The sequence below is a fragment of the Nonomuraea sp. H19 genome (assembly GCF_052068215.1).
Lineage (GTDB): Bacteria > Actinomycetota > Actinomycetes > Streptosporangiales > Streptosporangiaceae > Nonomuraea.
The window spans coordinates 167,739-223,275 of sequence record NZ_JBQHCV010000020.1 but is presented as its reverse complement, the minus strand read 5'-3'; the positions used below and the strand labels follow the sequence as shown (position 1 = coordinate 223,275).

Below are 55,537 nucleotides of genomic sequence, written 5' to 3'. Positions count from 1 at the left end.
GAATGCTTGCCCGTGTCGCCCTTGCGGCGATCATCGCCGCGGCCCCCGTCGCGCACTCCCGCGTCGTGTCGGCCGACCCGATCGACAGCACCCCCCACGTCCTCGACGGCATCGTCAACGCCATCGCCGTCGTCGGCCGTACCGTGGTCGTCGGCGGCGCGTTCACCGAGGTGTCCGACGCCGCCCGCCGCACCGTCCTGCATCGCGACAACCTGTTCGCATTCGACCTGCCGACCGGCCGCATCCTGCCGGACTTCGCGCCGAGCGTGGCCGGTCCCGTCTACGGGCTGGCCGCCGGCGAGCGCGGCACCGTCTACGTCGGCGGCGAATTCCACGGCGTCAACAACCAGCGTTCCAGAGCGCTGGCCAAGGTCAGCCTTTCCGACGGCTCGCTGGTGCCCGGCTTCGCGCCGCGCATCACCGGCGGCGCGGTGACGGCGCTGGCCAGGCAGGGCGGCAAGCTCTACGTCGGCGGCGACTTCATCGGCCCGCGGGAGGCGCTTGCCCGGCTCGACGCGACCACGGGCGCGCCCGACCCGGGCTTCGACATCACGCCTGGAGAGCCGCTGACGTCCAAGGTCAAGATCTACGCGCTCGCCGTCTCGCGTGACCGGCTCGCGGTGGACGGCACGTTCACCACGCTCGGCGGCCACTCCAGGCCGCAGGTCGGGCTGATCGACATCAGCGGGCCGACGGCCAGGGTCGCGCCCTGGCGCACGGAGGCGTACGCGCGCCGCTGCGCCTCGGCGTTCCCCTCGTACGTGCGCGGCCTGGACTTCGCACCCGACGGCAGTTATTTCGCGGTCGTCACCACGGGCGGCGCCAGAGGCGGGATGTGCGACACGGCCGCCAGGTTCGAGACGTACGCGAAAGGCGCCCGCATCAGGCCCACGTGGGTCAACAGCACGGGAGGCGACTCCCTCTACTCGGTCGCGGTGACGGGGGCGGCGGTCTACGTCGGCGGGCATCAGCGCTGGCTGGACAATCCGCAGGGCCGCGACTCGGCCGGGCCGGGGGCGGTCTCACGCCCCGGCATCGGCGCTATTCATCCACGCACCGGAAAAGCCCTCAGTTGGAATCCCACGCGGGAGCGCGGCATCGGCGTGAAGGCGTTTTCGGCACACGCCGGCGGACTACTTGTCGGTAGCGACACAACGAGCCTCGGACGGGAGTACCATGCCCGGATTGGCATGTTCCCTCTGGCCTAGTCGTCGTGTGGCTTCGGCCGGTCGAGCTTGTCGCTGATGCGTGCGCTCATGGCGTCGCGCTGCTTGGACAGCAGGACATAGCTGGCCACTCCGCTGATCACGAAAGACGCCAGGATCAGCACCAGCGGGTTATGCAGGCCGAGCAGGAAGAGCACAAGGAAGGTCACGCCGAACAGGCCGATCCGCGACGCGGTGTAAACGAGAACGGGATGCACAGGTTCGAGGTTACTCGGGCTCGTGCGGCGCTCGCTCTTCGCATCGGACGCGACCGCTGCTACTGTTCACAGTTAGGGAGTTTCGTAAAGAAACACCCACGAGAGCCCCAAAGAGGCTCTATCATATAACAATCGGGCAGTCAGCTGATAACAACCCGTGATCTTTGTCGAAAACCACGGATAAATCAGGCTTCGCTCGACACACTGGTTACCTGTCCGCCCGCTGGCAGGAAGCGGGATGCGAGGGGGAGAGATTGGTGGAGAGTAGCAGCGAGCGTCTGCTGACCCCTGGAGAGGTTGCCGCCCTCTTCCGGGTAGACCCAAAGACGGTTACACGCTGGGCTGCGGCAGGCCGCATCAGCAGTATCCGCACCCCCGGAGGGCACCGGCGCTTCCGCGAGTCGGAAGTGCACGCCCTTCTCCGAGGCGAGGACGTTCTTACGGCCGACAGGCCAGCAGGTGAGTCCCCGCGCGTCTGACGTTCCGCGCAGACGGTGATCCTGCGATCCGGCAGGGTCACCGCTGGCGGAACCCACTGTTCGCGTGCTTCCCGGCCGCAGTTCCGACCGGTAAGCACGGGGCGGCGCCAACCGCCGACCGTGGCTGGCGCCTGTCCACTCGCTCCCATCAGGCGTCTTCCTGCTCCGCCTTGAAGGCCAGGAACTCGCGTTCCAGGTCGTCGTTCTCCTCTTCCCAGCGCTTGCGGCGTAGCGCCGCCTCCTCCTCCGTCACCGACTCCGCCAGCCACTGCTCATAGCCGGAGTCGCCGGGCCGCATCTCCACGTACGCGTTGCCGATCAGACGCCCGTCTTCGCTGGTCAGGCTCTGCGGTACGCGCAACGTCCCGTCCGCGAGCCGGATGACGTACATGGCGGATCACCTAGATTCCGTAGCGCCGGTTGAAGAACAGCATGACGTCGAGCGCCATCCGTGTGTCCCCCCCGAGCATGTCGACGAGCGCTGGGCGCTGGCGGGCGGCGATGGCGGCGAAGGCGTCCGCGAAGAACTCCTTGCGGCCGAGCCCGCCGCCCTGGCGGTGGAAGGCCGAGGCCAGCAGCGGCTTGGCGGCGTCGTAGAGGCGCACGAACTCTGGCGAGTCGGACACCCATTCTCCATATGCCGAGTCGATGTCGTCGATGGCATGGCCGACCTCGTGCATCATCACGTCCGGCGTGGGCGAGGGGCGGTCCCCCACCACGATCTTGCGGTCTCCGTACGCGCCGGCGCAGATGTCCCACGTGGCGCGGCCCGACGGTAAGGGGGCGCCGCGTAAGTAGCCCATGTCGTCGAGGTCGGGGACGCCGCCGGGGCCGACGTAGATGCCTTCGAGGCCGGCCGCGAGCTTCTCCTTGAGCCGGTCGGGGAGCCTGGCGAGGCTCTCGACGGCGCGTACGACGTCGGGCGGCGGCGGGCCCAGCCTGGCGTCCCACTGTCGGTGCAGGATGGACTCCAGCTTCCCGCAGTGGCGCAGGCCGTCGCCCATGGAAGGCACGTCGGGCCGGTTCGGCTGCGCTCTGGGCGGCTGGTCGTCGAGCTCGAAGTCGTACCAGGTGTAGCTGGGGCTCTCCACCACGGCGGCGGGCAGGCGCTCGCGGCGTTCGCGTACCGCGAAACCGTCCCAGCTCTTCTGCGCCGGCTGTTCGGCGCCGGTCCTGGGCAGGTGCTCCGCCCGCTCGTCGCGCTTCCCAGCGCCCGGCCACAGGCGTCGCTCCGCGCCGTTGAGCCCTTTGCCCTTGGCGCGGTCGTTCCGGGCCTCCTGGCGCCTCTCACGGGCGTCGGACCAGAAGGAGCGCTCCGCGCCGCGAGGTGCCTCCGCGTTGCGGGAGAAAAGGTAGGACCCGCGCCGCCACCAGCGACCGCGCCGATGCCGGCCCTTGTCGTGAGAAAAGGCCATCGCACCTCTCAACGCCCGTTGGCGCCCCGGTGGGGCTCCGCCGCATCGGGTTCCACCGTACGACGCCGATCTTCTCCTAGTCACCCGAAAGGGGACATCGGGAAGCACGATCACATGCCGGATGGCTTACAGTTCGGACATGGCAGGTGTTCTGATCGGCCTGGCGCTGCTGGCCTTCTGGCTCTTTTCCCTGTTCGACGTGATCACTACCCCCGAAGACGAGGTTAGGAACGTACCAAAGGCACTATGGGTCCTGATCGTGGTGTTGATCCCCCTGGTGGGCGGCCTGATCTGGATGGTGCGCGGCCGCCCTCGGGCCCCGCGCCAGGCGTGGCCGGTGACCCCCGGCCCGGGCGTGCCGAAGGGCCCCGACGACGACCCCGACTTCCTGCGCGACCTCGAACGTCGCATGCGCGGTGACGACCTGGGCTAGCTCACACGTCGGCGTAGCTGTGCAGGCCGGTGATGAAGATGTTGACGCCGATCAAATTGAACAGCAGGCAGCCGAACGCGACGAGCTGCACGATCGTCGCGGACCTGCCCCGCCATCCGGCCGTCACCCTGGCGTGCAGGTAGGCCGCGTACGCCACCCACGTGATGAACGACCAGACCTCCTTGGGGTCCCAGCCCCAGTAGCGACCCCAGGCGCGGTCCGCCCAGAGCGCGCCCGCGATCACCGCGAACGTCCACAGCGGGAACGCGAACACGATCGCCCGATGGGCCACCCGCTCCAGGTCCTCACGGGCCGGCAGGCGGGAGAGCCCGTCGCCGCGCAGCAGGTAGAGGACGCCGGACACACCCGCCAAGGTCAGCAGGCCGCTGGAGATGATCGCGGCGCTGACGTGGATGGCGATCCAGTAGGAGTCCAGCGCGGGCACGACGGGTCCCGCGGCCGTGTAGAAGACCTTGACGGCGAGGCCGAGCCCGAGCGCGGCCGTCACCATGACGAAGGCGCCGAGGAAACGCACGTTCTGGCGGAGCTGGGTGCCGAGGAACGCCGACACGGCGGCGAAGCAGATCGCCACCACGAACTCGTACATGTTGCCCCACGGCCACCGGTCCACGGCCAGGCCGCGGGTGACAATGGCGGCGAGGTTGGCGGCCCAGCCCAGCCAGGCGAGCCCGAGGGCCACGGTCCCGGCCCTGGCCGCCCCGAGCGGCGGCGCGCCGGCGTCGGGCAGCGGGACCGCGTCGGAGCCGGCGGTGCCGCCGGCCGCTCCGACGGTCACCGGCTGCTTGACGATCGCCTCGGCCTTGCCCGGGCGGAACCGGCCGAAGGCCAGCTCCATCGCGAAGCCGACCATGGCGAAGACATAGAGCAGGACCGCGGCGACGACGAAGAGGTCGCTCAACTCGGCGAGTTGCTCAGCGGACATGCTTCTCTCCTGCCGATAGAACCTTGACGATGTCGGCGAACTCCTCGGCGAAACCCGCCTCCGAGCCCTCTGTACGGGTCAGGCCGCCCACGTCGACCTTGCCCTGATCGATCCGCACGAACACCCTGCGGCGCCGGATCATGAGCGAGAGCGCGATGGCGACGACCGCCGTCGCGGCGGACACCAGGGCGGGCACGCGCCCCGGGTCGTAGGCGATCTGGATCGTCATCCATTCCTTGACCCCGACGAACTCCAGCTTGCCCGCGCCCTGCGGCAGGTCGAACGACTGCCCGGCGGCCAGCGGCTTGGGCGCGGCCTTGCCCATGACCAGGGGCGTGAGCTTCTTCATGACCTCGGGCGGCGCCAGCTCGTAAACCGACTGGGGCCGGCCGGAACGCAGCCCCAGATCGCCGGTGAAGGCGCCGATGAGCTGCACCTCGGGGTTGAGCTCCCCAGGGAACGCCGAGGCGTAGGTGCCATCCGTCAGCGGCACGCTCGTGGGCAGGAACCGCATCAGGAACCCGAGCTGCGACGGCTGCGCGTCCGGCGCCTTGACCACGCAGCCGGACGTCATCGTGCCCTTGTCCTCGATCAGGCACGGCACCGCACCCTCGAAGGCCACCTGCCCCTTGCCGTCGGTGACCTTGAAGACGGGGGCGTAGCCGTTGCCGATCAGGTACGTCTGTGTGCCGTTGATCTCCAGCGGCGTGTTGACCTTGAGCTCGAAGTCACGCGTGGACGCCCCGGGAGAGTCGTTGACCTTCAGGTGGGCCGAGTAGTCGAGCGCCTGCCCGCGCTTGTCCCCCGTGACCTGGTAGGCGACCTTGAAGTCGGTCAGCTGGAAGGAGAACGGCTCCAGCGACTCCGCGGAGACCTGGCTGCCCGGGATGTAGCGGTCGTAGGCGGCCACCGTGTTGGCGAACCCGTCGCCCTCGACGACCAGGACGTTGCCGCGGTAGCCGTAGAGCGAGCCGGCGCCGATCGCGAGCAGGATGCCCAGCAGGGCGATGTGGAAGAACAGGTTGCCGGTCTCGCGCAGGTAGCCCTTCTCGGCCGACACCCAGCCGTCGCCGGTCACAACGCGGAAACGCGCCTTCCGCAGCCGCTGCGCGGCCTGCTGGACCCCCAGGTCCGCCTCGAACGTGGCGAAGTGCGGCAGGCGGGACAGGTGCTTGGGCGCGGCGGGCGGCTTGCGGCGGACCTCGCGCAGGTAGGTCGCGGTGCGCGGGATGATGCAGCCGATCAGCGAGGCGAACAGCAGCAGATAGATCGCCGCGAACCAGGCCGAGGTGAACACCTCGAAGAGCTGGAACCGGTCGTACCACTCGGCCAGCGTCGGGTCCTGCTCGTAGATGCGCGCCACCTTGTCGGGCTCCACGCCTCGCTGCGGCACCAGCGAGCCCGGCACCGAGCCGAGCGCGAGCAGGAACAGCAGGATCAGCGCCGTGCGCATCGAGGTGAGCGTCCGCCACACCCACCGCAGCCAGGCCGTGGCCCCGAACCCGGCCTGCCTGGGCCGCCGCTCCTGCTCCAGCTCTTGAACGCTCATCAGATCACCGGCTCGAAAGCGCCGATCGTCCCCTGCAGGGCCGCGATCATCTGTCCCCAGAGCCCGGTCACCAGCAGCACCCCGACGGCCACCATCATGCCGCCGCCGATCCTGGTGATCAGGCGCGAATGCTTGCGGATGGCCCGGAACGTGCGTAGTGCCCTGCTGTAGGCGAGCGCCGCGCCCATGAACGGGAGCCCGAGGCCGAGCGCGTATGCCATGGCCAGGAGCGCGCCACGGCCCGCACTGCCCTCGTTGAGCCCGAGCGCCAGCACGACGGCCAGCGTGGGCCCGATGCACGGCGTCCACCCCAGCCCGAACACCACCCCGAGCAGCGGCGCCCCCGCCAGCCCCGCGGCCGGCAGTTTGTGGATGCGCACGTCGCGCATCAGCCCGGGCACGACGCCCAGGAACGCGAGCCCGAGCACGATCGTCAGCACCCCGAGCACCCGGGTGATGATGTCGGCGTTGCCCAGCAGCACCGACCCGAGCCCGCCGAACAGCGCGCCGCTGAGCACGAACACCAGCCCGAACCCGGCCACGAACAGCGCCGTCCCGAGGACCAGCCGCCCCCGCCTGGGGTCGGCGCTCATGCCGGTCACGTACGACAGGTAGCCGGGCACCAGCGGCAGCACGCACGGCGACAGGAACGACACGATCCCGGCGAGCACCGCGATCGGCACCGCCAGCAGCAGCGATCCGGAGGCGACGACGTCACTCATCGCGCACCTTGGTCACCGTGTCCATCAGGTCGGTGTATTTCACCGCGCCGAGCGCCCTGGCCGCGACCCTGCCCTGCTTGTCGATGATCAGCGTGGACGGGATGGCCGCGGGCGGCACCGTGCCCTGGAAGGCCAGCGCCACCTTGCCCGGCTGGTCGAAGATGGAGGGATAGCCGGTTTTCTCGGTGCGTTCGAAGGCCAGCGCGTCGGCCTGGCGGTCCTTGAAGTCGACGCCGAGGAACTCCACGCCGCTGCCCTTGGTCTTGGCCGCGACCTCCTTGAGCACCGGCGCCTCGGCCCGGCACGGGCCGCACCACGACGCCCAGAAGTTGAGCACCACGACCTTGCCCTTGTGCGCGGCGAGTGAGGCGCTGCCCCCGTCGAGGGTCGGCCCCTGGATCGGGGGCGCGGCCTTGCGCTCGCCCGCGGCGAACACCTGCATCTTCCCGTCACCCGCGACGAACCGGGTGTCACCGGCCTGCGGCTGACCACTCTGGTTGCCCGCGCAGCCCGCGACCAGCACAGCCAGGAAAAGGAGGGAGATGGACTTGGCGCGCACGGAGGAAGATCTCCTTGTACTACAACCGGTAGAGCTTGCAACTCTACCGTTGGGGCCGCGCGCTCCTCGCACTGGGTCAGGCGCCGGGGATGGAGGGCCCGGTCTCGATCGAGCCGGCCGGCTCGCTGTAGCCGATGCTGATGAGGCGGTCCCCGTCGAACGTGAGCGTGGTGAGGCTGGCCAGCGCGCACTGCCGGCGCCGGGGGTCGTGCCAGAGCCTGCGGCCCTCGGCGGCCATCCTGATCGCCCAGATCGGCAGCTGGTGGCTGACGAGCACCGTCTCGTGCCCGCGGGCCGCGGCCCGGGCCTCGTCGATCATCGACTTCATGCGCTGGACGATGGCCGGGTACGACTCGCCCCAGGACGGGCGCAGCGGGTTCCAGAAGTAGCGGTAGTTACGCCAGTCGCGGAACACCCCCATCCCCTGCCCCACCATGCGGCCCTGGAGGAGGTTTCCGGCCTCGATCAGGCGGACGTCCTGCGCGATCTCCAGGCCGAGCTTGTCGGCGAGCGGGGCCGCGGTCTCCATCGCGCGTTCGAGCGGCGAGCTGTAGACGCGGACGATGTCACGGCCGCCGACCGCCTTGGCGACCGTCTCGGCCATGAGCCGGCCTGTATCCGAGAGGTGATAGCCAGGCAGCCTGCCGTAGAGGATGCCGCCTGGGTTGTGCACCTCACCGTGGCGCAGCAGGTGGACGACGGTGGTTTCAGCCATGGTGTGGCACAGCTTATCCGCTCCCTCGGGTCACGCGGGTGAGGCCGGGCGGGGCGGTCACTTGACCGCCCAGGCGTTCTCCTGTCCGCGGCTGGTCTCGACGAGCGCCTCGACCAGCGCCCTGATCGCGGGCCGGCGGGCTGCGTCCTGCCGCCAGACCGCGTAGATGCGGCGCGACTGGCGCGGCCTGAGGGGCACGATCCGCACACCGTCCGGCACGCAGTCGCGGCCGAGCCGCGGCACGATCGCGCAGCCCAGCCCGGCCGCCACCAGGGCGAGCTGGGTCGGATATTCGTCCGCCATGCACGCGATCACGGGCTCGAGCGAGGCGTTGCGCAGCGTGAACACCAGCCAGTCGTGGCACACGGTGCCGGGCGAGCCGCTGATCCACTGATCACCGTGCAGCGCGGCCAGCTCCACCTCCCTGGCCTCGGCCAGCGGGTGACCGGCCGGCAGCGCCACGTCGGCCACGTCGTCGAGCAGCGTGGCCCTGGACAGCCCGTCGGGCAGCGCCATGGGCCTGCTGAGCCAGTCCTGGATCACGCCCAGGTCCAGCTCGCCCCTGGACACGTCGCGTACCACCCGCTCCGGCTCACGCTCGATCAGCTGGATCCACAGGTCAGGGTGGCGGCGCCGGAGCGAGGCCAGCGCGCCGGGCATGAGGCCGCGGGCGGCAGTGGGGAAGGCGGCGATGTTGAGGCGGCCGACGACCTCACCGCGCAGCGCCTCGAAGTCCGCCTCCGCGGTCTCGACCAGGGCGAGGATGCGCTCGGCGTGCTCGGCGAGCAGGCCGGCGGCGTCCGTCAGCCGCACGCCGCGCCCGTTGCGCTCCATGAGCCTCGCGCCGGTCTCGCGTTCCAGCTTCGCGATCTGCTGGGACACGGCCGACGGGGTGACCATGAGGGCATCCGCGGCGGCTCCGACCGACCCGTAGACGTGCACAGCGTGAAGGGCCTTGAGCCGGTTCAAGTCCAACATGTAAGCCAGCCTAAAGGGTTTAGCGTAGAAAGTCTCGCTTGTCCTCGAATCTGTAGCAGATGAAAATAGATGCATGAGAATCATCAAGTCGAAGAAGCAGCAGCAGTCGAGCTCCCCGTCGTACCTCAAGGCGCTGGCGGAGCAGGCTCGCGAGCAGCGCATCCGTTACCAGAAGCCCGCTCGCTGAGTGCGACCCCGCCACCTCGCGCTCGCCATCGGCCTCGCCGCCGTCTGGGGCGTCAACTTCGTCGTCATGCAAGTGGGGCTGCGGCACTTCCCGCCCCTGCTGTACGCGGGCATCAGGTTCGCCATGGCGGCGTTCCCGGCCCTGTTGCTGGTAGGACGTCCAGGAGTGCCGTGGCGCTGGGTCGCAGGGGTGGCGGCGACCATCGGGGTGGGCCAGTTCGGTCTGCTGCTCGTAGGCATGCGGGCAGGCATGCCGGCCGGGCTCACCTCACTCGTCCTTCAGATACAAGCCTTGTTCACCGTGCTGTTCGCGGTGACGCTGCTCGGAGAGCGGCTCACCGCCCGCCGCGTCCTCGGTCTGGCCGTCGCCTTCGGAGGCCTCGCCCTGGTCGCGCTCGACTTCGGGGTGTCCGGCCCACTCGGGGCCTTCGCACTCTGCGTGGCCGCCGCGGCCGCCTGGGGTCTGGGGAACGTGGTCCAGCGCCGCGCTCCGTTCACGGCCCCACTCCGTGAGGCGGGCTCGGTCGCCCAACGCCGCCTCACTCCCCTGCACATGGCCTCACTCCGTGAGGCGGGCTCGGTCGCCCGACGCCGCCGCCTTCCCCCGCTCTGGTCGCTTCGCTCCCGCCGCTCCTCCAGGCGACGGCACTCCCTCACCCCGCCCGAGTCGCTGCGGTTCATGGTCTGGGTAAGCGCCCTCTCCGCGCCGCCGCTCCTGCTCCTGTCGCTGTGGCTGGAGGGCGTGCCGGTGCTGACCTCGCCTCTGGAGGGCTGGCTGTCCCTCGTGTACGTGGCGTTCGTCTCCACGCTCGGCGGCTTCGGCGTCTGGGGCTGGTTGCTCCGCCGCTACGACGCCTCGGTCGTGGCGCCGTACACGCTGCTCGTGCCGGTGTTCGGCATGTCGTCGGCCGCGCTGCTGACGGGCGAGCCGCTCACCTGGCTCAAGCTGGCGGCGGCGGCCCTCATCGTCGCCGGCGTGCTCTACGCCGGCACTACAGCACGGCGGCGGCCGCCTTCGCCGCGGCCGGAAGCGCTTCAGCGACACGGTTGAGCGCCTCGTCGTCGTGCGCGGCCGACAGGAACCACGCCTCGTACGCCGACGGCGGCAGGTAGACGCCCTGATCCAGCATCGCGTGGAAGAACGCGGTGAACGCCGCGGTGTTCTGCGTCTTGGCCTCGGTGAAGTTCGTCACCTCAGCGTCCGTGAAGAAGATCGAGAACAGGCTGCCCGCCCGCTGCAGCCGGTGCGGCACTCCGGCCGCGCCCAGCGCCTCGGAGGCCGCCTTCCCGACGGCGAGGGCGGCGGCGTCCACGTGCTCGTACGCGGCCGCGTCCAGGGCCCGCAGCGTGGCCAGCCCGGCCGCGCACGCGAGCGGATTGCCCGACAGCGTCCCCGCCTGGTAGACGGGACCTTCGGGAGCGAGATTGGCCATGACGTCCGCCCGCCCCCCGAAAGCGGCCGCCGGCAGCCCGCCACCCATGACCTTCCCGAACGTCATCAGGTCCGCCTCAACGGGGTCCAGGCCGTACCAGCCGGAGGCCGAGACGCGGAAGCCCGTCAGCACCTCGTCGACGATGAGCAGCGCCCCGTTGGCCGTGCACAGCTCGCGCAGCCGCGCGTTGAAGCCGTCGCGCGGCGGGACGACGCCCATGTTCGCGGGGCACGCCTCGGTGATCACGCACGCGACGTCCGCCGCGGCGAATGCCTCCTCGACGGCCTCGATGGAGTTGTACGGCAGCACGATCGTGTCCGCCGCCGACGCCCCGGTCACGCCCGGCGTGTCGGGCAGCCCGAACGTCGCCACCCCGGACCCGGCCGCGGCCAGCAGCGCGTCGACATGCCCGTGATAGCACCCGGCGAACTTGATCACCTTGGACCGCCCGGTGAAGCCGCGGGCCAGCCGCACCGCGCTCATCGTCGCCTCGGTGCCCGAGCTGACCAGCCGCACCTTCTCGACCGGCGCCACCCTGGCCACGATCTCCTCGGCCAGCTCGACCTCGCCCTGAGTGGCGGTGCCGTAGGAGAACCCATGGGCCACCGCCCCGGACACGGCGTCGACGACCGCGGGATGCCGATGGCCGAGGATCATCGGCCCCCAGGAGCACACCAGGTCCACGTAGCGGTTGCCGTCCACGTCGGTGATGTAGGGGCCCTGGCCCGCGGCCATGAAACGTGGCGTGCCGCCTACCGCGCCGAAGGCGCGCACCGGGGAGTTGACGCCTCCCGGCACGATCTGGCGGGCGCGGGCGAACAGGTCCTCGGAGTTCTGTGTACGGCTCACCCGACCCAGGTTAGTCCCGCCCTCGCCCGCCCCCTCGGGCGGCGTCCCACGCGCCTGAGGGGACCGGCGGTCAGTCGGCGAGCCACTCCAGAACGCGCAACGGATCAGGCAGCGGCCGCCCGTCCGGAGCCCGCAACCACGAGACGGGCTGACCGCTGGGAAGAGCAGAGGGCGGCGCGAGGACGTAGCTGTCGCGGCAGTGCCACCGCAATCCGGGCGTGTCCTCGATGGTGGCCGGGTCGCAGTCCAGCTGGCACGACCACCACTCGTCCTCGTCCTCGGGATTGCCGCGCGTGGCCACATAAAACAAAACCCGGTCGCCTTTGGAGGCGACCGGGCCGGGATGCCCTCCGGCGGCGTCGATCCGGGTGAGGGCCGACAGGCCGGTGGCGAGCGGTACGTCGAAGACGTCGAACACGCGTCCGGTGGGCAGGATCACGTTGGCCTCGGGCTCGGCCTGCCACCAGCGCGTGAGCAGCGCGGGGTCCGTCGTGGCCTGCATGTGCCATGCGGGGGACAGCGGATGGGCACCGGGATCGGGACAGCCGAGACGGTCACAGGAGCAGGCACGAGGCCCATTCCGCAGCGGATGGGCCCCCGGCACGACGGGCCAGCCCATCGCGGCGTATTCCAGCACTGCGCTGATGCGTGTCGGCCGCGACCGTTTTTTGGTACGCCGAGCCAGTGGTACCCCCACCATTGGTGTCTCCCGTCGAGTCCCGTCCCTGAGGAGGTCCCGGCTCGGGGCGGGCGATCGCACACGCGGGACACACCAGCACTTGTTATCGCACTCTAACGCACACGCCCCACGAGTTGACGGGAAACCCCTTGGTTAGAGCCGTCGTGCCACCTCGGCAGCCCAGTACGTCAGGATCAGGTCGGCACCCGCGCGCTTGATCGCGACCAGCGATTCCATGATCATCCGCTCGCGGTCCACCCAGCCGTTGGCCGCGGCCGCCTCGATCATGGCGTACTCGCCGCTCACCTGGTAGGCCGCCACCGGCACGTCCACCTCGTCGCGGAAGCGGGAGATGATGTCGAGGTAGGCCATGGCGGGCTTGACCATGACGGCGTCGGCGCCCTCGGCGAGGTCGAGCCGGACCTCGCGCAGAGCCTCCCCCAGCGGCCCGGCCGGATCCTGCTGGTGGGTGCTGCGGTCACCGAACTGCGGCGCGCACTCGGCGGCGTCGCGGAACGGCCCGAAGAAGGCGGAGGCGTATTTGGCGGTATAGGCCAAGATCGGGATATTTTCGAAACCGGCCCCGTCGAGCGCCGAACGAATCGCCCCGACCTGGCCGTCCATCATCCCGCTCGGCGCCACCATCTGCGACCCGGCCGCCGCCTGGGCCACCGCGATCGCGGCGTACCGCTCCAGCGTGGCGTCGTTGTCCACGTCGCCCGACGGGGTGAGGATGCCGCAGTGCCCGTTGTCGGTGAACTCGTCGAGGCAGGTGTCGGCCATCACCACGAGGGCATCGCCGACCTCGGCGGTCAAGTCACGCAACGCCACCTGCAGGATGCCGTCCGGGTCGTCGGCGGCCGAGCCGCGGGCGTCCTTCACCGCGGGGATGCCGAACAGTATCAGCCCGCCCACGCCGGCCTCCGCCGCCTCGTGCGCGGCCTTGCGCAGCGAGTCGCGGGTGTGCTGCACCACGCCCGGCATCGAGGCCACCGGCTGCGGCTCGGAGATCCCCTCCTTGACGAACGCGGGCAGGATCAGGTCGGCCGCGTGCAGCCGGGTGCCCGCCACCATCCTGCGCAGGGCGGGGGTGCGGCGCAGCCGCCGCGGACGGGCGACCGGGTATCGCGCGCTCATCTGACTCTCCTTCTGGCGCCCCGGCGGTTCTGCGATGGCCTGCGCGGGGTGTCACCCGCGGCCACGGCCGCCTGGCGCTGCTTGGCCCCGTATTCGGCCAGCGCGGCGGCCAAGGCGGAGGCGGATGGTTTGTCGGCCATGACGTCGACCCGGAGCCCGAACTCCTCGGCGGTCTTGGCCGTCTGCGGCCCGATGACCGCGATCACGGTGACGTTGTGCGGCTTGCCCGCGATGCCCACCAGGTTGCGCACGGTGGAGGAGGAGGTGAAGAGCACGGCGTCGAAGCCGCCGCCCTTGATCGCCTCGCGGATGGGCGCGGGCGGCGGCGCGGCCCGCACGGTGCGGTACGCGGTGACGTCGTCGCACTCCCAGCCCAGCTCGGTGAGCCCGGCCACCAGCGTGTCGGTGGAGATGTCGGCCCGCGGCAGCAGCACCCGGTTGATCGGGTCGAGCATCGAGTCGTACGGCGGCCACTCGGCCACCAGCCCCTCGGACGACTGCTCGCCCGACGGCAGCAGGTCCGGCTTGACCCCGAACTCGACCAGGGCCCGCGCGGTCGCGTCGCCCACGGCGGCGACCTTGAGCCCGGCGAAGGCACGGGCGTCGAGACCGTATTCCTCGAACTTCTCGCGCACTGCCTTGACCGCGTTGGCGCTGGTGAAGGCCACCCACTCGTAGCGGCCCGTGACGAGACCCTTGATCGCCCGGTCCATCTGCTGCGGCGTGCGAGGCGGCTCGACCGAGATGGTCGGCACCTCCTCGGGCACCGCGCCGTAGGCGATGAGCTGCTCGGACAGGCTGCGCGACTGCTCTTTGGTGCGGGGCACCAGCACCCGCCACCCGAACAGCGGCTTGGTCTCGAACCACGACAGTTTGTCGCGCATCCCCACGGCCTCGCCGACCACGATCAGCGCGGGCTCGGTGAACCCGGCGTGCTTGAGGTCGGGCTGGAGCCGGCCGAGCGAGGACACGACGGTGAACTGCTCGGTGGTGGTGCCTCCGCTGCTGACCGCGACAGGGGTGGTGTCGGGCTTGCCGCCGGCGATGAGGGCCTTGCCGATGGCCACGGCGTCGCCGATGCCGTTGTAGATCACCAGCGTGCCGCGGCAGGCGGCGTGGGTGGCCCAGTCCTGCTCCTGCGCGGCGTCGACGATCCTGAACTCGGGGACGGCCGTCGCCGCCGGGATGCCCGCGTAGGTGAGCACGGCGGTCGCGGGCGGCACGCCGGGCACGATCTCGAAGTCCACCTCCGCCGCGGCGCAGGCCGCGACCTCCTCGGTGATGGAGGAGAACAGCATGGGGTCGCCTGCGCACAGGCGTATCACGGCCTGCCCGCCCTTGGCGCGCTTGACGATGTCGCCCTCGACGACCTGCACGCCTTCGCGGCAGTGGCGCAGCAGGGTGCGGTGGGCTTCCTCGCCGAGCACCACCGCGTCGGCCTTGGCGAGCAGTTCGGCGGCGCGGATCGTGAGGAGGTTGGGATCGCCTGGGCCCGCGCCAACGAACGCGACGAAACCGGAGGTCGGACTATCGGAGCTCAATGGGAATGCTCCCCCATCAATCTGTCGGCCCCTTCGGCGATCATCTCGGCCGCTAGGAGGCGGCCCAGGTTTGCAGCCTCCGAAGGAGAACCGGCGGCGGACTTGCGGACCGACTCGCGGCCGTCAATGGCGACGACCACGGCGGTCAAGTTCAGAGTGTGCCCGTCATCGACCGCGAAAGCACCCACGGGAGCTGCGCAGCCGGCCTCGAGAGCGGACAGCACGGCGCGTTCGGCGGTCACCGCGGAACGGGTGCGCGGGTCGTCGAGCACCCCGAGGAGCTCGATCAGGTCGGCGCGGTCGGCGCGGCACTCGACGGCCAGCGCACCCTGGCCGGGCGCGGGCAGCAGCTCCTCGACCTCGAAGATCTGCGCGATGTCGGCACTGCGGCCGATCCTGGTCAGGCCGGCCGAGGCGAGCACGACCGCGTCCAGCTCCCCAGAGGCGACCTTGCCGATGCGGGTGTCGGCGTTGCCGCGGATCGGGACGTACTCCAGGTCCGGGCGCAGCGCGCTCAGCATGGCGACGCGCCGCGGCGAGCCGGTGCCGACCCTGGCCCCCGGCGCCAGGTCGGCGAACTTGTGCGGGCCCACCAGCGCGTCGCGGTGATCGTGCCGGGCGGGGATGGCGGCCAGCGTGAAGCGCGGGTCCTGCTTGGTCGGCAGGTCCTTCAGCGAGTGGACGGCGAAGTCGATCTCGTCCTCGATCAGCTTGTCGCGCAGCGCGCTGACGAACACGCCCGTGCCGCCGAGCTGCGCCAGGTGGGCCTTGGTGACGTCGCCGAACGTGGTGACGCCGACGAGCTCCACCGCGCGCCCGGTGCGCTCGATGTAGGCGTCGGCCACCATCTGGGACTGCGTGGTCGCCATCAGGCTGCGCCGGGTCCCCAGCCTCAGCGTCTCCGACGTCACAGGTCCACCTCCGTCACGGCCTCGGGCATCTTCGGATCCAAATTGAACAACTCACGCAGCGCCTGCGCATAATGATCGCCACCTGGGCAGGCGGCGAGCTGCTTGACACGCACGGTCGGCTCGTGGAGCAGCTTGTCCACGACCCGCTGCACGGTCATGGCGACCTCGTCGCGCGCCCGCTCGTCGAGGTCGGGCACCCGCATCAGGAGCCGGCCGAGCTCGGACTCGACCACTCCCGCCGCCTTGCTGCGCAGCGCCACCACGGTCGGCGTGACCGTGGCCGCCCGAGCCGCGTCGAAATACGCCCGCAGCTCCTCGGCGACGAGAGCGCGTACGGCCTGGACCGCGTCGCCCTCCCGTGAGCCGATGCCGGACTCCCTGATCGTCTCCAGGTCGACCAGCGTGACGCCCGGCACCGAGCGTACCTCGGGGTCGACGTCGTGCGGCAATGCCAGGTCCAGCAGGAACGCCGGCCCGCTCAGCATGTCGGGGGTGATGACGTGGCGGCCCGCGCCCGTGCAGGTGATGACGATGTCCGCGACGGCCAGCTCCTGCGGAACGGCGGCGAACTCGACGGCCCGGCCACCGACGGTCTCGGCCAGCCGGGCGCCCCGCGCGTATGTGCGGTTGGCCACGACGATGTCGGTGACGCCCATGCGCGCCAGCGTGGCGGCGGCCAGGGAGCTCATGGAGCCGGCGCCGACCACCAGCGCCCGCCGCCCGGTCAGGTCGCCCGCCAGCGCGAGTCCCGCCGAGACCAGGGAGGCGCCGGCGTGGTCGATGCCGGTGTCGTGGTGGGCCCGCTTGCCGACCCGCAGCGCCTGCTGGACCAGCTCGTTGAGGGTGGCGCCGACGCTGCCCTGCCGCTGCGCCAGCTTGAGCGCCTGGCGGACCTGCCCGAGGATCTGGCCTTCGCCCACGACCATGGAGTCGAGGCCGCACACCATGGAGAACAGGTGCTCGACCGCCTGCTCCTCGTAGTGCACGTAGAGGTGCGGCGTCAGCTCCTCGACCGGGACGCCCGAGTGGACGCCCAGCAGCCGGCTGACGGCGGTGACGGCGGCGTGAAAGCGATCGACCGTGACGTAGACCTCGACCCGGTTGCAGGTCGAGACCACCATGGCCTCTGCCACGCAGGGATCCTGCTGGACGTCGTGCAGGAGCTTGAGGAGCGCGTCCCCCGTCACCGAGACGCGCTCGAGCAGAGCCACCGGAGCGGTCCGGTGGCTGAGTCCAATAGCCAGAACACTCATTGACTGTCCACCGCCATGAGTGGCCCCCCAGCCTTGCGTTGCTCGTGGAACGCGAGAATCTGCAGTTCGATTGATAGGTCGACCTTACGGACATCGACACTGTCCGGGACGGAAAGCACAACTGGGGCGAAGTTTAGGATGCTGGTGACACCCACGGAGATGACACGATCGCAGACTTCCTGCGCCGCTTCCGCCGGTATCGCCAGAACCACGATCGAGACTCCACGCCGCTTGATCACGGCTTCCAGTTCGTCGATGTGCTCCACATTCAACCCCGCGATGGTGTCGCCCACGACTTCGGGGTCGGCGTCGACCAGCGCCGCCACACGGAAGCCCCGGGAGACGAAACCGCCGTAGTTGGCCAGCGCTCGGCCGAGATTACCGACTCCGACGATCGCGACCGCCCAGTCTTGCGTCAGCCCGAGCTCGCGTGAGATCTGGTAGACGAGGTACTCCACGTCATAGCCTACGCCGCGCGTGCCGTAGGAGCCGAGATGTGACAGATCCTTGCGCAATTTGGCGGAATTCACCCCGGCGGCGACGGCCAGATCCTCGGAGCTGACGGTCGCGACGCCCCGCTCGGCCATCCCGTTCAGCGCCCGCAGATACAACGGAAGCCTGGCGACCGTCGCCTCGGGGATACCGCGGTCGCGGGGCTGGGACGGGCTCTTCACGTGCCGGAGCTCCAGGGAACGGGCGGCTTGGGGACCGCGTGGACGGAAATCGAACCGCCTTTCAGGTTAATCCCTTTGTGAACCGATGCACAAAGTCACCGCGATACGGTTGGCGTATGCACCGCATCACGTTGCTCGGCAAGCCCGGCTGTCACTTGTGTGACGACGCGCGCGAGGTCATCTCCAGGGTCGCCGGCGAGCTCGGTGTGCCGTGGGAAGAGATCAGCATCGAGTCCTCCGAGGAGCTCAGGGAGAAATACTGGGAGATGATCCCGGTGACGCTGATCGACGGCGTGCAGCACGATTTCTGGCGAGTGGACGAGGGCCGCCTGCGCGCCGCGCTCAGTAAATAGCCATCGGCAGCGGGACCACCTTCGCGGCGTTGACGTTGAGCTCGATGACGTTGGTGGCCAGCACCATGGACTGCCGCTCAGTGACGAACCTCTCAACGTGCGGCTGGCGCTGGTGGTCGCGATAGGCCACCTCGTCGCGGTAGAGCTCGTAGACGATGCGCTGCAGAGGGGCCGACTTGACGGCGTGGCAGGCGTACACGAGGGTGTCGGGCTCGCCGCGGCGCACTGCCTCGACGGTGGCCTCGGCCAGCCGGTCGAACGCGTCGCCCGCGCCGTCCATGATCGTGAAGACGGTCAGGAGGCCGTAGATATTCGGTGAGGGCTTGCCCGAGCCCGGCTGGGGCTGGGCGGGCGCGAACAGCTCGGCGCCCGAGTAGAGCATCCCCGTGGCCGGGCCGGCCGGCGGCGGGGTGGGCGGCATGGAGTAGTCGGAGCGCTGGGGCGGCGCCGGCACGACCGGGTCGGGGCGCTGGGGCGGCGCCGGCATGACCTGGTCGGGGCGCTGCTGGGGCGGGGCGCCGTTCATGATGTAGCCGGTCGCGGGGCCGTTGTCGGACGGCGGCGGCGCCATGCGGGCGGCGTAGTCGATCTCCTGGTCACCCGCGCGATATTCGGCCACCAGATCGCCCAGCCCGGTCGGCCTGCGCGGCGGCGCGGGTGGGACCTCGGCGACCGGCACCGGCTCGGGCATGGCCCTGCGCCCCTGCGGGGGACGCTCCTGGCGGTGCTGCGACCGCTCTGCGGGCCGTTCATCGCCGTCGCGGAAGTCGTCCTCGTCCTCGTCCTCGTACGGCGCCAGCGGCCGCAGCACGGTGTACCAGATCGCCGCCCCGGCCACCGCCAGCAGCGCCGTGGTGAACAGCGGCGGCACCGCGAACCGCATCGCGCCCACGAGAGCGATCCCCGAAGGGGCGATGACGATAGCCGCGTGCAGGTTGTCGGTGTCGTATTCGTCCCCGTTGCGCCACTTGACCGCGGCGACCACGGCCATGGCCAGCATGACCAGCACCGCGATGGCGTGCACGCCGATCAGCAGGTAGGTGGGGAAGATCCCCCAGAACTGCGATCCCGCGGGCAGGCTTTTGCCCATCTCCTCGGACTTGAGCGGGTCGAAGATCATGATCGTGCCGGCGACGATGGTCAGCGCGGCCCCGAACAGCCACGAGAGGAACCTCGGCGGCGCCTTCTCAGCCAGCAGTTGCACCAGGCCGACGCCCAGTGCCAGCGGCGCCAGCATCGACCCCATCAGCTGGTACGCACGGAACGTGACGGACCCGAATCCCATGAGGTAACCGATGCCGATCACGCCCAGTGACAGGCACAGCGCCACAGCTGCAACGGTCCAGGCGATCAACCACCCCTCGGGATCGTCGCGCAGGCGTCGAACGAGGGCACCGGCCGCGAGAGCGGCCAGCAGCGCACCGGCAAATGCTATGACAGCAACGAGGATCTCCATGGTGACTCCAATGCTGCCAGCGATGCCTCCGAGCCGGTAGCCGAAGAGGGAACAGGTCGAACACACGGTATCTGCCGATTACACCTAGTCATGCACACACGCTGTGGATTGTGGAATTTCCGGTTGATTTCTAGAGTGTTCGAGCACGCCGCACCCCTTACCCCTAGGGATACCGGATGCCTGACTCGTCACCGTACGCCGGGCTGCTGGCGCCAGCGGTCGCTGGGCCTGCCCCGACGGGCGAGCTTGCCGTGCGCGAAGAAGTCCTGGACGACGACGTCCGCACGCTGGTGCTGGACGCCAAGAGCGGATCTACGGAGTCCTTTGGCACGCTCTACGACCGCTACGTGGACCTGGTCTATCGCTACATCTACTTCAGAGTCGGCTCTCATCAGCTGGCCGAGGACCTCACCAGCGAGACCTTCCTGCGCGCGCTACGCAGGATCTCCGACTTCACCTGGCAGGGCCGCGACTTCGGCGCCTGGCTCGTGACCATCGCCAGGAACCTGGTGGCCGACCACTTCAAGTCCGGACGGTACCGGTTGGAGATTCCCACGGGGGAGATCATCGACGTTCCGCTCGACGGCTCGCACATTCCGGAGAACGCCGTGGTCACGGCCATCATCAACGACAGAGTGCTGCGGGCCGTACGAGAGCTCAATCCCGAGCAGCAGGAATGCGTGGTCCTGCGCTTCCTGCACGGCCTCTCGCTCGCGGAAACCGCGCTGATCATGGGGAAGAAGAGTGGAGCGATCAAAGCGCTGCAATTCCGGGCTGTTCGCGCGCTGGCCAGGGCTCTCAAGAACGACCTGGCGTAACCTCCCCCATAACCCCCTCGTTAAGCCAGGTGTCACGGCCAGACGGGAGCTGTCATGAGCAGGGCGCGCATGCGGCGCGAGCGCGTGCTCGAACACCTCGCGAAGCTGCGGCGGCTGCCTCTCGGCGGCTCGCCGGAGCCGGCCTTCCGCGCGCGGCTGCGCGCCGACCTGGTCTCAGGCCGCCTCCTCGTCGAAGAGCCGGCCGAAGAACCGGCCAAAGAGCCGGTACTCCCCGCGGCACGTACTCACCGCCGCCCGGCGCCCAGGCGGTCGCTGCTCTCCCACGTGGCCACATTCGGGCTGGCGGGGGCCATGATGGTCGCGGCGTTCGCGACCTACCAGGCCGTGCCGGGCGACTCGCTCTACCCGCTCAAGCGCGCCGCGGAGAGCACTCTCGTACGCCTCAGCACCGACGAGGCGCAGCGCGGCGAGCGCGAACTCGTCTCGGCCAAGACCCGCGCGAAGGAGGTCGCCAGCCTCCTCGGCTCGTCCGACGACGGGCCGCTGGTCAGCAAGACGCTGAAGGACATGGAGTCGTCGACGCGCTCGGGCATCAGCAGGCTGGAGCGGGTCGAGCCCCGCTCACCCAAGATCAAGAAGTTCGCGCGGGACCAGAAGGAGACGGTCGAGCCGCTGCTCGACCAGCTCGAGGAGGCCCAGCAGGCCCAGGCGACAGGCTATCTGGACTACATCGAGGGGCTGGTCGCGCCGCCCCAGTAGACCCCGCCGGCCGGCTGTCGTGCCGACTCAAGACCCCAACGGCACGTCACATAGCGGATTTCTTATAGGTAAGTAAGCTGACCCCATGTGGCGGCTACTGCGACGAAACGAGATGGCGCCTGAGGCCGCCGGCGAGGCCGCGGCGGAGGCGGCGGTCACCGTCGCCCCGGTCGAGCCGGACCTCCAGGCGGCGGCCTTCTTCGACGTCGACAACACGATGATGCGCGGCGCCTCGATCTACCACTTCGCCAGAGGGCTGGCCACGCGAGGCATGTTCACCACGTCGGACCTGTTCAAGTTCGCCGTGGGGCAGGCGGTCTTCAGGCTGCGCGGCAACGAGAACCCCGAGCACATCGCGGTGGCTCGCGAGACCGCGCTGGCGTTCGTCGCCGGCGCCAAGGTCGACGACGTCGTACGCCTCGGCGAGGAGATCTACGACGAGGTCATGGCCGACCGCATCTGGGGCGGCACCAGGGCGCTCGCGCAGTCCCACCTCGACGCCGGCCAGCGGGTCTGGCTGGTCACCGCCACGCCCGTCGAGCTGGCCCGGGTCATCGCGCAACGGCTCGGCCTGACGGGCGCGCTGGGCACGGTCGCGGAGACCAGCAACGGGGTCTACACCGGGCGGCTGGTCGGCGACCTGCTGCACGGGCCCGCCAAGGCCGAGGCGGTGCGCGCGCTGGCCCGCCGCGAAGGGCTCGACCTGACCCGGTGCACGGCCTACAGCGACTCGGCCAACGACCTGCCCCTGCTGTCGCTGGTGGGCCAGCCGGTGGCCATCAACCCGGACAGTGAGCTGCGCGAGCACGCCAAGAAGCACGACTGGCCCATCAAGGACTTCCGCACGGGCCGCAAAGCGACGCTGGCGGCCCTGCCCATCGCGGCCGGCGTGGGCGCGGTGGCGGGCGGCGTCGCGGCCGGCATCGCCCTGCGCCGCCACTACCGCCGCCACCGCTAACCTCGCCTGGCGGGGCACGCCGCACCGCCCGGCAGTTGAGGCGGCCGAACAAATGACCCCCTGCCCCACCGAGGCCCGCTACCGGAATCGTCGGTAGTGCTCCGGGCGTTCACGCCGGGGGTGAAGCGGACCAGCGCGCGTAGCGGGGCAAGGACCGCCGATTCGCCGCCGAGGCGGATCGGCGGCTGGTGGCGTCATCGTGTCAGGTACCGCCGGACGGGCGGGAACGGAGCCGTGAGGCTCGAAAGCCTGTGGAGACCCGGTAAGACCACCCCGGTGGCGCAGGTCGATGAAGCAGGAAGCCGCAGAAGTGTCGCGTATGCGGCACAGGCTGAAGCGTCGCCGTTCATGGCGGCGAGCGCGTCAATTCAGCGACTTGAACAGCTGCCCGGCCTCCGGTTGCTTCCACTGGAGGCGGTTGGGCTCGCCTGCATACGGCTCCACCGGAATCGTCACGAGATTCACCTTGGTCTTGGACAGCTCGGTGGACAGCTCGTACATCAACTCCAGGCTCATATCCGTCTTCACCGACTTCCGCACCTCGCCGAGGAACGTCTTGAGCCGCCCAGGATCGGACATCGTGCCCTTGACCTTCTTCAGCATCGCCAGCACGAGTTGTTGCTGCCGCTTGATCCGCGAGATGTCAGAGCCGTCGCCGTAGTGGCGCAGCCGGGCGAAGCCGAGCGCCTGCTCCCCGTCCAGCGTGTTCTTGCCGGCCGGCAGCTTCAGCTTGGCCTGCCGGTCGTTCACCGCCTCCGGCAGCGTGACCTGCACACCCCCGAGCGCGTCCACCATCCCCTTGAACCCGGTGAAGTCCACCTCCACCGTGTGCTGGAGGGTCAGCCCCGTCAGCTTCTCCAGCGTCTTCCTGAGGCAGGCCGCGCCGCCGCTGTTGTACGCGGAATTGATCATGTCGGTCCTCCCCGGCTTGCCGGAGCAGCTCGGGATCGCCACCATCGAGTCGCGTGGGACGCTGACGGCGATGGCCTTGCCCCGGTCGGCGGGAAGATGGATGATCATGATGGTGTCGGACCGCCCGCCCACGCCGCTCTTCGCCAGCCAAGGGCCGTACTTGGCGTTGCCCGCCCCCTCGCGCGTGTCCGAGCCGATCACCAGCACGTTGCGGGTGCCGCTCACGTCCACGGTCTGCGACTCCGCGGACGGCGCGGCCGTGGGGCTGCCATTGATCAACAGGGTGGGCACGGCCACCGCGGAGGCCGTCGCGACCGCCACGAGACCGGCCGCCCACCAGTTCGCCCACCGGCGCCGTGGCCGGGCGAACATGAGGCGTTGCCGCTGGCGGACGAGCGACGCGGGCGGCTGGTGCTCCAGCTCCTCGCCGAGGTCGCGGAGCAGCTTCAGGTCGTCCATGGTCACTCCTCCTCCATGGGGTTGGTGTCGCCCAGGGCGGCCCGCACTTTCCGCCTGCCCCTGTTGAGGCGGGAGCGCACGGTTCCGATGGGGATGCCGAGCGCCTGCGCGACCTCCTCGTACGTGAGATCGCCCCAGGCGATCAGCAGCAGGACGTCGCGGTCCTTGGCGGGAAGTGCGGCCAGGGCGCCGGCCAGCTCGACGCGTACGGCCTGGGCGGTGACCCCGGAGGCCACCCGGTCGGCGGGCGACTCGATGTCGGACTCGACAGGGGCGCGCAGAAGGGCGCGGTAGCGGGCGGCCTCCTTGCGGTGGTGCCGGGAGATGAGCTTGGTGAGGATGCCGAAGAGCCACGGCCTGGCATCCGGGTACGCCAGGTCGTAGCTCTTCCTACGGGAGAAGGCGACCAGGAACGTCTCGCCGACGAGGTCTTCGGCGGGCTCGGGACCGAGCCGTTTGGAGACGTACCTGTAGAGCATGGCGGAGTAGCGGTCGAAGAGCTCGGCGAACACCTCAGGTTCCGTCCACGAGGCGCTCACGAGCTCCGAGTCCGCACTCCTGATGGCGGGTTGCGTGATCATCTCCGCCCTTCTGTGGGGGATCGGTCACGGATGTATCGCCACAACCCGCCAACCAGGTTCATGCCTTCCTTTTCACAGCTCCTTGAGGAAGCCCCCGTCGATGACGAACTCGGCGCCGGTCGTGCTGCCCGAGCGCGGGGAGACCAGCAGGGCGACCGCATCGGCGATCTCCTGCGGATCCACCAGTCGCCCGGTGACGAGCTTCATCATCCCGGGCGCGACCTGGGTGATGACGTCTTCCTTGGTGGCGCCCGCCATCCCCGCGATCACTTCGGCGGCCCCGCCCTCCTTGGTCCACCAGTCGGTCAGCACCGGCCCCGGCGAGACCGTGTTGACGCGGATGCCCTGGGGGCCGTATTCCTCGGAGAGCGCCTTGCTCACGTGGTTCATGGCCGCCTTCGCGGCACCGTAGTCGACGTTCATGGCCCCCGGCTGCCGGGCCAAGCTGGAGGAGACGTTGACGATCGCGCCGCCGCCGCGCTCCTGCATGACCGGCACGACGGCGCGCACCATGCGTACGGCCGAGAACAGGTTGAACTCGAACATCGCCTGCCAGTCGGCGTCGTCCGGCGCCATGAATCCGACCCGCGGCAGCGTCACACCGGGCGGCGGCCCGCCGGCGTTGTTGACCAGGATGTCCACCCCGCCGAACTCTTCCACCGCCCGCGCCACGACCCGCGCGGGCGCCTGCGGATCCATCAGGTCGGCGGCGACATGCACGGCCTTGCCCGGCAATTCGCCGGCACGGGTCCGCGACACGGAGACGACGTAGGCGCCCTCCTCGGCCAGGGAGCGGGCGATGGCCAGGCCGATGCCCTTGGACGCGCCGGTGACGATGGCCACGCGGCCGGAAAGCTGAAGATCCACGAAGTTTCCCTTCGGTGTTGAGCGAATCGCTCTGAGAACACCGGCGGGACCCCTCAGGTTGCACGGGTCACAAGAACGGCGGGAAGGCGTGGCCCCGCCGCAGCCGCAGCTCGTTGAGCAGTTGCTGGATCACCTCGCGCACGTGGTCGGTGAGGTTGAACACCAGCATCGGATCGTCGGCCGCCGACGGCTCGTATTCGTCGGTCCTGATCGGCTCGCCGAACTCGATCAGCCACTTGGACGGCAACGGCACCAGGCCGAGCAGCCCGAACAGCGGGAAGAACGGCGTGATCGGCAGGTAGGGCAGCCCCAGCATCCTGGCCAGGAACTTCAGATCGCCGATCTTGGGATAGATCTCCTCGGCGCCCACGATCGCGGTGGGCACGATCGGCACCCCGGCGCGGATGGCCGAGGCCACGAACCCGCCACGGCCGAACCGCTGCAGCTTGTAGCGCTCGGAGAACGGCTTGCCGACGCCTTTGAAGCCCTCGGGGAACACCCCGACCACCTCGCCCTTGCGCAGCAACCGGTCGGCGTCCTCGCGGCAGGCCAGCGTGTGGCCGGTCTTGCGGGACAGGTGGCTGAGCACCGGGAGCTGGTAGACCAGGTCGGCACCGAGCAGCCGCAGGGGCCTGCCGACGTCGTCATGCATGGCGACCTGCATCATCAGCGCGTCGACCGGCAGCGTCCCCGAGTGGTTGGCGACGACCAGCGCGCCGCCCTCGTCCGGGACGTTTTTCACCTCGAGCGTCTCGACCCTGAACCAGTGGGTGTAGAGGGGCCTGATCAGCTCCAGGAGCACCTTGTCGGTCAGCTCGGCGTCGTAGCCGAACTCGTCGACCTCGTAGTCGCCGGCGAGCCGCCTGCGGACGAAGGCCAGCAGCTCCGCCAGAGGATCGGGCTCCGGCTCGGGGTACGACGGCGCCGCGGTGATCGGAATCACCCGAGCTTCTTCGTCGGGAACGCTCAACTGCGCACACCTCCGAGCGGACGCAGCCCACGCGAGCGCAGGAAGTCGTCGAAAGCCGCCCCGGTCGTGAACTTGGGCTTCCAGCCGAGCTCGGCCTCCAGCCCGGCGGTGTCGACCGCGCGGCCATGGCTCATCAGCCTGAGCTGCTCGGGCGAGTATTCGACCAGCCCGATCCGGCGCGCGGCGTTGCCCAGCACCTTGAAAGCGGGCGAGATCAGCGGCAGTGACGGCCGCCCCGCCCGGCGGGCGCACTGCGACAGCAGCAACACCCCTGCCCCGGCCACGTTGAACGTGCCGGGGTGATCTTCGACCGCCATCCGGCGCAGCACCTCGACCGCGTCGTCCTCATGGACGAACTGCAGCCGCGGGTCGAAGCCGAACACGCTCGGCAGCACCGGCTGGGTGAAGTAACGCGTCAGCGGCGAGTCCACGCCTGGACCCATGAAGTTGGCGAAGCGCAGCATCGACACCGTCACGTCGGGACGGCGCCGGGCGAAGCCGCGCACGTAGCCTTCGACCTCGACCGCGTCCTTGGCATAGCCGTGGCTGGGGCCGTCGCTCGGCTCCAGGTCCTCGGTGAACACCGCGGGATCCCGCGGTGACGAGCCGTAGACGGCGGTGGTGGAGCGGACCACCACCCGCCGCACGGTCGCCGACCGCTGGCAGGCACCGAGCAGTTGCATGGTGCCGATGACGTTGTGCTCCTTCATGGCGGCCCTGCCACCGCTCCGAGAAGGAGCGCTGACCAGGCTCATGTGCACAACGGTGTGAATGTCCGCGGCCGCGATCACCTGTGCGATGTCGGGGCTGCGCAAATCCACCCGGACGAACTCCGTACGGCCGAGTGAGATGCCGCCATCTCGCGTCAGCGAGGGGGGCGGCACGGTGTCCACTCCTATGACACGGCCGATGTCCGGGTCCGCAGTCAGAACGCTCGCCACGCGGGCGCCGATGTGGCGCGAGACCCCGGTGACGAGCACGGTGTGGGTCATCAGCGCCTCGCAGCTGCGTTGGTTACTTCTTGTTACGCCGCTGGATGCGCGTCTTCTTGAGCAGCTTGCGGTGCTTCTTCTTAGCCATCCGCTTGCGGCGCTTCTTGATCACAGAGCCCACGGGACCCCCTGGTAATAGCAAGTCTGAATCGGAGTGCGAGCGCACACCGGCTCACAGACTACCGGCGATCCGTGGTAGATCGCCCCAAGGGGGGGTGAGAGCCCGGTCGCGTCGCGGCGGCCGGGCCTCTCCCGCGACAGCATTCACGGCGTGATGATCACGTCGCTACGTCAACCTGCCTCGATGTAGGCCTCCCGCAGATAGTCGTGTACGGCCTGCTCGGGCACCCTGAACGAGCGGCCGACTCTGATGGCCGGCAGTTCGCCAGAGTGTACGAGCCTGTACACCGTCATCTTGGACACCCTCATGACCGTCGCCACTTCTGCGACGGTCAGGAACTTCACCTCGCTGAGAGGTCTTTCGCCTGCACCCATCGGACGCCTCTTCCGCACGTGTTTCCGGGTTATCCCCACTGGTGCCATTGCTCACGCACGTGTACTGCCGTCAGCGTAAGTCGGGACTCCGGGTGCGCAAACCCCCTAGTTTCTCAGTCGCCGGAGCCACCTGTCAGTCAAACCAGCGAAATCGCTGGCCAGCAGCCTGGCAGAGCACCTCGCCTGGACGTTGGAACCGTCCAAGTTGCCACACATAAGGGTCGCCTGAGCGCCATCAAAAGTTGGCAAAGGGACAGCGAGCCTCTTGGAATGCAGGCGCGAAAAGACTGTATGGGGATGACCGAATCAGTCTGGAAGGGCTTGTGTGACCAGAGTGACAAGCCGCTCCGTCAACGGAGCGTAAAATTTCGGTAGCACATTGTCATCGAGTGGCACGACCACCTCGATTTTGCCTTCGGCCTCGCCGACGAACAGCCCGGGATCGTTGCTGTCGGCGAACGCCACCGTCGGCACGCCGGCCTCGCCGGCCGCTCCCGCCCAGCCGTGGTCGGCGATCACCAGCTCCGGCGGCTCGTCGCCGAGCTCGGCGAGCATGTGCCGCATCGGGGCGGCGTCGTGGGTGTGCACGAAGCCGCCCTTGTCGTCGAGCATCGCGATGTCCTGCAGATAGCGGATCCGGCGCGGGCGGCCGAAGCTGGACCCCGCGTACGTCCAGCCCTCGCCCGGCGTCAGCAGCGAGGCGCCGCGCTCGGCGCACAGCCGGGCCAGCGGCAGGTGGACGGCGAGCAGCCCGGTCGGATGCCCGGTGGCGAAGAGGACGCGTGGGCTCGGCCGCGACAGCACCGCCGCGATCCGCTCGGCCATGGCGTCGATCGCGTCGATCGTCAGGTCGGGATCGATGGTGTCCTGGCCCCAGCGATGGCCAGGGTCGGAGACGACGCCCGCGGACTTGGCCATCAGCGCCAGGATGTCGCGGTAGGACCAGGGCTGGTCGAACGTGAGCCCCAGCTTGTAGTACTCGTCACCGTTGGCCAGGGAGCTGTAGTGGTCGAGGTTGTTCTCGCGGGAGGTGGCGACGTCGCCGGCGATGCGGCTGGCGACAAGGTGCTCGCGGAGTTGGTCGCGGCTCAGCACAGGCTTCCTCGCTAGGGGATCGGGTCGAGGCCGTGCAGGGGGAACACCGCGTTTCGGGTCGCCATGACCGCACGGTCAATGGGGTCCGCTGGGTCATAACCACCAGATAGGTCATGAAATTCCGGAGTGCGGCCGTCCGTCATGGTGAGCGGCGGCGTCTCCCCCGTACGCTCCCTGACGAATCTGCGCCACTCCTCGCTGGTCGGAGTGGCGGGGTCGAGCGGGTGCCCGGCCAGCTCGGCGATGAGGTGCGTCCACGCCCGCGGCACCACCTGCACCAGCTCATATCCGCCGCCGCCGGTCGCGATCCAGCGCCCGCCGGCCGTCTCGTGCGCCAGGCGGTGCAGCGCGGCGTACGCCGTGCGCTGGCCGTCGACGCTGAGCATCAGGTTGGCCAGCGGATCGAGCGCGTGGCTGTCGCAGCCGTGCTGGGTCACCAGGATGTCGGGCCTGAACTCGTGCAGCAGCGGCGGCACGACCGCGTGGAAGGCGCGCAGCCAGCCGGCGTCGCCGCAGCCCGCGGGCAGCGCCACGTTGACGGCCGTGCCGTCGGCGCCGGTCTCCTCGGGGAACCCGGTGCCGGGGAACAGCGTCCGCGGGCTCTCGTGCAGGCTGATCGTCAGGACTCTGGGGTCGTCGTAGAACATCGCCTGCACGCCGTCGCCGTGGTGGACGTCCACGTCCACGTACGCGATGCGGCTCGCGCCCTGTGCCAGCAGCCACGCGATGGCCAGGGCTGGGTCGTTGTAGACGCAGAAGCCGCTGGCTGTGGACGGCATCGCGTGGTGCAGGCCGCCGGCCACGTTGATCGCGTGCTCGGCCGTGCCCTCCCAGACCGACCGGGCGGCGGCCAGCGAGGCTCCGGCAATCAGCGCGGAGGCCTCGTGCACGCCCTTGAACGCCGGGTTGTCGGGCGTGCCGAGCCCGCAGCCGAGGTCCGGGAATCCTTCGGCGGACACGCGCTTGACCGCCTTGATGTAGTCGCGCTCGTGGATCATGGCCAGCTCGTCGTCGCTCGCGGGGTCGCAACCGGCCATCTCGACCTTGTCGAGGACGCCGAGCTCGCGGGCGAGCGCCATGGTCAGCTCCACCCGCACGGGGGCGAGCGGATGGCTGGGACCGAAATTGTAGGAGGTGAGCGCGTCGTCCCAGATCACCCGTGCCGACTTGCTCATCACGACTCCTCCACGCGCTCCCTCACCTTGCGCCGACGTTACCGCAGCGCAGACCCCTTCTTGTAGCCCGGCCCAATACGAAGCAACGCTGATATCCGGTGAATTAGGGTTTCAGCGTGCGCACAGCGCGAAGCCTCATGAAGATCGTGCGGTTCTTCAGACGCCCCCGGGTCTCCGACACAACGCTGGTGATCGTGCTGTCCGCCCCGGCGATCATCACCATAACTTTCTTGATCGTCCAGGGCCAGACGCCGTTGGTTCTGGGCCCGGCGCACTATTTGGTCGGCGTCATGTTCCTGCTCATGCGGCGCAGGCGGCCGATTCTGACCGCCGCGCTGGTGGCCGCGGTGGACTCCGTGGGCATTACGGCGCAGATCATGACGTACACCCCGGTCTCCGCCATCGCGTTCTACAGCCTGGGCCGGTACACCACCGGCCGCGCGACCGTGATCACCTCGGTGGCCGCCTATGCCGTCTACGCGACCGCCATGGAGCTGTTCTGGCGCGCGGAGGGCGGCTGGCTGGCCGCGCTGTTCACCATCGCCGTGCCCGTGGGCGTCGGACAGCTCGTCCGGCTCAGGACGGAGCTCAACGAACGCAGCAGGCGCGAGGCCGCCGACGCGGCCGTCCGCGACGAGCGGCGGCGCATCGCCAGGGAGCTGCACGACGTGGTCGCCCACCACATCACCGTGATCAACGCCCTGGTCGGCGGCGCGCGGGCCACGCTCCCGCCCGAGCAGAAGGTCACCAGGGACGCGCTGGAGAGCGCCGAGCAGACCGCCCGCCAGGCGATGTCGGAGATGCGCCGCCTGCTCGACGTGCTCAGGGCAGATGGCAACGAGGGCCCCGACGCCGCGACCGGGGTGGGCGCGGAGCGGCTGCCCGCCCTGATCAAGGAAGCCGGGTCCGCGGGGCTGCCGGCCGACCTGACCGTGACCGGTGAGCCCGTCGAGCTGCCCGCCGCCGTGGACCACGCGGTTTACCGGATCGTCCAGGAGGCGCTGACCAACACACGCAAGCACGCGGTCAGCGCCAGGGCCAGCGTCCGTCTCGCCTACGAGCCGGACGCGGTGGAGGTCGAGGTGGTCGACGACGGCCTGGCGAAGGGGAACGGCACACCGGGGTTCGGGCTCGGCGGCATGGCCGAGCGAGTGGCGTTATGCGGCGGGCAGTTGTCCACGGGCCCGCGTCCGGAAGGCGGTTTCCGGGTGCACGCCCGCATCCCCTTGGAGAAATCATGATCAGAGTGCTCCTGGTCGACGACCACGAGCTGGTGCGCAAGGGCTTCAAGCTGATCGTCGACGCCCAGCCCGACCTCAGCGTGGTCGGCGAGGCCGCCGACGGCACCCGGGCGGTGGACCTCAGCAGGCGGCTCCGGCCCGATGTGGTGCTGATGGACCTGCACATGCCGGGCATGAACGGGGTGCGCGCGACCGAGCTGATCACCGCCGAGTCCCCGGATGTGCGGGTGCTCGCGCTGAGCACGTTCGACCTGGACGAGAACGTCGTCGCGGCGCTCAGGGCGGGCGCCGACGGCTTCCTGCCCAAGGACGTCTCCCCCGAGGAGCTGATCGAGGGCGTGCGTGTGGTGCACCGCGGCGAGAGCGCCGTGGCGCCGCGCCTGCTGACCCGCCTGATCGGCACGTTCGTACGCGCGTCCCGCCCGCGAGCGGTGCCCGCCGCACTGACCGGGCTGACCGACCGGGAGCGGGAGATCCTCGTCCTCATCGCCCGCGGCAGGTCGAACCCGGAGATCGCCGCCGAGCTGTCCGTCTCCCCCTCGACCGTCAAGAACCACGTGACGAGCCTGTTCGCCAAGATCGGCGTCAGGGACCGGGCACAGGCCGTGATCGTCGCCTACGAGGCGGCGCTGGTCCACCCAGGAGAGTAGGACCAGGCTCCCAGATCCCACGCCGAGAACGGTTCCCGGGCAGGAAGAAAACCGCTGCCCGCGACGGCACCCTTGGATCATGACCGCGATTCGAGCAACGAACCTGAGCAAGCGCTACGGCGGCACACTTGCCGTGGCGAACCTGTCGTTCGACGTCGAGCCCGGTCAGGTGACCGGCTTCCTCGGCCCTAACGGGGCCGGCAAGTCCACGACCATGCGCATGATCCTCGGGCTCGACCGGCCCTCGGGCGGCTCGGTGCTCGTGGACGGGCGGCCGTACCACGAGTTGCCGCACCCGCTGCGCAAGGTGGGCGCGCTGCTGGACGCGAAGGCCGTGCACGGCGGCCGCAGCGCGCGCAACCACCTGCTGGCCATCGCCCAGAGCAACGGCATCCCGGCGAGCCGGGTCGACGAGGTGCTGGAGACGGTGGGCCTGCGGGAGGTGGCCAAGCGGCGGATCGGCGGGTTCTCGCTGGGCATGTCGCAGCGGCTGGGGATCGCCGCGGCGCTGCTCGGCGACCCCGAGATCCTGCTGTTCGACGAGCCCGTCAACGGCCTCGACCCGGACGGCATCCTGTGGATCCGCACCTTCATGCGCAAGCTCGCGGCGGAGGGGCGGACGGTGTTCGTCTCCAGCCACCTGATGAGTGAGATGGCGCAGACCGCCGACCACCTGATCGTCATCGGCAAGGGCAAGCTCATCGCCGACACGAGCGTGGAGGAGTTCATCGGGCGCAGCTCGCAGGGGTACGTGCGGGTGCGCTCCCCCCGGCTGGCTGAGGTCGCCGACCTCGTCAAGGTGGGCGAGCTGCACCCCGGCCACCTGCGGGTGACCGCGATGAGCACGCTCGAGATCGGCACCCTCACCGCGCGGGCCGGCATCCCGCTGGAGGAGCTGACCTTCGTGCAGCCCTCGCTCGAAGCGGCCTACATGGAGCTCACCAAGGACAGCCTGGAGTTCACCTCATGATCGACATCCTCCGGTCCGAATGGACCAAGATCCGCTCCGTCCGCTCTACGGTGTGGACGCTCGCCGTCACGGCCGTGCTGATGACGGGCATGTCCGCGCTCATCAGCGCCGCCTCGAAGAACAACCCCGGCGGGCCACTCCTCGCCGAGCAGGCGATCACGATGAGCCTGACGGGCATCTTGTTCACCCAGCTGGCCATGGCCACGCTGGGAGTGCTGGTGATCTCCAGCGAATACCGCACGGGTGGCATCCGCACGTCGCTCATGGCCGTGCCCAAGCGTATGAGTCTGCTGACCGGCAAGTTCTTCGTCTTCACCGTGACGTCGCTGATCGTCTCCGCGGTCGCGGCGGCAGCTGCGATCGGCGTCGGCCTGGCCATCACCCAGCCGCCGTCGGTCGCGATGGGCGACGTGGCGCGGGCCGTGCTCGGATCCACTCTCTACCTGACCGCGTGCGGCGTGTTCGGGCTCGGCCTCGGCACGCTCGTCAGGCACACACCGGGCGCGCTCGTGTCGGCCATCGCGCTGATACTGGTGCTGCCCCAGGTGGCGAACCAGCTTCCGGGGCAGTGGGGCAAGACCGTGGCCGAATATTTCACCACCAACCCGGGTCTGCTGATCGTGATGGACCAGAGCTCTGGCTCGCTCGGCCCGTGGAGCGGGTTCGGCGTCTACCTCGGCTGGGTCGCCGTGGCCGTGATCGTCGGCGCCGTGCTGATGCAGCGCCGCGACGCGTAGACCGCCCGGCGGGGGCGACGCTCGGGGGCGACGGGCCGATGGCCCTCGCCTGGCTCACTCGGCGCGGAGGGCGATGACGGGGTCCAGCTTGCCCGCCCTCCGGGCCGGCGCCACGCCGAAGAACACCCCGACCGCCGCCGACACCCCGAAGGCCAGCGCGATCGACCACCACGTGATCGAGGCCGGCACCTCGGTGAACGCGGCGATGGCCAGCGCGCCACCCACCCCGAGCATGATCCCGACGAGGCCGCCGATCGTGGTCAGCAGCACCGCCTCGATGAGGAACTGGGCCAGGATGTCGCGCTGCCTGGCCCCCAGCGCCTTGCGCAGCCCGATCTCGCGGGTACGCTCGCGCACGCTGACCAGCATGATGTTCGACACCCCTACCCCGCCGACCAGCAGCGAGATGCCCGCGATGGCGGCCAGCACGCCGGTGAGCATGCCGAGCACGTTGCCGATCGTGCCCAGCAGCGCGGTCTGCGTGACCGCCGAGAACTGCTCGCCCGGATAGCGGGACCGCAGCGCGGCCGTCACCTTGTCCGACAGCGGGTCAATCTCGTCCGGCCCGGACGCGCCGACCGCCATCCCGTTGATCCGCTCGATCCCGAGCAGCCGCTGCGCCGTCGTCACCGGGATGTGGACCTCCTGGTCCCGGGAGAGCCCGAACGTCTGCCCGACCTCGGCGTACACCCCGACCACCCGGAACCTGGTCCCCGAGATCGCCACCTGCCGCCCGATCGGGTCGAGGTCGCCGAACATCTGGTCGGCCACCTCCGAGCCCAGGACGGCCACCCTGCGCCGGGTGTCCACATCGGTCTCGCTCAGGGGGCGGCCCTTTTCGACGGGCCGCTCGAAGATGTTGACGAGGTTCTGGTCGGTGCCGACCACCGTGACGAACGCCTCGGCCCTGCCCACCCGCACCGTTTCGCCCGACTGCAGCGAGACGGTCACCTTCGACGGGTCGCCGACCACGCGCCGCACGTACGCCACATCGGCGAGGCCGAGCTTGCTCTGCGTCGGGGCCGCGCCCAGGCTGATGCGGCCGGGCACGACCAGGATGATGTTGGTGCCGAGGCCGGAGATCTGCTTCTCGATCTCGTCCTTGGCGCCGGTGCCGATGGCCACCAGGATCACCACGGCCAGCACGCCGATGATGACGCCGAGCATGGTCAGCACGCTGCGCAGCCGGTTGACCCGCAGCGCCTCCAACGCCATGACCAGCGCCTCTGTGTTCATGGCCTCACTCCGTGAGGCCGGCTCGGTCGCCCAACGCCGCCGCCTTCCCCCGCTCTGGTCGCTACGCTCCCGCCGCTCCTCCAGGCGACGGCACTCCCACTGTGTTCATGGCCTCCACTCCGTGGAGGCGGGCTCGGTCGCCCAACGCCGCCGCCTTCCCCCGCTCTGGTCGCTACGCTCCCGCCGCTCCTCCAGGCGACGGCACTCCCACTGTGTTCATGGCCTCCACTCCGTGGAGGCGGGCTCGGTCGCCCAACGCCGCCGCCTTCCCCCGCTCTGGTCGCTACGCTCCCGCCGCTCCTCCAGGCGACGGCACTCCCTCGCCGGTTCATGGCCTCACCCCGTTCGACGGGCTCATGTGGTGTCCCTCTCGATGAGGCCGTCGCGCACGTAGATCTGCCGGCGAGCGTGGGCGGCGATCTCGGGCTCGTGCGTGACCAGCACCACGGCCATGCCCGCTTCGCTGTTGAGCCGGTCGAGTATGGCCATGACCTCGGCGCCGTTGGCGGTGTCGAGGTTGCCGGTCGGCTCGTCGGCCAGCAGCACCTTGGGCTCGCCGACCAGCGCCCTGGCGATGGCCACGCGCTGCTGCTCGCCGCCGGACATCTGGGAAGGGCGGTGGTCCATGCGGTGCCCGAGCCCGACGGACTCCAGCGCCGCCCGCGCCCTGGCCCGCCGCTCGGCCCTGCCCGTTCCCCGGTAGACCAGCGGCAGGGCCACGTTGTCCAGCGCGGTGGTCCGGCCCAGCAGGTGGAAGGACTGGAAGACGAAGCCGATCGTCTTGTTCCGCAGCTCGGCCAGGTCGGTGTCCGACAACCCCGACATCTCCACCCCGTTGATCCTCAGCACGCCGGAGGTCGGGCGGTCGAGACAGCCGAGCAGGTGCATGAGCGTGGACTTGCCGGAGCCCGACGGGCCCACGATCGCGGCGAACTCGCCCCGGTCGATCGTCAGCGACACGCCGCGCAGGGCGTCCACGGCCACACCGTCGAGCTGGTAGCGCCGGGTGATGTCCACCGCCTCGATCGCCGGCGTCATGGCAGGCTCTGCCCCTGCCGTACGGAGTCCGCGCCCTTGACCACGATCCGGTCGCCCACGGACAGCCCGTTCAGCACTTCCACCACGGCGTCGCCCTGCGCACCCAGTTTGACCACGCGCCGCTCGGCGACGCCGTTCCTGACCACCCAGATCACGCTCTCGCGCCCGCTGGAGACGATGGCCGAGGCGGGCGCGGCGACGGCGGCCGGCGACTCGCGCACGGTCAGCCGCGTGACGGCGCTCATGCCCGGCTTGGGTGTGGGCGCCTCGGAGCCGTCGTCGAAGGCGCCGGCGCCGAGCGTGAGCCGCACCGGGTAGCTGACGCCGCCAGTGGTGCCCTCCTTGGGGGTGACGCCGATGCCGGTGACCACGGCGGTGTACGTGGCCCCGGGCACGGCGTCCAGCTCGACCGCGGCCTTCACGCCCTTCTTGACCAGCAGCACGTCGGTCTCGTCGACCTCGGCGTCCAGCAGCAGCTTGGAGACGTCGGTGACGGTGACGACGGAGTCACCCGCCGAGACCGGCACTCCCGTCGCGACAGGGGTGCCCTGCGAGGATCCCCCCGAGGGGATGGAGGGCAACTGCTGCCCGCCCCCGGGGAGCTGGCTGAGCAGGCCCTCGACGCCGCTGCCGCCCCCGCCGCCCGAGACGCGGCCGAGCGTGACGACGCCGCCGAACGGCGCCTTGATCGTGAGCGACTTGACCGTGCTCTCGGCCGCCTTGACCGCGGCCTTGGCCTGGGACCTGGAGGCGGCCTGCAGCGAGGCCATGGAGCTGGACAGGCCGCTGGTCACGCCGGACAGCACACTGTTGATCGAGCGGTTGAGCTGCGCCGTGATCGCGGCCAGAGCCTTGGTCTGCGCCCTGTGCTGGGCCTGGGCCAGGTCGATGGCGTTGAGCAGCTGCCTGCGGGCGCGGGCGTCCTCGACCTTCTTCGCTTCCTTGCGGGCCTTGGCGAAGTGCGCGTCCACCTTGCGGTCGGACGCGCTGGTGTCGAACGACGGCAGTCGCACGCTGGGAGTGGCGACGCCGGCGGGAGCGGCCATCTTGGATGCCTGGCGGGCCTGCTGGAGCTGGCTCTGGGCCTGAGGCGAGCGGATCTTGACCAGGATGTCGCCTTTGCGCACGCGCTGGCCCTCGCGTACGTAGAGCTTGGCGATGGTGCCCTGGGCGGGCGAGCGCAGCGTCGCCGCGGCCCGCGCGCCGATCGTGGCGGGAGCCTCGACGACCTCGGTGACCGGGGCACGCCTGACCTCGCCAAGCTGGACAGTCGGCGGCTCCTCGGCCGTGCAGCCGGTCAGCATAAAGAGGACGAGCAGCGGCGCGATGCCGCGACGTAACGTCACCCGAGACATCGTATGAGCCGGACCCGGCGGGCGGCCGACCGGCTCTCAACCGGTGCGATCAGCCGGAGGCGAGCTGGCGGCCGCGGTCGCGGGCGGCCTCGATGGCGGCCAGGAACGCGGCCCGCACGCTGTGCCGCTCCAGCTCGGCGATCGCGGCGATGGTCGTGCCGCCCGGCGAGGTGACGGCCTCGCGCAGGATCACCGGGTGCTCGCCGGAGTCGCGCAGCATCACGGCGGCGCCGACGATGGACTGGGTGACCATGTCGAGCGCGGCGGCCCTGGGCATGCCGAGCAGGATGCCCGCGTCCACCATGGCCTCGACCAGGTAGAAGAAGTAGGCGGGGCCGCTGCCGGAGAGCGCCGTGGCGGCGTCCTGCTGGGACTCGGGGATGCGCAGCACCTTGCCGACCGGCTTGAGCAGGCCCTCGGTGAGCTTGAGATGCTCCTCGCCGGCGTGCGCGCCCGCGGAGATCACGCTCATCGCCTCGTCGAACCTGATCGGCGTGTTGGACATCACCCTGACCACCGGCACGTCCACCCCGAGCCGCTGCTCGACGAAGGCGGTCGTGATGCCGGCCGCGGCGCTGATCACCAGGCGGTCGGCCGGGACGTAAGGGGCGATCTCCGCCAGCAGCGTGGCCATGTCCTGCGGCTTGACGGCCAGGATCAGCGTGTCGGCCGTCTTGGCCGCCTCGGAGTTGGAGACGGTGCGTACGCCATATGTCTCGCGCAACGCCTGCGCCCGCTCGGGCCGGCGGGTGGTCGCCATGATGTCGCCCGGCTTGAATCCGGCCCGCAGCAGCCCGGACAGCAGAGCCTCGCCCATCTTGCCCGTGCCCAGTATCGCAATCACGCCAGCAGCCTACCGGCCACCGCTCACCAGGCGTGGGAGTGAGGGGTTCGCATCAACGCCTGCTGAGCAGTGAGCGGAGGAAGAAGGCCAGGTTGCGGGGGCGTTCGGCGAGGCGGCGCATGAGGTAGGGGTACCAGTCCGCGCCGTAGGGGACGTAGACGCGCATCTGGGCGCCGCGCGCGGCCAGGCGGGCCTGCTCGTCGGGGCGCACGCCGTACAGCATCTGGTATTCGAAGCCGGTCGCGTCGCGCCCGTCGAGGACGGCGAGCGTGGAGGCGATGCGCACCAGCTTGGGGTCGTGCGTGGCGACCATGGGATAGCTGGTGCCCGCCATCAGGACCTTCAGGCAGCGTACGAACGCGCGGTCGATGTCGGCGGGCTTGGTGTACGCGCCGGGCGCGGTGTAGGCCCCCTTGCACAACCGCACGCGGGCGCCGCCGAGCTTCTCGCACCGATCCAGCGCGTCCGGCAGGTACGCCTGCACCACCACGCCCACGTCGGGATGCTCCCTGCGCAGGGCGGCGTGTACGGCGTGCAGCCCCGGAATCGTGTCGTGCTCCTCGGCGTCGAGCGTCACCGTGACGTCCCCGGCCGCGGCGGCCCGGCAGATCACTGCGGCGTTCTCGAGCGCGAGCTGCTCCGACAGCCGCAGCCCGAGGGCCGTGAGCTTGACCGACACGTCGGCCCCCGCGGGGAGCAGACGGAGCAGCGACAGGTGCTCGCGGACGGTCTCCTCGGTCTGCGCCCGGTCCGTCACCTCCTCGCCGAGGTGATCGACGGTGACGAGCAGCCCATTGCGGGTCAGTTCGCCGATCACGGCGCCGACGTCGTCGGCGACGTAGCGCCGGACCACGTCCCTGGTCAGCGGCGAGGTGGCGATGACGCGCTCAGCGCGTTCGCTCTTGGAGACGGCGAGCAAAACCTGACGGAGCACATGAACCACACTAACTCCGGCATAGCACTGAACCGCGGACCCATCGGATCCGTCGTAGGGGTATGCGCACAATGCTGACGAGAGCGACACTCCTGACCGGATCCCTGGTGCTCGTGACGAGTTGTGCCACAGCGCAGCCCGCCGAGCGGGCCGCCTCCCCCAGCCCCGGCGGCTCGGTCGCCGTGAGCCCGGTCACCACCGCCCCCACGAAGGGTCCGGAGCCCGTCAAACCGACGGGCAACGCCGTCGACGTCCGAAAGGTCCGCTACACCAAGGCCACGCCGGTCTCCAAGGGCAAGAAGATCAAGCTGACCTGGTGGTCCGGCGTCGCGCCGTGCACGGTGCTGCACAAGGTCAAGGTCAAGGAGACCGCCAAGAAGGTCACGATCACCCTGTACGAGGGCACCGCGCCCAAGGCCAGGAACATGTCGTGCATCATGATCGCGGTCGAGAAGACCTACACGGTCAAGCTCAAGAAGGCGCTCGGCAAGCGCACGATCGTGGACGGCGCCAAGTCGTAGCGTGTCCAATATCGGACACCCCTGATGACAACTGATCGATTTGTTGCGATACATCGATCAGGCACCGGAGGCGTGGGGGCGTCGAGGGTGACGTCGCGCATCTCTGGGGGTTTCCGTGAGACGGCTTGCCCGCGTACTGTCGTCGCTCCTGCTCATTTCCGCCGGTTGGATCGTGTTATCGAGCCCGCCCGCTCAAGCGCTGCCCGCGTCGTTCCAGCGGCAGGTCGTCTTCAGCGGGCTGAACCGGCCGTCGAACGTGGAGTTCGCCTCTGACGGGCGGGTGTTCGTGGCGGAGAAGAGTGGCCTGATCAAGGTCTTCGACTCGCTCACCGACACCACGCCGACGACGTACGCGGACTTACGCACGCAGGTGCACAACTTCTGGGACCGCGGCCTGCTCGGCATGGCCCTGCATCCGAACTTCCCCGACGATCCACGCATCTACGTGCTGTACGCGTACGACGCCGTCCCCGGCGGCACGGCCCCGCGCTGGGGCACCGCGAGCGGCACGGACGACCCCTGCCCCGCCCCGCCCGGCGCGACCGGCGACGGCTGCCTCGTCACCGGCCGCCTGTCAGTGATCTCCCCGTCCGGCACGGAGACCCCGCTGATCACCGACTGGTGCCAGCAGCACCCCAGCCACTCCACGGGCGACCTGGAGTTCGGCCCCGACGGCACGCTGTACGCCTCCGCGGGCGACGGCGCCAGCTTCAACTTCGCCGACTACGGCCAGGACAATCTGACCAGCTCCGACATCACGCCGGACAACCCGTGCGGCGACCCGCCGTCGCCGACCGGCACGGCGCTCACGCCGCCCAGCGCGGAGGGCGGCGCACTGCGCTCGCAGGACATACGCACCAGCGGCGACCCGGCCGGCCTCGACGGCACGCTGATCCGCATAAATCCGGACACGGGGGCAGCCGCCTCCGGCAACCCGAACGCCGGCAGCTCCGACCCCAACGCCGCCAGAATCGTCGCCACCGGCCTGCGCAACCCGTTCCGCATCACCAACAGGCCCGGCACGTCGGAGATCTGGCTCGGCGAGGTCGGCTGGAACACCTACGAGGAGATCAACAGGGTCGCCGCCCCGACCTCGGGCGTGTCCAACTTCGGCTGGCCCTGCTACGAGGGCGCGACCCGGCAGGGCGGCTACGACAACCTCAACCTGAGCCTGTGCGAGAACTTCTACGCCGCCGGGGCGTCCGCGCACGCGCAGCCGTACTTCGCCTGGAACCACAACGCCCGCCCGGCCCCGAACGACCCCTGCCCGTCGGGCGGCTCGTCGTCCAGCGGCGTTGCGTTCTACGAGGGCGGGGCGTACCCGAACGGGTACGACGGCGCGTTGTTCTTCTCCGACTACAGCCGCAAGTGCGTGTGGGTGATGGCCAAGGGCGCGAACGGCCTGCCCGACCCGGCCACGACCGCGAACTTCGACTCCGGCATGCCCACGGTGGAGCTGGAGATCGGCCCCGGCGGCGACCTGTACGCGGTGGACTACGACCACGGCACGATCGTCCGCTACATCTACGACAACAACCCGCCGGCCGCGGTGATCAACGCGAGCGCCACGTCCGGCACCGCACCGCTGGCCGTGACGTTCTCCGGCACGTCCTCGAGCGACGCCGACGGCGACGCCCTCACCTACGCCTGGGATCTCGACGGCGACGGCGAGCTCGACGACTCCACCTCGGCCACCCCGTCGTTCACCTACGCCCAGCCGGGCTCCTACGTGGTACGCCTGCGCGTGAGCGACGGCAGAGGCGGCCAGGGCGACGCCTCGGTCACCGTCAACGTGAACAACACCGCGCCCACGGCCGCCATCGGCGCCCCGACGGCCACGACGACCTGGGCCGTCGGCCAGACGATCAGCTTCTCCGGAACGGGGACGGACGCCCAGGACGGCACGATCCCCGGCGCCCGGATGAAGTGGACCCTGGTCCTGAACCACTGCCCGGGCACCTGCCACGAGCACGAGATCACCACGTTCACCGGCGCGAGCGGCTCCTTCCAGGCTCCAGACCACGACTATCCGTCTCATCTGGAGCTGCGGCTGACCGTGACGGACGCGCAGGGGCTGACGGACACCAAGAGCGTGGTGCTGCAGCCGCGGACCGTGAACCTGACGTTCCAGTCCTCGCCACCCGGCTTGCAGCTGGGGTTCAACGCCGAGCAGACGATCACACCCTTCACGCGCACGGTGATCGTGGGCTCGGGCAACTCCGTCTCCGCGCCGTCGCCGCAATCGGCCGGCGGAGAGAGCCACTCCTTCTCGTCGTGGTCGGACAGCGGCGCCGCCACCCACCAGATCGTGGCCCCGGCCACCGCGACGACCTACTCCGCCTCCTACATTCCGACGCCGGCGGCGCCGGGCCTGGTCGCCGCGTACGCCATGGACGAGGGAGCGGGCACCTCGGTCGGCGACGCGTCCGGCCTGGGCAACACGGGCACGGTCACCTCGACCACCTGGACCGCCGGTGGCCGCTACGGCAGCGCCCTGTCCTTCAACGGCACCTCCAGCTGGGTCACCGTCCCCGACACCACCAGCCTGCGCCTCACCAACGGCATGACCCTGCAAGCCTGGGTCCGCCCCACCACCATCGCCAGCTGGCGCACCGTCATCATGAAACAACACACCGGCGGCCTGGCCTACGTCCTGGCCGCCGGCAGCGACACCAACCGCCCCCACGTCGCCATCCACACCACCTCAGAAGCCGACATCGGCGCACCCACCGAACTCCCCCTCAACACCTGGACCCACCTCGCCGCCACCTACGACGGCACCACCCTGCGCCTCTACATCAACGGCAACCAAGTCGCCCAAACCACCAAAACCGGCAACATCCGCACCGACACCGCCCCACTCCGCATCGGCGGCAACAGCATCTGGGGCGAACACTTCAACGGCCTCATCGACGAAGTCCGCATCTACAACCGCGCACTCACCCCCACCCAGATCCAGAACGACATGAACACGCCCGTCAGCTGAAAGACCCTCTCCCACGCGGACCCCTGGCGCGCGCCCACCGCCCAGGGGTCTGCACTTTGCCGTCCGGCGGAACCTTCCGGGAGCGTGCCTCCGTTACCTCCTGAAAGCGGGAATGCTGCCGCGCTCACGAGGGTTGAGTCGAGTAGGCTCAAGTCGTTTGACAAACCAGACAGTCATCCGTAGCTTGAGTCCGACAGACTCAACTTTGACCACAAGGACGTACTCATGGCACGTGCGGTAGGTATCGACCTTGGGACGACCAACTCCGTCGTCTCGATCCTCGAGGGCGGTGAGCCCACCGTCATCGCCAACGCGCAGGGCTCGCGGACCACGCCGTCCGTGGTCGCCTTCGCGAAGAACGGCGAGGTCCTGGTCGGCGAGGTCGCCAAGCGGCAGGCCGTCACCAACGTGGACCGGACGATCCGCTCGGTCAAGCGCGAGATGGGCACCAACTGGTCCCAGGAGATCGACGGCAAGAAGTTCTCGCCGCAGCAGATCAGCGCCTTCGTGCTGCAGAAGCTCAAGCAGGACGCGGAGGCCTACCTCGGCGAGAAGATCACCGACGCGGTGGTCACCGTCCCGGCCTACTTCAACGACGCCCAGCGCCAGGCCACCAAGGAAGCCGGCACGGTGGCGGGCCTCAACGTGCTCCGCATCATCAACGAGCCGACCGCGGCGGCCCTCGCCTACGGGCTCGACAAGGAGCAGGACCAGACCATCCTGGTCTTCGACCTCGGTGGCGGCACCTTCGACGTGTCGCTGCTGGACGTCGGCCAGGAGGACGGCCACGGCTTCGTCGAGGTCAAGGCCACCTCCGGTGACAACCACCTGGGCGGCGACGACTGGGACCAGCGCGTCGTCGACGAGCTCGTGAAGCGTTTCCAGAACGCGCACGGCGTCGACCTCGCCAAGGACAAGATGGCGCTCCAGCGACTGCGCGAGGCCGCGGAGAAGGCCAAGATCGAGCTGTCCAGCCAGTCCGAGACCAACATCAACCTGCCCTACATCACGGCCTCCTCCGAGGGCCCGCTGCACCTGGACGAGAAGCTCACGCGCAGCGAGTTCCAGCGGCTGACGGCCGACCTGCTCGAGCGGACCAAGGGCCCGTTCCACCAGGTCATCAAGGACGCCGGCATCAAGGTCTCCGACATCGCCCACGTGGTGCTCGTCGGCGGCTCGACCCGCATGCCCGCCGTCACCGAGCTGGTCAAGGAGCTCACCGGCGGCAAGGAGCCCAACAAGGGCGTCAACCCGGACGAGGTCGTCGCCATCGGCGCCGCCCTGCAGGCCGGTGTGCTCAAGGGTGAGGTCAAGGACGTCCTGCTGCTCGACGTGACCCCGCTGTCGCTGGGCATCGAGACCAAGGGCGGCATCTTCACCAAGATCATCGAGCGCAACACGACGATCCCGACCAAGCGCTCCGAGGTCTTCACCACGGCCGAGGACAACCAGCCGTCGGTGCAGATCCAGGTCTTCCAGGGCGAGCGCGAGATCGCCGCCTACAACAAGAAGCTGGCGACCTTCGAGCTGACCGGCATCGCGCCGGCGCCGCGCGGCATCCCGCAGATCGAGGTCACCTTCGACATCGACGCCAACGGCATCGTCAACGTCTCCGCCAAGGACCTGGGCACGGGCAAGGAGCAGACGATGACGATCACCGGCGGCTCGGCGCTGCCGAAGGACGACATCGAGCGGATGATGCGCGAGGCGGAGTCGTACGCCGAGGAGGACAAGAAGCGCCGCGAGGAGGCCGAGGTCCGCAACAACGCGGACGGGCTCGCCTACCAGACGGAGAAGTTCCTCCGCGAAAACGACGACAAGGTCCCCGGCGACATCAAGACCGAGGTCAACGACGCCCTGGGCGAGCTGAAGAAGGCTCTGGAGGGCACCGACACCGACGTCATCCGCAACTCGGCGGAGAAGCTCGCCACGGTCAGCCAGAAGATGGGTTCGGCGATCTACGCCCAGAGCCAGGGCTCCGGCGGCGGCGAGGGCGCCCCGCAGGACGCCGCGTCCGGCGACGGCCAGAAGGCCGATGAGGACGTGGTCGAGGCCGAGATCGTCGACGACGAGCCGAAGAAGGACAAGTGATGCCGGCGCGTGACAACGGGCATGAGGAGCCGGTGATCCGCGACAACCGCAAGATCGACCCGGAGACAGGGCAGGTCCGCGAGCCCGCCGCCGCGCAGGCGCAGGCGGGCGAGCAGCCCCCGGCCTCGCAGGCGGCGGGCGCCGTCGACGGCGAACTGGCGGCCCAGCTCGCCGAGCGGACCGCCGACCTGCAGCGCCTCCAGGCCGAATACGTGAACTACCGCAAGCGGGTCGAGCGCGACCGTGCCGTGGTCAGGGAGCAGGCGGTCGCGGGGGCGCTGGTGGAGCTCCTGCCCGTGCTCGACGACATCGGCAGGGCCCGCGACCACGGCGAGCTCACCGGCGGCTTCGCGAAGGTGGCGGAGTCGCTGGAGGCGGCGGTCACCAAGCTGGGCCTCAGCTCCTTCGGGCAGAAGGGCGAGCCCTTCGACCCGACCGTCCACGAGGCGCTGATGCACAGCTACTCGTCCGACGTGACCGAGCCGACCGCGATCGAGGTGTTGCAGCCTGGATACCGGATGGGTGACAGGGTGCTCCGCCCGGCGCGGGTGGCCGTGGCCGAACCCGAGGACGCCACTCCCGCGTCCAATGACCAAGAAGCGAACTGACGAGGACGAAGGGCCGTAGATGAGCACCAAGGACTACCTGGAGAAGGACTACTACGCCGTCCTTGGTGTGCCCAAGACCGCCACCGCGGAGGAGATCAAAAAGGCCTACCGGAAGCTGGCCAGGCAATACCACCCCGACAGCAACCAGGGCGACGCGACCAAAGAGGCCAAGTTCAAGGAGGTCTCGGAGGCTTACGACGTCCTGTCGGACATCAAGCGCCGCAAGGAATACGACGAGGCGCGCACGCTGTTCGGGTCCGGGGTGGGCGGCCAGCGGGCCGGCGGTGGCGGTTTTCCGTTCGACTTCGGTGACCTCTTCGGCGGCACCGCCCAGCAGGGCGGCGGCGCGGGCGAGCGGCTCGGCGACCTGTTCGGCGGGCTGTTCAACCGTGGTGGCGGCGCCGGCCGCACCACGACCACGTCGAGGCCGCGGCGTGGCCAGGACGTCGAGTCCGAGGTCACGCTGACCTTCACCGAGGCGGTCCAGGGCACCACGGTGTCGCTCAGGCTGACCAGCTCGGCCGCCTGCGCCGCGTGCACCGGCACCGGTGCCAAGGCGGGCACGACCCCCCGGGTCTGCCCCACCTGCGAGGGCACCGGCGCGGCCAGCCGCAACCTGGGCAACTTCGCCTTCTCCGAGCCCTGCCGCGACTGCAAGGGCCGCGGGCTGATCGTGGACGACCCCTGCCCCGTGTGCGAGGGCAGCGGCCGAGCCAAGAGCACCCGCACCATCCAGGCCCGCATCCCCGCCGGAGTGGCCGACGGGCAGCGGGTCAAGCTCAAGGGCAAGGGCGCGCCGGGTGAGAACGCCGGCCCCGCCGGCGATCTCTACATCCAGACCCACGTCAAACCGCATGCCGTCTTCGGCAGGTCGGGTGACAACCTGACGATCACCGTGCCGGTGACGTTCGCGGAGGCCGCGCTGGGCGCCGAGATCAAGGTGCCGACGCTCAAGGGCATGCCGGTCACGCTGCGCGTTCCTCCGGGCACGCCCAACGGGCGCACGTTCCGGGTGCGCGGCAGGGGCGTCACCCGCAAGGACGGCACCAAGGGCGACCTGCTCGCCAGTGTCGAGGTGGTCGTGCCGCAGACGCTCGACGACAAGTCGCGCGAGCTCCTCAACGAGTTCAACACCGCGGCAGCGGGGGAGGACCCGCGCGCTGATCTCATTCAGCGAGCCAGAAGCGAGTAGCCGATGGACGCCAACTATTTCGACCTGTCAGACGACACGCCCGTCTATGTGATCTCGGTGGCCGCGCAGCTGTCCGGGCTCCACCCGCAGACGCTGCGCCAGTACGACCGGCTCGGGCTGGTCAGTCCTGGGCGCACGGCGGGGCGCGGCCGCCTCTACTCCACGAGAGACATCATCCAGCTCCGCGAGGTGCAGCGGCTCTCCCAAGAAGAGGGCATCAACCTCGCGGGTATCAAGCGGATTCTCGAGCTCGAAAACGAAAATCTGCGGCTGCGTGAAGAGGTCCACCGCCTGCGCGCCGAGATGCGGATGGTCCGAGCGCTGATCCGCTACGAGCTGCCACCGGGGGCCTGAAGGACATGGACTACAAGCTCACCCAGAAGAGTCAGGAAGCGCTCTCGGGTGCCATGCGGCGTGCCGCCGCGGAGGGCAACCCGGAGATCTCGCCGGCTCACTTGCTCACCACGCTGCTCTCCCAGACCGGCGGCACCGCCGTACCCCTGCTGGAGGCCGTGGGCGCCGACTGGCGCACGCTGCGGGCGCGGGCCGAGGAACTGCTCGCGGCGCTCCCGAAGGCGCAGGGCTCGACGGTGGGGGCGCCGTCGAGCTCACGCCAGCTCCTCACCGTGATGAACACCGCCGCCCACCACGCCAACCGGCTCGAGGACCTCTACGTCTCCACCGAGCACCTCCTGGTGGGTCTGGCCGCCGACGGCGGCCAGGTGGCCGAGCTGCTCAGGTCGCAGGGCGCGACGCCGCAGGCGCTGCTCGACGCCTTCGAGAAAGTACGCGGCCACGCCCGCATCACCAGCGAGACCCCGGAGGACACCTTCCAGGCGCTGGAGAAGTACGGCGTCGACCTGACCGAGCGCGCCCGCAGCGGCAAGCTCGACCCGGTCATCGGCCGCGACACCGAGATCCGCCGCGTGGTCCAGGTGCTCAGCCGCCGCACCAAGAACAACCCGGTGCTGATCGGCGAGCCCGGCGTCGGCAAGACCGCCGTCGTCGAGGGCCTGGCGCAGCGCATCGTGGCCGGCGACGTGCCGGAGTCGCTGCGCAACAAGCGGCTCATCTCGCTCGACCTGGGCGCGATGGTGGCCGGCGCGAAATACCGCGGCGAGTTCGAGGAGCGGCTCAAGGCCGTGCTCTCCGAGATCAAGGAGAGCAACGGGCAGATCGTGACGTTCATCGACGAGCTGCACACCGTCGTGGGCGCGGGGGCGGCCGAGGGCGCGATGGACGCCGGCAACATGCTCAAGCCGATGCTGGCCCGCGGCGAGCTGCGCATGATCGGCGCGACCACGCTCGACGAATACCGCGAGCGCATCGAGAAGGACGCGGCGCTGGAGCGTCGCTTCCAGCAGGTCTACGTGGGCGAGCCCACGGTCGAGGACACGATCGCGATCCTGCGCGGGCTGAAGGGCCGTTACGAGGCCCACCACCAGGTGCAGATCTCCGACGGCGCGCTGGTCGCCGCCGCCGCGCTGTCCGACCGCTACATCACCAGCCGGTTCCTCCCGGACAAGGCCATCGACCTGGTCGACGAGGCCGCCTCGCGGCTGCGCATGGAGATCGACTCCCGCCCCGTGGAGATCGACCAGCTCCAGCGCAACGTCGACCGGATGAAGATGGAGGAGCTGGCCCTGTCCAAGGAGACCGACGAGGCCTCCGTCCAACGGCTGGAACGGCTCCGCCAGGAGCTGGCCGACCGCCAGGAAGAGCTCAACGCCCTCGTCGGCCGCTGGGAGCACGAGAAGGCCGGGCTCAACAAGGTCGGCGAGCTGAAGAAGCAGCTCGACGAGGCCCGTGGCGCCGCCGAGCGGGCGCAGCGCGACGGCGACTTCGAGGCCGCGTCCAGGCTGATGTACGCCGAGGTGCCGCGGCTGGAGCAGGCGCTGAAGGCCGCCTCCGAGGCCGCGCCGCCGGACAACGCCATGGTCAAGGAGGAGGTCGGCGCCGACGACATCGCCGAGGTGATCTCGTCGTGGACCGGCATCCCCGCAGGGCGGCTCCTGGAGGCTGAGACGGCCAAACTGCTGCGGATGGAGGAGGAGCTGGGCAGGCGGCTCATCGGCCAGCAGCAGGCCGTACAGGCCGTCTCGGACGCCGTACGCCGCAGCCGGGCCGGAGTGGCCGACCCCGACCGGCCGACGGGCTCGTTCATGTTCCTGGGGCCCACAGGAGTGGGCAAGACGGAGCTGGCCAAGGCGCTGGCGGAGTTCCTGTTCGACGACGAGCGGGCGATGACCCGCATCGACATGAGCGAATACTCCGAGAAGCACAGCGTGGCCAGGCTCGTCGGCGCGCCTCCCGGCTACGTCGGCTACGAGGAGGGCGGCCAGCTCACCGAGGCCGTCCGGCGGCGCCCGTACACCGTCGTGCTGCTGGACGAGGTGGAGAAGGCGCACCCCGAGGTCTTCGACATCCTCCTCCAGGTGCTGGACGACGGGCGGCTGACCGACGGCCAGGGCCGCACCGTCGACTTCCGCAACACGATCCTGATCCTCACCTCCAACATCGGCTCGCAGTTCCTCGTCGACCCGAAGCTGGAGAACGGCGCCAAGCGCGAGGCCGTCATGGCGGCGGTACGCAGCTCCTTCAAGCCGGAGTTCCTCAACCGCCTCGACGACGTGATCCTCTTCGACGCGCTCGGCTCCGAGGAGCTGGCGCAGATCGTCGACCTGCAGGTCGAGCGCCTGGCGCGGCGCCTGGCCGACCGCAGGCTGACGATGGAGGTCACGCCGGCGGCGCGCGAGTGGCTGGCCCTGACGGGCTACGACCCGCTGTACGGCGCCCGCCCGCTGCGCCGCCTGGTCCAGTCGGCCATCGGCGACAAGCTGGCCAAGGCCGTGCTGTCGGGCGAGATCGTGGACGGCGACAAGGTCAAGGTGGAGCTCGGCGACGACGAGCTGCTCGTCCAGCGCGCCTGACGCTGTTCCCAAGCCCGGAGGCCCCTGGTCTCCGGGCTTCGGCATGTCGTGGCACGGTCATCCCGCCCCGTGTTCGGTAAGGATCGCGCCACTCTTCGGACAAGCCGCGCGCCCGCGGCTCTTCCCGCTGACTACGTTCGGCGTTCGTCAGATCACCGAAATCGATCAGGGGGACGTGCAGTGTCAGCTCACAAGATCCGGGGCATCATCGCGGTGGCCGCTGTGACCGCGGGCGTCAGCTGGCTGGCCCCGGGCCCTGCGATGGCGGAAACCTGCGCGGACGACCAGCGTGCCCTGCTGTCGAACACGTCGATCGCGTCCTACTGCGACGAGCGCAGCGGAATGCGCCTCGACGTCGGCGGCCCGGGCGCCGGCCGGGCGGTCACCTCGGAGAGCAGCAGGCTGGCCATGACCGCCGGGACGATGGCCAGGCAGCTGGGCCTGACCGGGCTGGCGACCGCGAAGGAGGCGATGGGCACGGCCGACCTCGGCGGGATCGCGGCCAACTGGGGCATGCCCGCGCTGGCCTCGGCGTCACCCGCGCTCTTCCCGGCCCTGCCGGATCCGGCCGGGATGAAGGACCTGGCGACCATGATCACCGTACCGGCGCTGTCCGCCCTGCCGCCCACGCCGCTGGAGTCCCAGGTGTCGAGCCAGTTGTCGCTCGACGACGGCCCCCACCACGACCGCGTCGCCGGCTCCGGCGTCAAGTCCCCGCTGGACCTGCAGAAGCCGGTGCAGGAGGTCTCGGCGGATGTGATCGGCGTGCTGCTGCCGGAGGTGGTGGAGCGCGTGGGGCACACCTCCGTGCTGCCGGACGGGCAGCCCGTGGCGGCCGGATTCGACGGGCTGGTCCACGGTCTCGGGGTGCGCTGACCGTTGGCGTCCGGGCGCGCTGGAGCGCCTGCGCACGACGCCGCAGTGAGCCGCCGCGCCTGGCGCCGACGTCGCTCCTGCGGGCAGAGAACGCCTGCGGGCGCGCGTCGGCACCGGGCGGGCCGTATGGCGCCCGCCGGGCGTGTCGGAGGGCCCGGTCCCGGGCCCTCCGCCGAAGCGCCGGTCGTCAGTGGACGAGGGCGTCGAGTTCGTCCTCGGGCAGCCCGAGGTCGACCCTGATGCGATAGCGAGTGCGTAGCACCGCCACGTGCTCAGGATCGTTCTCGTCGCAGCCGAGCGCGGCCTGGGTGGCCCACTCGAGGCCGCCTTGAAGATCTCCGTAGGCGACCAGCGTCTCAGCGATCGTGTGAGCGGTCGCTGTGGAGACGCCGCCTTCCGTGCGTATCGTCTCGATGACCTCCCTCGCCTCATCGGGCCTGTCGAGCTCGAAGAGCGTGTCGGCGATGCCGGCACGCGGGTCGAAACCCGCATCCCCACCATCCTCGACCGCGCGCTGGAAACACTCCATCGCGCGCGCGGGCTGGCCCGCCGCTCGCCATTCCTCGGCGGCGAGAACCAGGATGGATGCCCTGGAGACGTCGCCAGACGAGTAGTCGAGCGCGACGTCGTACAGCCGACTGGCCAGAGAACTATGGTCGTCGGCCAAGAGGGCCTGCTCAAGCAGACGATCAAGGTGCTCACGGGTCACATGCGCCACACCGCGAGACTACAGAGCTACCCGGCGGTTTGCCCGGTCAATGCGCATCGCCGGTGACCCACAAATTCGGTAACGTTTAGCTCAACAGCCGTCACAGTATGCGTGTTGGTACAGGTCATAGGGCATATATGGGTTGCTCTGCGTCCCCGCGAGCGGAAGGGCTGTGATGGGCATGTCCAAGCAGATGACCTTCACGCTGGCCATTGCGGTCGTACTGTCCGCCCTCGTTCCCGGAGTCGCCGGCTATTTGTCGGCCCGATTGGAGGCCATCGAAGCCGCGGAGCGCAACCTGCGAGCCCTGGAAGCTCGGCTGGATCTGCGCGAGGCCAGGGACGCGCGCCCGGTCTCCTTTCCCGCGGGGTGCCTGCGTACGCCTCCGGAGCAGCAGCTGGAGCAGGCTCCCGCGATCGCGCTCGAGCACGGCAAGCACTGGCCCAGTGACGTCTCGGCCTGGCTGTCCGGCCTCCTGAGGGAGGTCGAGAGCGCCCTCCAGAAGGATTGAGCTCCTTGTCGGGGGGGCGGCGGTCGAGGACCACGACGGCGCCGGGGCCCTACGTGCGCGGGGACCAGGATTTCAGCTGGCGGGACAGGAAGCCGCGGATCAACTGCTTGGCCGCGTCGATGATCTCCGGCGAGCCGTCGGGGTCGCGGCGGAAGGCCAGCTTCAGCACGGCGTCCCCGGCCTCGACCGCCACCAGCACGGCCAGGTCCAGCGCCGGGCTGTCCGCCAGGCCGAACTCCTTCAGCAGCAGCCCGCGCAGCCGCCCCGCGATCACCGTGTTGTTGTCGGAGTCGGAGTCGAGCAGGTTGAGGTCGACGGCGTCACCGAAGTGCAGGCTCTTGAAGCCGGCGACCGTCCGGTGCATGTCGACGTACACGTCGATGATCGCGTCGATCGCCTCCCACCATCCGCGGTATTCCTCCACGAGGAACCTGCGATCGACCCTGCGGACGAACTCCTCGACGTTGCGCCGGGTGAGCTCCTGGGTGATGGCCCGCTTGTCGGGGAAGAACTGGTAGACCGACCCGATCGCCACGCCCGCCCGCTCGGCTATGCGGGTGGTGGACAGGGCGTCGTATCCGCTCTCGTCGAGCAACTCGGCACACGCGTCGAGCATGCGCTCGACCCGCCGGGCGCTGCGCCGCTGCGCGGGCCGTCTGCGGAGAGCTTGGGGCTGGGTGCAATCATCAGCCGTTTGCGGTGAAGACACGGATTCATCTTCTCCTGTAAGGGAGATCGTGACTTGCGAATTTGCGGATTTCCTGGCGCGTCAGCCCAGCCGCCGGAAATTCTCCATTTGATCGCCATTCGCGACATCGGCGGCCCGCACGGCCGTAGGGGCGTCGATGTCCGCACGGACCTCCTTGTAATCAAGGCCGCGCGGTCAGCCCAGCGCAGGAGCGCAGCGCCTTCCAGTCCGTCACCGCCTGCGTCCTGGCGGACCCGGTCATCGGGATCGGGACGCCACCTTGGATGGTGGCCGGGGTCCAGCTGTCCTTCAGGACCTTACGTCCGTTGATCGTCAATGTCAGCACGCCGGTCCTGCCGGTGGTCGCCGGGTTGGAGTTGTAGAAGACGAAGTTCCCCATGCCGTAATTGACGTAGGCATTGTCGAGATATCCGGATCCGAGCAGAATGTGCGCGTGCCCGCCGACGATCACATCGGCGCCCGCCTTGACCAATTTGGGAGCGAGTGAGAGCTGGGCCTGATTCGGGCACTTTTGCATCTCGGTGCCCCAGTGCAGGTGGACGATCACAGTGTCGGAGTTCTTGCGCGCCTGCCGTACCGCTCTCAGCAGGCTCGCCTCGTCCTTGGCCGAGGCCAGCCCGCCCTTGTCAGCCGTGGCCGTCCACGACTGGATGAACTCCGCGTCCAGCACCTGCGTGGCTCCGATGATCGCCACCCGATTCCCGTTCACGGTCTTGCGGAAAGGCTTGTACGCCTGCGCCGCGTCCGCCCCGATCCCCACCACGGGGAACTTGCTGCGTTTGATCGCCGCCAGCGAGTCCGCCAGCCCGCTCTCCATGTAGTCCATGCCGTGGTTGTTGGCCATGGAGACGACGTCCACCCCGGCGGCCTTAAGTGCGGTGAACGCGGTCACGGGTGCCCGGAACGTGTACTGCTTGCCCGGCGCCGGCGTCCCTGCGGTGGTGATGGCCGTCTCCAGATTCACCATCGACAAGTCCGACTTGCGCAGCACGCCGGCGATCGGCCCCATCGCCGTGCGCGGGTTCGCCAGCCTGCCTCGCAGCATCCCCTCGAAGTGCACGTCCCCGCCAAAGGAGATCGTGTACGGCCGCCGCTCCGGCTTCGGCTTCGCCGTCGGCGAGGTGACCGCCGGCTGATCCACGGACTTGCTCAGTAACTGCTTCTCGGGCGCCGAGGAGCACGCGGCCAGCGCGGCGACGACGGCGAACGCCGGGAGGGCACGGGGGAGTCTCATCTGCGGCCACTTCCGCTCGAATCCTGTCTTTCAGGGATCGAGCATGCCATGCAGGGAGGATTACCGCGCAGACCTCTTCTTTCCCAACAATCTCCCCATTGCGGACTTGGTCTCGTCGTCCCTCGGCGTGTAGACGATCAGCCGGAGCTCGGGAGCGGCCGTGAGGCTGGTCGTGGTGAAGCGCAACTCCCCCACGTTCACGTGCTTGAACACCTTTACCCGCGGCCCGGGATCGGCCACGTCCTGCCGGGCCCACAGCCGGGCGAACTCGGCGCTCTCCCCGCTGAGCCGGCGTACGAAGTCCTGCCAGCACGGGTCGTCCGCGTGCCGGCTGTAGGCGCCCCTGAAAACGGCGACCGCCCGCGCCAGCTCCTGGTCCCGGTTGAGCAGCACGGTGCTCGGGGCGGGATTGAGGCAGGTGTGCCAGAGCGAGTTGCGCTCGCCCTCGGGCGCGCTCACGAGCTCGGGGAACAGCGCGGCGTAGGCGTCGTTCCAGGCCAGGGCGTCGCAGCGACCGTTGGATACACAGGCGGGCATGTCGCCGAGCCGGTCGAGTATCCCCTGGATCTCCGGCGTCACCTGCCCCGAGTCCGCGGAGGCGGGGACCTCCGCGTGCCCCGCCAGCCGGTAGAGGTGCTGCCGCTCGGCGCTGTCGAGCCGCAGCGTGCGCGCGATCGCGTCGAGCACCTGGGTGCTGGCGTTGATGGGCCGACCCTGCTCCAGCCACGTGTACCAGGTCACGCCGACCCCGGCGAGCTGCGCGACCTCCTCGCGCCGCAGCCCAGGGGTACGCCTGCGCGGCCCCGGCGCGAGATCCATCATCTCGGGGGTGATCCGCTCCCGGCGCGTACGCAGGAATGCCGACAGATCTGCGCGTTTTGCCTCAGCCACGGTCATGTCTCCACTATGTGGGCATCCGGCAACGCTTATCCAGTTACCGCCAATACCAGTATAAATGGGCTCTCGTTACTGGTACTGACTGTCCGGCATCCTGGTCAGTATGTCGCAAACCGCCTCATTTACCCCTGGCGTGGACACAAAGCCACAAGCAGGACCCAGAGCCAGCGCCCTGCTCCTTGCGATCATCCTCGTGGGGCAGTTCCTGGCCATCCTCAACGTCAACATCGTCAACGTGGCCACCCCGACCATTGAGGCCGACCTGCACTCCTCCGGCGCCGGGCTGCAGATGATCGTCGCCGGATACACCATCGTCTACGCCGTCCTGTTGATCACCGGAGCCAGGGTGGGCGACCTGTTCGGCTACCGCAACGCGTTCCTGGGCGGTCTCGCGCTGTTCACGGTCACCACGCTCGGCGCGGGCCTGGCGCACTCGACGGGCTGGCTGGTGGCCTTCCGCCTGCTCCAGGGTGCCGGCGCGGCGATGATGATGCCGCAGGTCCTGACCTTGATCCAGCGCAACTACCAGGGCGCTGCCAGAGGCCGGGCGATCGGGTTGTGGTCGCTGACGATCAGCGGTGGCATCGTGGTCGGCCAGGCGCTCGGCGGCATCCTGCTGGGTTTCGGCGCGGGCTGGCGGCTCGTGTTCCTGGTGCTGGTGCCGATCGGCGCGTTGTTGCTGCTGGCCGGGCTCCGGGTGCTGCCCGCCGACGAGGGCGGCGGCCGGGCCGGGCTCGACCCGTGGGGCCTGGTGACCCTGTCGGCGGCCGTATTGCTGTTCGTGGTGCCGCTGGTGCTCGGCCGCGAGCTCGGCTGGCCCTTGTGGGGCTGGATCTCGATGGGGCTGAGCGTGGTGATGTTCGGGGTGTTCGTCCGCATCGAGCGCTGGGTGACGTCCCGCGGCGGCCGTCCTCTGGTGGACGCGCGGGTGCTGCGCGCGCCCGGCATGCGGCCGGGGCTGGCGGTCCTGCTCTTCGGCCCGGCGACCTGGGGCGCGTTCCTGTTCACCTCGGCCCTGCACCTGCAGAGCGATCTGCGGCTGACGCCGCTGGCCTCCGGCATGATGATGGTCCCGTGCGCGCTGGCCTTCGGCCTGGTCGGGCTCGGCTGGCCGCGCCTGCCGGCCCGCCTGCAGCGCCCGCTCGTGCCCTTCGGCTACGTGGTGGCCGCTCCCGCCTATCTCGGCCTCGGGCTCGCCGCGGGCGGCGGGCTCCCGTACGCGATCATGAGCGCGCTCATCGGCGCGGGGCTCGGCGTGCAGGTCGCGGTGACCAACATGGCGACCGAGCAGGTGGACGGCGCGTACGCGGCGGACGCGAGCGGCGCACTTCTCACCGTGATGCAGCTCGGCCAGGTCATCGGCGTCTCCACGGTGGGAACGCTGTTCATCGCGCTCAGCCAGGGCCACGGCACCCTGTCCGCCTCGCTGGTCTCGGCCATCGCCATGGCCGGCATGGCCGTGCTCGCCGGCCTGAGCTCGATCTTCCTCGTACGGCGCCGCGTCCCGTCAGCCGCCTGACCCCGGAGACACGCCTCGT

56 protein-coding genes and 1 pseudogene are annotated in these 55,537 nt (G+C 69.8%); 22 read left to right on the top strand and 35 right to left on the bottom strand.

Annotated elements, in window-relative coordinates; translation table 11 throughout:
- Positions 1 to 2 precede the first annotated feature (2 nt).
- Positions 3 to 1,208 carry a hypothetical protein gene (locus tag ACTMTI_RS37425; protein ID WP_441125421.1) on the top strand — a complete coding sequence of 402 codons (1,206 nt, stop codon included), beginning with the start codon at positions 3 to 5 and terminating at the stop codon, positions 1,206 to 1,208.
- On the opposite strand, the gene ACTMTI_RS37420 is transcribed toward ACTMTI_RS37425, so the two are convergent.
- Positions 1,205 to 1,423: a DUF4229 domain-containing protein gene (locus ACTMTI_RS37420; protein WP_441125420.1), complete on the bottom strand. Its 219-nt coding sequence runs from the start codon at positions 1,421 to 1,423 to the stop codon at positions 1,205 to 1,207. The two genes, ACTMTI_RS37425 and ACTMTI_RS37420, sit on opposite strands and share 4 nt — an antisense overlap.
- Positions 1,424 to 1,680: 257 nt before the next feature.
- On the opposite strand from ACTMTI_RS37420, the gene ACTMTI_RS37415 reads away from it, so the two are divergent.
- Positions 1,681 to 1,902, top strand: a complete 222-nt coding sequence (locus ACTMTI_RS37415) for a BldC family transcriptional regulator (RefSeq protein WP_026214226.1) — start codon at positions 1,681 to 1,683, stop codon at positions 1,900 to 1,902.
- Positions 1,903 to 2,050: 148 nt separating this feature from the next.
- Here the strand turns inward: ACTMTI_RS37415 and ACTMTI_RS37410 are convergent, their stop codons facing one another.
- Both ACTMTI_RS37410 and ACTMTI_RS37405 read right to left on the bottom strand, forming a co-directional pair.
- The gene (locus ACTMTI_RS37410; protein ID WP_441125419.1) at positions 2,051 to 2,293 is read right to left on the bottom strand and encodes a hypothetical protein; all 243 of its coding nucleotides are present in this window, start codon (positions 2,291 to 2,293) and stop codon (positions 2,051 to 2,053) included.
- 10 nt (positions 2,294 to 2,303) lie between these two features.
- Positions 2,304 to 3,317, bottom strand: coding sequence for a hypothetical protein (locus tag ACTMTI_RS37405; RefSeq protein WP_441125418.1), 1,014 nt, complete (start codon positions 3,315 to 3,317; stop codon positions 2,304 to 2,306).
- 139 nt (positions 3,318 to 3,456) lie between these two features.
- Between ACTMTI_RS37405 and ACTMTI_RS37400 the strand changes: the two genes are divergently transcribed.
- On the top strand, positions 3,457 to 3,750 hold the full coding sequence (locus ACTMTI_RS37400; RefSeq protein ID WP_441125417.1) for a PLD nuclease N-terminal domain-containing protein: 294 nt from the start codon (positions 3,457 to 3,459) through the stop codon (positions 3,748 to 3,750).
- A gap of 1 nt (position 3,751) precedes the next feature.
- On the opposite strand, the gene ccsB is transcribed toward ACTMTI_RS37400, so the two are convergent.
- From ccsB to ACTMTI_RS37370, 6 genes are all read right to left on the bottom strand, one after another.
- Positions 3,752 to 4,693: a c-type cytochrome biogenesis protein CcsB gene (gene ccsB / locus ACTMTI_RS37395; RefSeq protein WP_441125416.1), complete on the bottom strand. Its 942-nt coding sequence runs from the start codon at positions 4,691 to 4,693 to the stop codon at positions 3,752 to 3,754.
- Positions 4,683 to 6,242 carry a cytochrome c biogenesis protein ResB gene (resB, locus tag ACTMTI_RS37390; RefSeq protein WP_441125415.1) on the bottom strand — a complete coding sequence of 520 codons (1,560 nt, stop codon included), beginning with the start codon at positions 6,240 to 6,242 and terminating at the stop codon, positions 4,683 to 4,685. Before resB ends, ccsB begins: the two co-directional genes overlap by 11 nt.
- Entirely contained in the window at positions 6,242 to 6,964 is a 723-nt protein-coding gene (locus ACTMTI_RS37385; RefSeq protein ID WP_441125414.1) for a cytochrome c biogenesis CcdA family protein, read from the bottom strand. Before ACTMTI_RS37385 ends, resB begins: the two co-directional genes overlap by 1 nt.
- On the bottom strand, positions 6,957 to 7,523 hold the full coding sequence (locus ACTMTI_RS37380; protein ID WP_441125413.1) for a TlpA family protein disulfide reductase: 567 nt from the start codon (positions 7,521 to 7,523) through the stop codon (positions 6,957 to 6,959). The genes ACTMTI_RS37385 and ACTMTI_RS37380 overlap by 8 nt, the downstream gene beginning before the upstream one ends.
- Positions 7,524 to 7,599: 76 nt before the next feature.
- Positions 7,600 to 8,238, bottom strand: a complete 639-nt coding sequence (locus ACTMTI_RS37375) for a histidine phosphatase family protein (protein WP_441125412.1) — start codon at positions 8,236 to 8,238, stop codon at positions 7,600 to 7,602.
- A gap of 57 nt (positions 8,239 to 8,295) precedes the next feature.
- A complete protein-coding gene (locus ACTMTI_RS37370) occupies positions 8,296 to 9,216 on the bottom strand; it encodes a LysR family transcriptional regulator (RefSeq protein WP_441125411.1) in 921 nt (306 codons plus the stop codon).
- 187 nt (positions 9,217 to 9,403) lie between these two features.
- Between ACTMTI_RS37370 and ACTMTI_RS37365 the strand changes: the two genes are divergently transcribed.
- Positions 9,404 to 10,453, top strand: coding sequence for an EamA family transporter (locus ACTMTI_RS37365; RefSeq protein WP_441125410.1), 1,050 nt, complete (start codon positions 9,404 to 9,406; stop codon positions 10,451 to 10,453).
- Here ACTMTI_RS37365 and hemL read toward each other — a convergent pair.
- The 7 genes from hemL to ACTMTI_RS37330 all read right to left on the bottom strand — a co-directional run bounded on the left by hemL (position 10,395) and on the right by ACTMTI_RS37330 (position 17,879).
- The gene (hemL, locus tag ACTMTI_RS37360) at positions 10,395 to 11,684 is read right to left on the bottom strand and encodes a glutamate-1-semialdehyde 2,1-aminomutase (RefSeq protein ID WP_441125409.1); all 1,290 of its coding nucleotides are present in this window, start codon (positions 11,682 to 11,684) and stop codon (positions 10,395 to 10,397) included. The two genes, ACTMTI_RS37365 and hemL, sit on opposite strands and share 59 nt — an antisense overlap.
- A 70-nt stretch (positions 11,685 to 11,754) precedes the next feature.
- Positions 11,755 to 12,384, bottom strand: a complete 630-nt coding sequence (locus ACTMTI_RS37355) for a bifunctional DNA primase/polymerase (RefSeq protein WP_441125408.1) — start codon at positions 12,382 to 12,384, stop codon at positions 11,755 to 11,757.
- Between the two features lie 132 nt (positions 12,385 to 12,516).
- On the bottom strand, positions 12,517 to 13,500 hold the full coding sequence (hemB, locus tag ACTMTI_RS37350; RefSeq protein ID WP_441125407.1) for a porphobilinogen synthase: 984 nt from the start codon (positions 13,498 to 13,500) through the stop codon (positions 12,517 to 12,519).
- Positions 13,497 to 15,041 (bottom strand): uroporphyrinogen-III synthase, encoded by a 1,545-nt coding sequence (locus ACTMTI_RS37345; RefSeq protein ID WP_441125406.1) that lies wholly within the window; start codon positions 15,039 to 15,041, stop codon positions 13,497 to 13,499. Before ACTMTI_RS37345 ends, hemB begins: the two co-directional genes overlap by 4 nt.
- A complete protein-coding gene (gene hemC / locus ACTMTI_RS37340; RefSeq protein WP_441125405.1) occupies positions 15,038 to 15,952 on the bottom strand; it encodes a hydroxymethylbilane synthase in 915 nt (304 codons plus the stop codon). Before hemC ends, ACTMTI_RS37345 begins: the two co-directional genes overlap by 4 nt.
- Positions 15,949 to 17,205, bottom strand: a complete 1,257-nt coding sequence (locus ACTMTI_RS37335) for a glutamyl-tRNA reductase (RefSeq protein WP_441125404.1) — start codon at positions 17,203 to 17,205, stop codon at positions 15,949 to 15,951. The genes hemC and ACTMTI_RS37335 overlap by 4 nt, the downstream gene beginning before the upstream one ends.
- Positions 17,202 to 17,879 (bottom strand): redox-sensing transcriptional repressor Rex, encoded by a 678-nt coding sequence (locus ACTMTI_RS37330; RefSeq protein WP_441125403.1) that lies wholly within the window; start codon positions 17,877 to 17,879, stop codon positions 17,202 to 17,204. Before ACTMTI_RS37330 ends, ACTMTI_RS37335 begins: the two co-directional genes overlap by 4 nt.
- Before the next feature lie 116 nt (positions 17,880 to 17,995).
- On the opposite strand from ACTMTI_RS37330, the gene ACTMTI_RS37325 reads away from it, so the two are divergent.
- Positions 17,996 to 18,232 (top strand): glutaredoxin family protein, encoded by a 237-nt coding sequence (locus ACTMTI_RS37325; RefSeq protein ID WP_441125402.1) that lies wholly within the window; start codon positions 17,996 to 17,998, stop codon positions 18,230 to 18,232.
- On the opposite strand, the gene ACTMTI_RS37320 is transcribed toward ACTMTI_RS37325, so the two are convergent.
- Positions 18,222 to 19,688: an antibiotic biosynthesis monooxygenase gene (locus tag ACTMTI_RS37320; protein WP_441125401.1), complete on the bottom strand. Its 1,467-nt coding sequence runs from the start codon at positions 19,686 to 19,688 to the stop codon at positions 18,222 to 18,224. The two genes, ACTMTI_RS37325 and ACTMTI_RS37320, sit on opposite strands and share 11 nt — an antisense overlap.
- 176 nt (positions 19,689 to 19,864) lie before the next feature.
- Between ACTMTI_RS37320 and ACTMTI_RS37315 the strand changes: the two genes are divergently transcribed.
- From ACTMTI_RS37315 to ACTMTI_RS37305, 3 genes are all read left to right on the top strand, one after another.
- The gene (locus tag ACTMTI_RS37315) at positions 19,865 to 20,506 is read left to right on the top strand and encodes a sigma-70 family RNA polymerase sigma factor (RefSeq protein WP_441125400.1); all 642 of its coding nucleotides are present in this window, start codon (positions 19,865 to 19,867) and stop codon (positions 20,504 to 20,506) included.
- Between the two features lie 54 nt (positions 20,507 to 20,560).
- Positions 20,561 to 21,226 (top strand): DUF5667 domain-containing protein, encoded by a 666-nt coding sequence (locus tag ACTMTI_RS37310; protein ID WP_441125399.1) that lies wholly within the window; start codon positions 20,561 to 20,563, stop codon positions 21,224 to 21,226.
- An 85-nt stretch (positions 21,227 to 21,311) separates the two neighbouring features.
- A complete protein-coding gene (locus ACTMTI_RS37305; RefSeq protein ID WP_441125398.1) occupies positions 21,312 to 22,184 on the top strand; it encodes an HAD family hydrolase in 873 nt (290 codons plus the stop codon).
- 363 nt (positions 22,185 to 22,547) lie between these two features.
- Here the strand turns inward: ACTMTI_RS37305 and ACTMTI_RS37300 are convergent, their stop codons facing one another.
- From ACTMTI_RS37300 to ACTMTI_RS37260, 9 genes are all read right to left on the bottom strand, one after another.
- A complete protein-coding gene (locus ACTMTI_RS37300) occupies positions 22,548 to 23,555 on the bottom strand; it encodes an LCP family protein (RefSeq protein WP_441125397.1) in 1,008 nt (335 codons plus the stop codon).
- Between the two features lie 2 nt (positions 23,556 to 23,557).
- Entirely contained in the window at positions 23,558 to 24,136 is a 579-nt protein-coding gene (locus tag ACTMTI_RS37295; RefSeq protein WP_441125396.1) for an RNA polymerase sigma factor, read from the bottom strand.
- Positions 24,137 to 24,208: 72 nt separating this feature from the next.
- The gene (locus ACTMTI_RS37290) at positions 24,209 to 25,003 is read right to left on the bottom strand and encodes an SDR family NAD(P)-dependent oxidoreductase (RefSeq protein ID WP_441125395.1); all 795 of its coding nucleotides are present in this window, start codon (positions 25,001 to 25,003) and stop codon (positions 24,209 to 24,211) included.
- Positions 25,004 to 25,070: 67 nt separating this feature from the next.
- Positions 25,071 to 25,946 carry a lysophospholipid acyltransferase family protein gene (locus ACTMTI_RS37285; RefSeq protein ID WP_441125394.1) on the bottom strand — a complete coding sequence of 292 codons (876 nt, stop codon included), beginning with the start codon at positions 25,944 to 25,946 and terminating at the stop codon, positions 25,071 to 25,073.
- Positions 25,947 to 25,969: 23 nt separating this feature from the next.
- The gene (locus ACTMTI_RS37280; RefSeq protein WP_441125393.1) at positions 25,970 to 26,965 is read right to left on the bottom strand and encodes an NAD-dependent epimerase/dehydratase family protein; all 996 of its coding nucleotides are present in this window, start codon (positions 26,963 to 26,965) and stop codon (positions 25,970 to 25,972) included.
- A 22-nt stretch (positions 26,966 to 26,987) separates the two neighbouring features.
- A complete protein-coding gene (locus ACTMTI_RS37275) occupies positions 26,988 to 27,086 on the bottom strand; it encodes a 30S ribosomal protein bS22 (protein WP_018654693.1) in 99 nt (32 codons plus the stop codon).
- Between the two features lie 170 nt (positions 27,087 to 27,256).
- Complete coding sequence (locus ACTMTI_RS37270) at positions 27,257 to 27,460, bottom strand: helix-turn-helix domain-containing protein (protein WP_026214222.1); 204 nt, start codon at positions 27,458 to 27,460, stop codon at positions 27,257 to 27,259.
- Positions 27,461 to 27,766: 306 nt separating this feature from the next.
- A complete protein-coding gene (locus ACTMTI_RS37265) occupies positions 27,767 to 28,555 on the bottom strand; it encodes a phosphatase (protein ID WP_441125392.1) in 789 nt (262 codons plus the stop codon).
- 11 nt (positions 28,556 to 28,566) lie between these two features.
- Positions 28,567 to 29,730 (bottom strand): acetoin utilization protein AcuC, encoded by a 1,164-nt coding sequence (locus ACTMTI_RS37260; protein ID WP_441125391.1) that lies wholly within the window; start codon positions 29,728 to 29,730, stop codon positions 28,567 to 28,569.
- 116 nt (positions 29,731 to 29,846) lie between these two features.
- Between ACTMTI_RS37260 and ACTMTI_RS37255 the strand changes: the two genes are divergently transcribed.
- The 4 genes from ACTMTI_RS37255 (at position 29,847) to ACTMTI_RS37240 (ending at position 33,328) form a co-directional block, all read left to right on the top strand.
- Positions 29,847 to 30,971 (top strand): sensor histidine kinase, encoded by a 1,125-nt coding sequence (locus ACTMTI_RS37255; RefSeq protein WP_441125390.1) that lies wholly within the window; start codon positions 29,847 to 29,849, stop codon positions 30,969 to 30,971.
- On the top strand, positions 30,968 to 31,621 hold the full coding sequence (locus ACTMTI_RS37250) for a response regulator (RefSeq protein WP_441125389.1): 654 nt from the start codon (positions 30,968 to 30,970) through the stop codon (positions 31,619 to 31,621). Before ACTMTI_RS37255 ends, ACTMTI_RS37250 begins: the two co-directional genes overlap by 4 nt.
- A gap of 79 nt (positions 31,622 to 31,700) precedes the next feature.
- The gene (locus tag ACTMTI_RS37245; protein ID WP_441125388.1) at positions 31,701 to 32,591 is read left to right on the top strand and encodes an ABC transporter ATP-binding protein; all 891 of its coding nucleotides are present in this window, start codon (positions 31,701 to 31,703) and stop codon (positions 32,589 to 32,591) included.
- A complete protein-coding gene (locus ACTMTI_RS37240) occupies positions 32,588 to 33,328 on the top strand; it encodes an ABC transporter permease subunit (RefSeq protein WP_441125387.1) in 741 nt (246 codons plus the stop codon). The genes ACTMTI_RS37245 and ACTMTI_RS37240 overlap by 4 nt, the downstream gene beginning before the upstream one ends.
- Positions 33,329 to 33,382: 54 nt before the next feature.
- Here ACTMTI_RS37240 and ACTMTI_RS37235 read toward each other — a convergent pair whose 3' ends face one another.
- From ACTMTI_RS37235 to ACTMTI_RS37215, 5 genes are all read right to left on the bottom strand, one after another.
- On the bottom strand, positions 33,383 to 34,564 hold the full coding sequence (locus ACTMTI_RS37235) for an ABC transporter permease (RefSeq protein WP_441125386.1): 1,182 nt from the start codon (positions 34,562 to 34,564) through the stop codon (positions 33,383 to 33,385).
- Between the two features lie 354 nt (positions 34,565 to 34,918).
- Positions 34,919 to 35,602: an ABC transporter ATP-binding protein gene (locus ACTMTI_RS37230; RefSeq protein WP_441125385.1), complete on the bottom strand. Its 684-nt coding sequence runs from the start codon at positions 35,600 to 35,602 to the stop codon at positions 34,919 to 34,921.
- Positions 35,599 to 36,948 carry an efflux RND transporter periplasmic adaptor subunit gene (locus ACTMTI_RS37225; RefSeq protein ID WP_441125384.1) on the bottom strand — a complete coding sequence of 450 codons (1,350 nt, stop codon included), beginning with the start codon at positions 36,946 to 36,948 and terminating at the stop codon, positions 35,599 to 35,601. Before ACTMTI_RS37225 ends, ACTMTI_RS37230 begins: the two co-directional genes overlap by 4 nt.
- A 58-nt stretch (positions 36,949 to 37,006) precedes the next feature.
- Positions 37,007 to 37,801 carry a pyrroline-5-carboxylate reductase gene (proC, locus tag ACTMTI_RS37220; protein WP_441125383.1) on the bottom strand — a complete coding sequence of 265 codons (795 nt, stop codon included), beginning with the start codon at positions 37,799 to 37,801 and terminating at the stop codon, positions 37,007 to 37,009.
- 52 nt (positions 37,802 to 37,853) lie between these two features.
- Positions 37,854 to 38,735 carry a proline dehydrogenase family protein gene (locus ACTMTI_RS37215; RefSeq protein ID WP_441125382.1) on the bottom strand — a complete coding sequence of 294 codons (882 nt, stop codon included), beginning with the start codon at positions 38,733 to 38,735 and terminating at the stop codon, positions 37,854 to 37,856.
- 71 nt (positions 38,736 to 38,806) lie between these two features.
- On the opposite strand from ACTMTI_RS37215, the gene ACTMTI_RS37210 reads away from it, so the two are divergent.
- The 8 genes and pseudogenes from ACTMTI_RS37210 to ACTMTI_RS37175 all read left to right on the top strand — a co-directional run bounded on the left by ACTMTI_RS37210 (position 38,807) and on the right by ACTMTI_RS37175 (position 49,939).
- Positions 38,807 to 39,256, top strand: coding sequence for a hypothetical protein (locus ACTMTI_RS37210; protein ID WP_441125381.1), 450 nt, complete (start codon positions 38,807 to 38,809; stop codon positions 39,254 to 39,256).
- A gap of 115 nt (positions 39,257 to 39,371) precedes the next feature.
- Positions 39,372 to 42,242, top strand: coding sequence for a LamG-like jellyroll fold domain-containing protein (locus ACTMTI_RS37205; protein WP_441125380.1), 2,871 nt, complete (start codon positions 39,372 to 39,374; stop codon positions 42,240 to 42,242).
- 225 nt (positions 42,243 to 42,467) lie between these two features.
- The gene (dnaK, locus tag ACTMTI_RS37200; protein WP_441125379.1) at positions 42,468 to 44,333 is read left to right on the top strand and encodes a molecular chaperone DnaK; all 1,866 of its coding nucleotides are present in this window, start codon (positions 42,468 to 42,470) and stop codon (positions 44,331 to 44,333) included.
- Complete coding sequence (grpE, locus tag ACTMTI_RS37195; protein ID WP_441125378.1) at positions 44,333 to 44,941, top strand: nucleotide exchange factor GrpE; 609 nt, start codon at positions 44,333 to 44,335, stop codon at positions 44,939 to 44,941. The genes dnaK and grpE overlap by 1 nt, the downstream gene beginning before the upstream one ends.
- A gap of 19 nt (positions 44,942 to 44,960) precedes the next feature.
- Positions 44,961 to 46,133 carry a molecular chaperone DnaJ gene (gene dnaJ, locus ACTMTI_RS37190; RefSeq protein ID WP_441125377.1) on the top strand — a complete coding sequence of 391 codons (1,173 nt, stop codon included), beginning with the start codon at positions 44,961 to 44,963 and terminating at the stop codon, positions 46,131 to 46,133.
- Positions 46,134 to 46,136: 3 nt separating this feature from the next.
- Positions 46,137 to 46,460: pseudogene (locus tag ACTMTI_RS37185) on the top strand (heat shock protein transcriptional repressor HspR); the annotation flags it as partial.
- 32 nt (positions 46,461 to 46,492) lie between these two features.
- Positions 46,493 to 49,063 carry an ATP-dependent chaperone ClpB gene (gene clpB, locus ACTMTI_RS37180; RefSeq protein WP_441125376.1) on the top strand — a complete coding sequence of 857 codons (2,571 nt, stop codon included), beginning with the start codon at positions 46,493 to 46,495 and terminating at the stop codon, positions 49,061 to 49,063.
- 180 nt (positions 49,064 to 49,243) lie between these two features.
- The gene (locus ACTMTI_RS37175) at positions 49,244 to 49,939 is read left to right on the top strand and encodes a hypothetical protein (protein WP_441125375.1); all 696 of its coding nucleotides are present in this window, start codon (positions 49,244 to 49,246) and stop codon (positions 49,937 to 49,939) included.
- Between the two features lie 187 nt (positions 49,940 to 50,126).
- Here the strand turns inward: ACTMTI_RS37175 and ACTMTI_RS37170 are convergent, their stop codons facing one another.
- A complete protein-coding gene (locus ACTMTI_RS37170) occupies positions 50,127 to 50,657 on the bottom strand; it encodes a hypothetical protein (protein ID WP_441125374.1) in 531 nt (176 codons plus the stop codon).
- 172 nt (positions 50,658 to 50,829) lie between these two features.
- Here ACTMTI_RS37170 and ACTMTI_RS37165 point away from each other — a divergent pair, with 172 nt between their 5' ends.
- The gene (locus ACTMTI_RS37165; protein ID WP_441125373.1) at positions 50,830 to 51,159 is read left to right on the top strand and encodes a hypothetical protein; all 330 of its coding nucleotides are present in this window, start codon (positions 50,830 to 50,832) and stop codon (positions 51,157 to 51,159) included.
- A 49-nt stretch (positions 51,160 to 51,208) separates the two neighbouring features.
- Here ACTMTI_RS37165 and ACTMTI_RS37160 read toward each other — a convergent pair whose 3' ends face one another.
- The 3 genes from ACTMTI_RS37160 to ACTMTI_RS37150 all read right to left on the bottom strand — a co-directional run bounded on the left by ACTMTI_RS37160 (position 51,209) and on the right by ACTMTI_RS37150 (position 53,999).
- On the bottom strand, positions 51,209 to 51,775 hold the full coding sequence (locus ACTMTI_RS37160; protein ID WP_441125372.1) for a TetR/AcrR family transcriptional regulator: 567 nt from the start codon (positions 51,773 to 51,775) through the stop codon (positions 51,209 to 51,211).
- A gap of 253 nt (positions 51,776 to 52,028) precedes the next feature.
- A complete protein-coding gene (locus ACTMTI_RS37155) occupies positions 52,029 to 53,102 on the bottom strand; it encodes a CapA family protein (RefSeq protein ID WP_441125371.1) in 1,074 nt (357 codons plus the stop codon).
- A gap of 60 nt (positions 53,103 to 53,162) precedes the next feature.
- Complete coding sequence (locus ACTMTI_RS37150; protein ID WP_441125370.1) at positions 53,163 to 53,999, bottom strand: helix-turn-helix transcriptional regulator; 837 nt, start codon at positions 53,997 to 53,999, stop codon at positions 53,163 to 53,165.
- Positions 54,000 to 54,132: 133 nt separating this feature from the next.
- Here ACTMTI_RS37150 and ACTMTI_RS37145 point away from each other — a divergent pair, with 133 nt between their 5' ends.
- A complete protein-coding gene (locus ACTMTI_RS37145; protein WP_441125369.1) occupies positions 54,133 to 55,518 on the top strand; it encodes an MFS transporter in 1,386 nt (461 codons plus the stop codon).
- Positions 55,519 to 55,537 lie beyond the last annotated feature (19 nt).

Coding starts and splice junctions, on each gene's coding strand:
- ACTMTI_RS37300 (WP_441125397.1), bottom strand. CDS start 23,555: ATGGACGACCTGAAGCTGCTCCGCGACCTCGGCGAGGAGCTGGAGCAC.
- ACTMTI_RS37370 (WP_441125411.1), bottom strand. CDS start 9,216: ATGTTGGACTTGAACCGGCTCAAGGCCCTTCACGCTGTGCACGTCTAC.
- ACTMTI_RS37375 (WP_441125412.1), bottom strand. CDS start 8,238: ATGGCTGAAACCACCGTCGTCCACCTGCTGCGCCACGGTGAGGTGCAC.
- ACTMTI_RS37320 (WP_441125401.1), bottom strand. CDS start 19,688: ATGGAGATCCTCGTTGCTGTCATAGCATTTGCCGGTGCGCTGCTGGCC.
- ACTMTI_RS37385 (WP_441125414.1), bottom strand. CDS start 6,964: ATGAGTGACGTCGTCGCCTCCGGATCGCTGCTGCTGGCGGTGCCGATC.
- dnaJ (WP_441125377.1), top strand. CDS start 44,961: ATGAGCACCAAGGACTACCTGGAGAAGGACTACTACGCCGTCCTTGGT.
- ACTMTI_RS37240 (WP_441125387.1), top strand. CDS start 32,588: ATGATCGACATCCTCCGGTCCGAATGGACCAAGATCCGCTCCGTCCGC.
- ACTMTI_RS37235 (WP_441125386.1), bottom strand. CDS start 34,564: ATGAACACAGAGGCGCTGGTCATGGCGTTGGAGGCGCTGCGGGTCAAC.
- ACTMTI_RS37325 (WP_441125402.1), top strand. CDS start 17,996: ATGCACCGCATCACGTTGCTCGGCAAGCCCGGCTGTCACTTGTGTGAC.
- ACTMTI_RS37250 (WP_441125389.1), top strand. CDS start 30,968: ATGATCAGAGTGCTCCTGGTCGACGACCACGAGCTGGTGCGCAAGGGC.
- ACTMTI_RS37305 (WP_441125398.1), top strand. CDS start 21,312: ATGTGGCGGCTACTGCGACGAAACGAGATGGCGCCTGAGGCCGCCGGC.
- ACTMTI_RS37400 (WP_441125417.1), top strand. CDS start 3,457: ATGGCAGGTGTTCTGATCGGCCTGGCGCTGCTGGCCTTCTGGCTCTTT.
- hemB (WP_441125407.1), bottom strand. CDS start 13,500: ATGAGCGCGCGATACCCGGTCGCCCGTCCGCGGCGGCTGCGCCGCACC.
- grpE (WP_441125378.1), top strand. CDS start 44,333: ATGCCGGCGCGTGACAACGGGCATGAGGAGCCGGTGATCCGCGACAAC.
- ACTMTI_RS37315 (WP_441125400.1), top strand. CDS start 19,865: ATGCCTGACTCGTCACCGTACGCCGGGCTGCTGGCGCCAGCGGTCGCT.
- ACTMTI_RS37335 (WP_441125404.1), bottom strand. CDS start 17,205: ATGAGTGTTCTGGCTATTGGACTCAGCCACCGGACCGCTCCGGTGGCT.
- ACTMTI_RS37310 (WP_441125399.1), top strand. CDS start 20,561: ATGAGCAGGGCGCGCATGCGGCGCGAGCGCGTGCTCGAACACCTCGCG.
- ACTMTI_RS37270 (WP_026214222.1), bottom strand. CDS start 27,460: ATGGGTGCAGGCGAAAGACCTCTCAGCGAGGTGAAGTTCCTGACCGTC.
- ACTMTI_RS37150 (WP_441125370.1), bottom strand. CDS start 53,999: ATGACCGTGGCTGAGGCAAAACGCGCAGATCTGTCGGCATTCCTGCGT.
- ACTMTI_RS37425 (WP_441125421.1), top strand. CDS start 3: ATGCTTGCCCGTGTCGCCCTTGCGGCGATCATCGCCGCGGCCCCCGTC.
- ACTMTI_RS37405 (WP_441125418.1), bottom strand. CDS start 3,317: ATGGCCTTTTCTCACGACAAGGGCCGGCATCGGCGCGGTCGCTGGTGG.
- ACTMTI_RS37245 (WP_441125388.1), top strand. CDS start 31,701: ATGACCGCGATTCGAGCAACGAACCTGAGCAAGCGCTACGGCGGCACA.
- ACTMTI_RS37210 (WP_441125381.1), top strand. CDS start 38,807: ATGCTGACGAGAGCGACACTCCTGACCGGATCCCTGGTGCTCGTGACG.
- clpB (WP_441125376.1), top strand. CDS start 46,493: ATGGACTACAAGCTCACCCAGAAGAGTCAGGAAGCGCTCTCGGGTGCC.
- ACTMTI_RS37165 (WP_441125373.1), top strand. CDS start 50,830: ATGTCCAAGCAGATGACCTTCACGCTGGCCATTGCGGTCGTACTGTCC.
- ACTMTI_RS37410 (WP_441125419.1), bottom strand. CDS start 2,293: ATGTACGTCATCCGGCTCGCGGACGGGACGTTGCGCGTACCGCAGAGC.
- resB (WP_441125415.1), bottom strand. CDS start 6,242: ATGAGCGTTCAAGAGCTGGAGCAGGAGCGGCGGCCCAGGCAGGCCGGG.
- ACTMTI_RS37355 (WP_441125408.1), bottom strand. CDS start 12,384: ATGGTGGGGGTACCACTGGCTCGGCGTACCAAAAAACGGTCGCGGCCG.
- ccsB (WP_441125416.1), bottom strand. CDS start 4,693: ATGTCCGCTGAGCAACTCGCCGAGTTGAGCGACCTCTTCGTCGTCGCC.
- ACTMTI_RS37160 (WP_441125372.1), bottom strand. CDS start 51,775: ATGCTCGACGCGTGTGCCGAGTTGCTCGACGAGAGCGGATACGACGCC.
- ACTMTI_RS37260 (WP_441125391.1), bottom strand. CDS start 29,730: ATGAGCAAGTCGGCACGGGTGATCTGGGACGACGCGCTCACCTCCTAC.
- ACTMTI_RS37230 (WP_441125385.1), bottom strand. CDS start 35,602: ATGACGCCGGCGATCGAGGCGGTGGACATCACCCGGCGCTACCAGCTC.
- ACTMTI_RS37155 (WP_441125371.1), bottom strand. CDS start 53,102: ATGAGACTCCCCCGTGCCCTCCCGGCGTTCGCCGTCGTCGCCGCGCTG.
- ACTMTI_RS37280 (WP_441125393.1), bottom strand. CDS start 26,965: ATGACCCACACCGTGCTCGTCACCGGGGTCTCGCGCCACATCGGCGCC.
- dnaK (WP_441125379.1), top strand. CDS start 42,468: ATGGCACGTGCGGTAGGTATCGACCTTGGGACGACCAACTCCGTCGTC.
- ACTMTI_RS37295 (WP_441125396.1), bottom strand. CDS start 24,136: ATGATCACGCAACCCGCCATCAGGAGTGCGGACTCGGAGCTCGTGAGC.